Origin of the sequence: Ideonella alba (genome assembly GCF_018069845.1) — a bacterium.
GTDB classification, from domain to species: Bacteria; Pseudomonadota; Gammaproteobacteria; order Burkholderiales; family Burkholderiaceae_C; genus Ideonella; species Ideonella alba.
In genome coordinates, this window is record NZ_JAGQDD010000029.1 from 1 (window position 1) to 46,379 (window position 46,379).

The 46,379-nt window shown below is 70.9% G+C and carries 39 protein-coding genes and 1 tRNA gene; 11 read left to right on the plus strand and 29 right to left on the minus strand.

All coding sequences use genetic code 11. The features are described 5' to 3' along the window. Window positions 1-103: 103 nt before the first annotated feature. Genes KAK03_RS23345 through KAK03_RS23355 form a run of 3 tightly spaced genes read right to left on the minus strand, consistent with a single transcriptional unit; the run spans window position 104 to window position 2,083 of the window. Window positions 104-541 carry a hypothetical protein gene (locus KAK03_RS23345; protein WP_210857089.1) on the minus strand — a complete coding sequence of 146 codons (438 nt, stop codon included), beginning with the start codon at window positions 539-541 and terminating at the stop codon, window positions 104-106. Window positions 542-594: 53 nt separating this feature from the next. Next, window positions 595-1,020 (minus strand): GNAT family N-acetyltransferase, encoded by a 426-nt coding sequence (locus KAK03_RS23350; protein ID WP_210857090.1) that lies wholly within the window; start codon window positions 1,018-1,020, stop codon window positions 595-597. 13 nt (window positions 1,021-1,033) lie between these two features. Further along, complete coding sequence (locus tag KAK03_RS23355; RefSeq protein WP_210857091.1) at window positions 1,034-2,083, minus strand: asparaginase; 1,050 nt, start codon at window positions 2,081-2,083, stop codon at window positions 1,034-1,036. Between the two features lie 38 nt (window positions 2,084-2,121). Here KAK03_RS23355 and KAK03_RS23360 point away from each other — a divergent pair, with 38 nt between their 5' ends. Beyond that, the gene (locus tag KAK03_RS23360) at window positions 2,122-2,604 is read left to right on the plus strand and encodes a hypothetical protein (RefSeq protein WP_210857092.1); all 483 of its coding nucleotides are present in this window, start codon (window positions 2,122-2,124) and stop codon (window positions 2,602-2,604) included. A 19-nt stretch (window positions 2,605-2,623) separates the two neighbouring features. On the opposite strand, the gene KAK03_RS23365 is transcribed toward KAK03_RS23360, so the two are convergent. Then, window positions 2,624-2,884: a VF530 family protein gene (locus KAK03_RS23365; protein WP_210857093.1), complete on the minus strand. Its 261-nt coding sequence runs from the start codon at window positions 2,882-2,884 to the stop codon at window positions 2,624-2,626. A 120-nt stretch (window positions 2,885-3,004) separates the two neighbouring features. Between KAK03_RS23365 and KAK03_RS23370 the strand changes: the two genes are divergently transcribed. Genes KAK03_RS23370 through KAK03_RS23380 form a run of 3 tightly spaced genes read left to right on the plus strand, consistent with a single transcriptional unit; the run spans window position 3,005 to window position 5,354 of the window. Next, on the plus strand, window positions 3,005-3,886 hold the full coding sequence (locus KAK03_RS23370) for an EamA family transporter (protein ID WP_210857094.1): 882 nt from the start codon (window positions 3,005-3,007) through the stop codon (window positions 3,884-3,886). Next, window positions 3,883-4,851, plus strand: coding sequence for a S1/P1 nuclease (locus tag KAK03_RS23375; RefSeq protein ID WP_210857095.1), 969 nt, complete (start codon window positions 3,883-3,885; stop codon window positions 4,849-4,851). Before KAK03_RS23370 ends, KAK03_RS23375 begins: the two co-directional genes overlap by 4 nt. Beyond that, window positions 4,848-5,354 carry a GNAT family N-acetyltransferase gene (locus KAK03_RS23380; protein ID WP_210857096.1) on the plus strand — a complete coding sequence of 169 codons (507 nt, stop codon included), beginning with the start codon at window positions 4,848-4,850 and terminating at the stop codon, window positions 5,352-5,354. The genes KAK03_RS23375 and KAK03_RS23380 overlap by 4 nt, the downstream gene beginning before the upstream one ends. On the opposite strand, the gene KAK03_RS23385 is transcribed toward KAK03_RS23380, so the two are convergent. Together KAK03_RS23385 and KAK03_RS23390 are read right to left on the minus strand one after the other, a co-directional pair. Next, window positions 5,327-7,663 carry a YgiQ family radical SAM protein gene (locus tag KAK03_RS23385; RefSeq protein ID WP_375140998.1) on the minus strand — a complete coding sequence of 779 codons (2,337 nt, stop codon included), beginning with the start codon at window positions 7,661-7,663 and terminating at the stop codon, window positions 5,327-5,329. The two genes, KAK03_RS23380 and KAK03_RS23385, sit on opposite strands and share 28 nt — an antisense overlap. Window positions 7,664-7,746: 83 nt before the next feature. Then, window positions 7,747-8,826, minus strand: a complete 1,080-nt coding sequence (locus KAK03_RS23390; RefSeq protein WP_210857097.1) for a DUF748 domain-containing protein — start codon at window positions 8,824-8,826, stop codon at window positions 7,747-7,749. A 52-nt stretch (window positions 8,827-8,878) separates the two neighbouring features. Here KAK03_RS23390 and KAK03_RS23395 point away from each other — a divergent pair, with 52 nt between their 5' ends. Continuing rightward, entirely contained in the window at window positions 8,879-9,709 is an 831-nt protein-coding gene (locus tag KAK03_RS23395; protein WP_210857098.1) for a DUF429 domain-containing protein, read from the plus strand. Here the strand turns inward: KAK03_RS23395 and KAK03_RS23400 are convergent, their stop codons facing one another. Genes KAK03_RS23400 through KAK03_RS23410 form a run of 3 tightly spaced genes read right to left on the minus strand, consistent with a single transcriptional unit; the run spans window position 9,710 to window position 12,361 of the window. Then, window positions 9,710-10,036: a hypothetical protein gene (locus KAK03_RS23400; RefSeq protein WP_210857099.1), complete on the minus strand. Its 327-nt coding sequence runs from the start codon at window positions 10,034-10,036 to the stop codon at window positions 9,710-9,712. It lies immediately after the preceding gene. Between the two features lie 46 nt (window positions 10,037-10,082). Then, window positions 10,083-11,390, minus strand: a complete 1,308-nt coding sequence (gene fahA, locus KAK03_RS23405; RefSeq protein WP_210857100.1) for a fumarylacetoacetase — start codon at window positions 11,388-11,390, stop codon at window positions 10,083-10,085. 5 nt (window positions 11,391-11,395) lie between these two features. Then, window positions 11,396-12,361, minus strand: a complete 966-nt coding sequence (locus tag KAK03_RS23410) for an MBL fold metallo-hydrolase (protein ID WP_210857101.1) — start codon at window positions 12,359-12,361, stop codon at window positions 11,396-11,398. 122 nt (window positions 12,362-12,483) lie between these two features. Here KAK03_RS23410 and KAK03_RS23415 point away from each other — a divergent pair, with 122 nt between their 5' ends. Further along, a complete protein-coding gene (locus tag KAK03_RS23415; RefSeq protein WP_210857102.1) occupies window positions 12,484-13,272 on the plus strand; it encodes an IclR family transcriptional regulator in 789 nt (262 codons plus the stop codon). 108 nt (window positions 13,273-13,380) lie between these two features. After that, entirely contained in the window at window positions 13,381-14,925 is a 1,545-nt protein-coding gene (locus tag KAK03_RS25485; protein ID WP_210857103.1) for a methyl-accepting chemotaxis protein, read from the plus strand. A 97-nt stretch (window positions 14,926-15,022) separates the two neighbouring features. On the opposite strand, the gene KAK03_RS23425 is transcribed toward KAK03_RS25485, so the two are convergent. Next, window positions 15,023-15,781: a SapC family protein gene (locus KAK03_RS23425; protein WP_210857104.1), complete on the minus strand. Its 759-nt coding sequence runs from the start codon at window positions 15,779-15,781 to the stop codon at window positions 15,023-15,025. After that, on the minus strand, window positions 15,778-17,088 hold the full coding sequence (locus KAK03_RS23430; protein ID WP_210857105.1) for a hemolysin family protein: 1,311 nt from the start codon (window positions 17,086-17,088) through the stop codon (window positions 15,778-15,780). Before KAK03_RS23430 ends, KAK03_RS23425 begins: the two co-directional genes overlap by 4 nt. A gap of 71 nt (window positions 17,089-17,159) precedes the next feature. Here KAK03_RS23430 and KAK03_RS23435 point away from each other — a divergent pair, with 71 nt between their 5' ends. After that, window positions 17,160-17,981, plus strand: a complete 822-nt coding sequence (locus tag KAK03_RS23435; RefSeq protein ID WP_210857106.1) for a symmetrical bis(5'-nucleosyl)-tetraphosphatase — start codon at window positions 17,160-17,162, stop codon at window positions 17,979-17,981. A 92-nt stretch (window positions 17,982-18,073) separates the two neighbouring features. Beyond that, window positions 18,074-19,279, plus strand: coding sequence for a GGDEF domain-containing protein (locus KAK03_RS25490; protein ID WP_210857107.1), 1,206 nt, complete (start codon window positions 18,074-18,076; stop codon window positions 19,277-19,279). Window positions 19,280-19,553: 274 nt separating this feature from the next. On the opposite strand, the gene KAK03_RS23445 is transcribed toward KAK03_RS25490, so the two are convergent. Both KAK03_RS23445 and KAK03_RS23450 read right to left on the minus strand, forming a co-directional pair. Then, the gene (locus KAK03_RS23445) at window positions 19,554-22,103 is read right to left on the minus strand and encodes a polynucleotide kinase-phosphatase (RefSeq protein WP_210857108.1); all 2,550 of its coding nucleotides are present in this window, start codon (window positions 22,101-22,103) and stop codon (window positions 19,554-19,556) included. Window positions 22,104-22,115: 12 nt separating this feature from the next. Further along, entirely contained in the window at window positions 22,116-23,543 is a 1,428-nt protein-coding gene (locus KAK03_RS23450) for a 3' terminal RNA ribose 2'-O-methyltransferase Hen1 (protein WP_210857109.1), read from the minus strand. 100 nt (window positions 23,544-23,643) lie between these two features. On the opposite strand from KAK03_RS23450, the gene KAK03_RS23455 reads away from it, so the two are divergent. Continuing rightward, window positions 23,644-23,730 (plus strand) — tRNA-Ser (locus KAK03_RS23455). Between the two features lie 82 nt (window positions 23,731-23,812). Here KAK03_RS23455 and KAK03_RS23460 read toward each other — a convergent pair. The 6 genes from KAK03_RS23460 to KAK03_RS23485 all read right to left on the minus strand — a co-directional run bounded on the left by KAK03_RS23460 (window position 23,813) and on the right by KAK03_RS23485 (window position 31,531). Beyond that, window positions 23,813-24,154: a methyl-accepting chemotaxis protein gene (locus KAK03_RS23460; RefSeq protein WP_210857125.1), complete on the minus strand. Its 342-nt coding sequence runs from the start codon at window positions 24,152-24,154 to the stop codon at window positions 23,813-23,815. A 9-nt stretch (window positions 24,155-24,163) separates the two neighbouring features. Then, on the minus strand, window positions 24,164-25,972 hold the full coding sequence (locus KAK03_RS23465; protein ID WP_210857110.1) for a hypothetical protein: 1,809 nt from the start codon (window positions 25,970-25,972) through the stop codon (window positions 24,164-24,166). 181 nt (window positions 25,973-26,153) lie between these two features. Continuing rightward, entirely contained in the window at window positions 26,154-26,891 is a 738-nt protein-coding gene (locus tag KAK03_RS23470; RefSeq protein ID WP_210857111.1) for a M48 family metalloprotease, read from the minus strand. 184 nt (window positions 26,892-27,075) lie between these two features. After that, the gene (locus KAK03_RS23475) at window positions 27,076-28,863 is read right to left on the minus strand and encodes a GGDEF domain-containing protein (RefSeq protein ID WP_210857112.1); all 1,788 of its coding nucleotides are present in this window, start codon (window positions 28,861-28,863) and stop codon (window positions 27,076-27,078) included. Between the two features lie 32 nt (window positions 28,864-28,895). Then, window positions 28,896-31,118, minus strand: coding sequence for a putative bifunctional diguanylate cyclase/phosphodiesterase (locus KAK03_RS23480; protein WP_310738718.1), 2,223 nt, complete (start codon window positions 31,116-31,118; stop codon window positions 28,896-28,898). Further along, window positions 31,115-31,531: an Hpt domain-containing protein gene (locus KAK03_RS23485; protein WP_210857114.1), complete on the minus strand. Its 417-nt coding sequence runs from the start codon at window positions 31,529-31,531 to the stop codon at window positions 31,115-31,117. Before KAK03_RS23485 ends, KAK03_RS23480 begins: the two co-directional genes overlap by 4 nt. A gap of 143 nt (window positions 31,532-31,674) precedes the next feature. Between KAK03_RS23485 and KAK03_RS23490 the strand changes: the two genes are divergently transcribed. Further along, window positions 31,675-33,255, plus strand: coding sequence for a sensor histidine kinase (locus KAK03_RS23490; RefSeq protein WP_210857115.1), 1,581 nt, complete (start codon window positions 31,675-31,677; stop codon window positions 33,253-33,255). Window positions 33,256-33,376: 121 nt separating this feature from the next. Here the strand turns inward: KAK03_RS23490 and KAK03_RS23495 are convergent, their stop codons facing one another. From KAK03_RS23495 to flgG, 10 genes are read right to left on the minus strand one after another with little or no spacing between them, the layout of a single operon-like run. Continuing rightward, complete coding sequence (locus tag KAK03_RS23495; RefSeq protein ID WP_247661379.1) at window positions 33,377-34,039, minus strand: response regulator; 663 nt, start codon at window positions 34,037-34,039, stop codon at window positions 33,377-33,379. Between the two features lie 40 nt (window positions 34,040-34,079). Further along, window positions 34,080-37,004 (minus strand): PAS domain S-box protein, encoded by a 2,925-nt coding sequence (locus KAK03_RS23500; RefSeq protein ID WP_210857116.1) that lies wholly within the window; start codon window positions 37,002-37,004, stop codon window positions 34,080-34,082. Between the two features lie 58 nt (window positions 37,005-37,062). Next, window positions 37,063-38,271, minus strand: coding sequence for an EAL and HDOD domain-containing protein (locus KAK03_RS23505; protein WP_210857117.1), 1,209 nt, complete (start codon window positions 38,269-38,271; stop codon window positions 37,063-37,065). Between the two features lie 60 nt (window positions 38,272-38,331). Next, window positions 38,332-39,528: a flagellar hook-associated protein FlgL gene (gene flgL, locus KAK03_RS23510; protein WP_210857118.1), complete on the minus strand. Its 1,197-nt coding sequence runs from the start codon at window positions 39,526-39,528 to the stop codon at window positions 38,332-38,334. A 26-nt stretch (window positions 39,529-39,554) separates the two neighbouring features. Then, a complete protein-coding gene (gene flgK / locus KAK03_RS23515; protein WP_247661380.1) occupies window positions 39,555-41,519 on the minus strand; it encodes a flagellar hook-associated protein FlgK in 1,965 nt (654 codons plus the stop codon). A 13-nt stretch (window positions 41,520-41,532) separates the two neighbouring features. Continuing rightward, a complete protein-coding gene (gene flgJ / locus KAK03_RS23520; protein WP_210857119.1) occupies window positions 41,533-42,411 on the minus strand; it encodes a flagellar assembly peptidoglycan hydrolase FlgJ in 879 nt (292 codons plus the stop codon). Between the two features lie 10 nt (window positions 42,412-42,421). Next, window positions 42,422-43,564, minus strand: coding sequence for a flagellar basal body P-ring protein FlgI (locus KAK03_RS23525; protein WP_210857120.1), 1,143 nt, complete (start codon window positions 43,562-43,564; stop codon window positions 42,422-42,424). A gap of 11 nt (window positions 43,565-43,575) precedes the next feature. Continuing rightward, window positions 43,576-44,301 carry a flagellar basal body L-ring protein FlgH gene (locus KAK03_RS23530; protein ID WP_210857121.1) on the minus strand — a complete coding sequence of 242 codons (726 nt, stop codon included), beginning with the start codon at window positions 44,299-44,301 and terminating at the stop codon, window positions 43,576-43,578. Between the two features lie 20 nt (window positions 44,302-44,321). Then, a complete protein-coding gene (locus tag KAK03_RS23535) occupies window positions 44,322-45,380 on the minus strand; it encodes a flagellar hook-basal body complex protein (RefSeq protein WP_210857122.1) in 1,059 nt (352 codons plus the stop codon). Between the two features lie 8 nt (window positions 45,381-45,388). Further along, window positions 45,389-46,171: a flagellar basal-body rod protein FlgG gene (flgG, locus tag KAK03_RS23540; RefSeq protein WP_210857123.1), complete on the minus strand. Its 783-nt coding sequence runs from the start codon at window positions 46,169-46,171 to the stop codon at window positions 45,389-45,391. Between the last annotated feature and the right edge of the window lie 208 nt (window positions 46,172-46,379).

Below are 46,379 nucleotides of genomic sequence, written 5' to 3' on the forward strand. Positions count from 1 at the left end.
CCGACAGCGCCACCATCCCCAGGCCGCTCAGGCCTTGGCTGAATCCACCGTTGGCGTACTGCAGCAGGCATGGCCCACAGCGGCCTACGGCCGCTGTGGGCAGTCAGCCGCCGCTTGCTGGCGGTGCCGGAGGCCGTCCCCGGCTTCGCTTGGCCTGCTCGATGCGTTCGTTGAGTTGCGCGAACTCGGCCAGCAGCGCCTGGCAGGCGGCGGCGGGGGATTCGCAGAGGTGGTCGGTGCGCACCTGGACCTGGCCATCGGCACCGCGCACCATCGTGCGGCGCAGCACCGCCGGGTAGGCGGCATGGCCCACCGGCGGGAAGGACCACTGGGCGGCGGCGGCCGGCTCGTTCACCGTGGTCCAGCCGTCGCCGTGGGTGACCACGGTGTCCTTGCCGTCGCGGGACTCCAGGTCCTTCAGTGCGGCAGCCACGCTGGGGTAGTTGATACCGGGCGCGGCGGACTGCTGCGCCAGTGCCTGATCGCTGAGGGCCAGCACGGCCAGCAGTGCTGCCAGGGTGGGGACGATGCGGGAGTTCATGCGCTGCATGGTAGTGCGGCGCCAGGGCCGCCAGGCACAGGGGAACTCCTGCGTCAGGAATGGGGCAGTTCGCGCAGGAACAGGTACTTCACATGGCCGCCGCCGAAACCCTCGATGCGGGCTTGTTCAGCGTAGCCCAGCGCGGCGTAGAAGCGCGGCGCCTGGAAGCTGAAGGTGGTCAGGTAGACGCGCCGCACGCCGCGCTGCGCCGCGGCCGCCTCGAAGCGCTGCATCAGCGCACGGCCCAGGCCCTGCTTGCGCTGCTCGGGCAGCACCCACAGTTGCTGCAGCTCGGCGCATTCGCCCCAGGTGCGGCCCAGCGCGCCGCCCAGCACGCGCCCCTGTGCATCACGGGCCAGGCAGGCCAGCGAGCGCACGCCGACCACCCAGGGCGCGTTGTGCGCCTCCAGGCCGTCGTCAACGATGCCCGCATCGGCCGGCCAGTCCTCGTGCTCCGACAGTTGCCAGCCCGTGCTCATCCATCCCTCCGGTTCAGCGGGCCAGCGTGGCCAGCGCCTGCTGCAGGCTGCTGGCGGGTCGCAGCGCGCCCACCACGGTGCCGCGCCAGTTGCGCAGCGTCACCGCCACACGGGTGGCCAGCACGGCGGCATCGGCCTCGTCGCGCACCAGCAGCGCCTGCACCACGCTGGCCAGCACCACCTCGGCGGCGCGGGCATTGTTGCCATCGTCCACCTTGATCGCCACGCCCCAGCCGCGCTCGGGCAGTGCGGCGCAGTACACCCCCTCGGCGCCCACCTTGCAGCACAGGCGCTCGCCGAAGTGCGCCATCAGGTCGGTGTCCAGGCGGCCGCTGCCGGCCACCATGAAGGGCTGCGCGGCAATGGCCTGGCGCAGGCGCCGCGCCGCCACCGCGTGCCCGGCCGACAGGCCCACGCCGCTGGCCACCCGCGCAAAGCCCAGCGCCAGCGCCTCCAGCGGGATCGCGAAGGTGGGGATCGAGCAGCCGTCGATGCCCATCGGCGCGTGCGCCAGGTCGTGGCTGGTGGCCGCCTGCAGCGCGGCGCTGACCTCGCGCATCACCGGATGCTGCGGCTGCACGTAGCCCGACAGGAAGCCGCGCACATCGGCACCACCGGCCAGCAGGCAACCCAGGCAGGCCAAGCCGCTGTGCTTGCCCGAGCAGTTGTTGTGCAGCGCCGACGGCTCGGCGCCGCTGCGTGCCAGGGCGCGCGTGGCCGGCTCGAAGCCAGGCCAGTGGGCGCCGCATTCCAGCACGCTGTCGTCCAGCCCCAGGCGGGCCAGCAGGCCGGCGGCGGTCGCCACATGGGGCGGCTCGCCGCCGTGCGAGGCGCAGGCCAGGGCCAGTTCGGCGTCGCTCAGCTGCCAGCGATCCGCTGCACCGCTGGCCACCAGCGGCAAGGCCTGCAGCAGCTTCACCGCCGAGCGCGGAAACACCGGGCGCGATGCATCGCCCAGCGCCAGCACGGTGGCGCCCTCGGCATCGACGATGACCAGCGCACCGCGGTGCGCCGATTCCACGGTGTCGCCGCGCAGCGCCTCGACCAGAACCGGGTTGCTCATGGCCGCAGTATGCCGCGCCGGCCCCCTACACTGTGGCCATGACTTCCCCCACCGACGACGGCACCGCGATCCACGAGGACCGGCTGTGGGCCGACAAGGGCTGGACCGCCCGCGTGATCAAGAACGAGGACGACGACGGCTGGGCCGTGGCCATGTACAAGCAGGGCGTGGATGAGCCCGCGCTGGTCGGCCCCTGGACCATGGGCCGCGACAAGAAGAACCCCAAGCCGCTGGATGCGGGCGCCTTCAACACCCTGGTCAAGACCGCCAGCGAAGTGCTGCGCCGCCATGAGCAGCACCTGCAGGCCACGCTGCACCAGGAGATCACCGTGTCGGCCGGCGGTGGGCGCATCAGCGTCCGCCTGGACATCACGCCCGATGACGATCAACCCAGCGCCCGACTGACCGCGGTCGATGACAGCGGCGAGGAGCTCGCCGCCGTGGCCGTGTCACCGGGCTTCAGGCTCAACCGCGCCAGCGCCGAGGCCTGGATCGCCAGCGACTACGCACGCCCCCGTTAGGCCCGACCGCGTGCTGCGCTCAGCGCCGATGCGATGCACGCGTCAGCTCGCGCTGCATGAACAGGTACAGGCTCTCCAGCTTGGCGCGCGCCCAGGGCGTCTTGCGCAGGAACTTCAGGCTGGAGGCCACGCTCGGGTCGCTCTGGAAACAGCGCACCGGCAAGCGCTCGGCCAGGCCGGCCCAGCCGTAGTGCGCGGCCAGCGCCACCACCATGGCCTCCAGCGTCACGCCATGCAGCGGGTTGCGGGGCTGGACGGGCGGCGGGGGGACGGGGTGCATGGCCGCATTCTCGCCGCCATCGCCGACAATACCGCGATGCGCCCCTGCCCGCCGCGCCCCTCGTCGCTGCCGACGCCGCACCCCTGCGGCCGCGCCACGCGGGCCCGGCACCACTGAACCATGCCGATCAGCGCGCTGGCCCTGGTGATCATCGCCGCCCTGCTGCACGCGCTGTGGAACGTGGCCGCCAAGAAAGCCGGTGGCAACCACCACTTCGTGCTGCTGTCGGCGATTGGCATCGTCGTGTTCTGGGCGCCGGTGGGCGTGTGGGCCGCGTGGACCGAACTGCCGCGCTGGGGCGCGCTGGAGTGGGGCCTGGTGACGGCCAGCGCCGTCACCCACCTGGTCTACTTCAATGTGCTGCTGACCGGCTACCGGCGATCTGACCTGACCGTGGTCTACCCGGTGGCGCGCGGCACCGGCCCGCTGCTCAGCGCCGCGCTGGCCTGGTGGCTGCTGGCCGAGACGCCCGGCCCGCTGGGCGTGGCCGGGGTGCTGGCGGTGTGCGCGGGCATCTGGCTGATTGCCGGCGGCCCGGCGCTCTGGGCACGCGCCCATGACCCGGCGCAGCGCCTGCGCGTGCGCGCCGGCCTGGCCTGGGGTGCGGCCACCGGCGTGCTGATCGCCGGCTACACGGTGATCGACGGCTATGCGGTGAAGGTGCTGATGGTCTCACCCATCCTGGTCGACTACTTCGGCAACCTGCTGCGCGTGCCCTTCATGCTGCCGGCCTGCTGGCGCGACCGCAGCGGCTTCGTGCAGGCGCTGCACACGCAATGGAAGCACGCGCTGGTGATGGCGGTGTTCAGCCCGCTGGCCTATGTGCTGGTGCTGTACGCAGCCACGATGGCGCCGCTGTCGCATGTGGCGCCGGCGCGCGAGGTGTCGATGCTGTTCGCCGCGCTGATCGGCGGGCGCTGGCTGGGCGAGGCCGACCGCGGCTGGCGCCTGGCGGGCGCGGCCTGCATGGCCGGCGGCGTGGCCGCGCTGGCGCTGGGATGACGATGAAGCACCTGGCCCTGCTCCTGCTGCTGGTGCTGACACTGGGAACGGCCAGGGCCTGGGGCCCGCGCGGCCACCAGGCCAGCGTGGCCATCGCCGAATCGCTGATCGCCGGCAGCCGTGCCGAGCGCGAGGTGCGCGCGCTGCTGCAACCGGTGGGCTGGACCCTGGCCGACGCCGCCCAGCGGCCCGACTGCCTGCGCGGCGTGGGCCGCCCCGGCAGCGTCCCCAGCGGGCCGCGCGAGTGCCGGGTCTTCAGCGCCGAGGACCTGACCCGCGCGGTGGCGGCCTTCGAGGGTGCCTGCGGCCCGCACACCTCGCCCGAGGCCTGCCACCGCCGCCTGCACTACACCGACGTCGCGCTGCAGCGCTCGGCCTGGCGCCCGGGCCTGGCGGGCACGCGGCCGGACGACATCGTCGGCGCGCTGCAGGCCGCCATTGCCACGCTGCGCGGTGAGTCGCCCGCCGGAACGCTGCGCTTCGAGAACAAACGCGAGGCCCTGGCCTGGCTGGCCCACCTGGTGGGCGACCTGCACCAGCCGCTGCATGTGGGCGCGCTCTACCTGGACCGCGCGGGCCGGCCGATCGACCCCGACCGCGCCCCCCATGACCACGCCAACGACACCACCGGCGGCAACCGCCTGAGCGTGGGCGAGCGCAACCTGCACGCGCTGTGGGACGCCGCGCCCTCGCTGAACCTGGACGCGGCCCTGCTGGCCCAGGCCCGCGCCCTGCCCCGCCCCGAGCTGCCCGTGTCGCAATGGCCCGCCGCCTGGGCCAGCGACACGCTGGAGGTGGCGCGCCAAGCGCTGTCGCCGCTGCGCTTCGGGCCGGCGCAGGGCGACCCGCCGCAGTGGGTGCAACAGAGCCCCGATGACGCGCTGGCGCGCGACGCCCTCCAGCGCCGCCAACTGGTGCGCGCCGGCGCCCGGCTGGCGCAACTGCTGCAGGCGATCTGGCCATGATCACGCTGACCGCGATCACCCTGGACGACGCCGCGCCGCTGTGGCCGCTGATCCAGGACCCCGCCCTCTACACCTACACCGAGGACCACCGCCCGCCCGGCCTGGCGGCCTGGCAATCGCGCGTGGCGCGCTGGGTGGCCGGCGCGCCCGCGGACAGCGGCGAGACCTGGCTCAACGCCGTCATCCGCGACCGCGCCAGCGGCGCGCCGCTGGGCCTGGTGCAGGCCACGCGCGAGGCCGATGGCCGGCTGTGGGTGGGCTACCGCATTGGCAGCACGCACGCCGGCCGCGGCGTGGCCACCGCGGCGCTGCAGGTCTGGTTGCAGCAACTGCTGGCGCGCTGGCCGGGCAGCACCGTGTGGGCCAGCGTGGACCTGCGCCACACCGCGTCACGCCGGGTGCTGGACAAGTGCGGCTTCGTGCTCGACCACAGCGCACCCAGCACGCTGCACGGCGCGCCCAGCGAGGACGCGCTCTACCGCTTCGGACCGCCGGGGCGCTGAGGCTTGCGCGGCGCCGGCCGCGCACCGGTCTCGCGCGGCGGCAGGCCGGTGTGCTGGGTCAGCACGCGGCCCTTCTTCGGCGCAGCGGCGGGTGCTGCGGCCTTGGTGGGCGTCGAGTTGCTGCGCCGCGGGCTCTGGTAGCCGGCGTCCTCGCGCGGCTGCCAGGTCGGCACCAGTTGGTGCTTGCCATTGCCGATCAGGTCGGCCCGGCCCATGTCCTTCAGCGCCTCGCGCAGCAGCGGCCAGTTGGCCGGGTCGTGGTAGCGCAGGAAGGCCTTGTGCAGGCGGCGGCGACGGTCGCCCTTGACGATGTCCACCTTCTCGGCGCGGCTGTCGCGGTGGATGCCGCGCAGCGTGTTCAGGCCGGTGTGGTACATCGCGGTGGCGGTGGCCATCGGGCTGGGGTAGAAGGTCTGCACCTGGTCGGCGCGGAAGCCGTTGCGCTTGAGCCAGAGCGCCAGGTTCATCATGTCCTCGTCGCGCGTGCCCGGGTGGGCGGCGATGAAGTACGGGATCAGGAACTGCTGCTTGCCGGCCTCGGCATTGGCCTGCTCGAACATCGCCTTGAAGCGGTCGTAGGTGCCGATGCCGGGCTTCATCATCTTGGACAGCGGGCCGTCCTCGGTGTGCTCGGGCGCGATCTTCAGGTAGCCGCCCACGTGGTGGGTGACCAGCTCCTTCACGTACTCGGGCGACTGCACCGCCAGGTCGTAGCGCAGGCCCGAGCCGATCAGGATCTTCTTCACGCCCTTGAGCGAGCGGGCGCGCCGGTACATCTTGATCAGCGGGCCATGGTCGGTCTTCAGGTTGGAGCAGATGCCGGGGTAGACGCAGCTGGGCTTGCGGCAGGCGGCCTCGATCTCAGGACTCTTGCAACCCAGCCGGTACATGTTGGCGGTGGGGCCGCCCAGGTCGCTGACCACGCCGGTGAAGCCTTTCACCTTGTCGCGCATGTCCTCGATCTCGCGGATCACCGAGTCTTCCGAGCGGCTCTGGATGATGCGGCCCTCGTGCTCGGTGATCGAGCAGAAGCTGCAGCCGCCGAAGCAGCCGCGCATGATGTTCACGCTGAAGCGGATCATCTCCCAGGCGGGGATCTTGGTGGCGCCGTCATGGCTGCCCTGCGCGTCGGCATACGAGGGGTGCGGCGCACGCGCGTAGGGCAGATCGAAGACGTGGTCCATCTCGGGCGTGGACAGCGGGATCGGCGGCGGGTTGACCCACAGGTCGCGCGCGATATGGCCCTCGCCGTGGCGCTGCACCAGCGCGCGGGCGTTGCCGGGGTTGGTCTCCAGGTGCAGCACGCGGCTGGCGTGGGCGTAGAGCACCGGGTCGGACTTGACCTGCTCGTAGGCCGGGATGCGGATGACGGTGTGATCACGCGGCGTGGTGATCGCTCGCGCGCCCTGGTGTTCCAGCGCGCGGCGCACCAGGCGCACCGGCTGCTCGGCGGCCGGCTCGGCAGCGCCCTCGGCGCAGGCGGCGCCGGGCGTGGTGTCCACCTCGGCGTAGGGGCTCAGCAGCGCGTCGACATGGCCGGGCGTGTCGACCTCGGTCGAGTCGATCTCGAACCAGCCGGCCAGCGCCGGGTCATCGGGCTTGCGCAGGAAGGCGGTGCCGCGCACGTCGGTGATGCTGTCGATCGGCTTCTTCTGCGCCAGCCGGTGCGCGATCTCGGTGATGGCGCGCTCAGCGTTGCCATACACCAGCAGGTCGGCCTTGCTGTCGACCAGGATGGAGCGGCGCACCTTGTCGCTCCAGTAGTCGTAGTGGGCGATGCGGCGCAGGCTGGCCTCGATGCCGCCGATCACCACCGGCACATCCTTGAAGGCCTCGCGGCAGCGCTGGGTGTAGACCAGGGTGGCGCGATCGGGCCGCTTGCCAGCCACGCCGCCGGGGGTGTAGGCGTCGTCGCTGCGGATCTTCCGGTCGGCCGTGTAGTGGTTGATCATCGAATCCATGTTCCCGGCGGCCACGCCGAAGAACAGGTTCGGGCGGCCCAGCGCCGCGAAGGGCTCGGCCGAGTGCCAGTCGGGCTGGGCGATGATGCCCACCCGGAAGCCCTGCGCCTCCAGCGTGCGGCCGATCACCGCCATGCCGAAGCTGGGGTGGTCGACATAGGCGTCGCCGGTGACGATGATGATGTCGCAGCTGTCCCAGCCGAGCGCGGCCATCTCCTGCCGGCTCATCGGCAGGAAGGGCGCGGGCCCGAAACGCTTGGCCCAGAACGGGCGATAGGCGGTCAGCGCCTTCGGGCGGGCGGGGGCGGCGGAGGTGGTGGTGACGGTCACGGCGGGGTGCAGGGGCAACCCTGTATTGTCGGTGTTCCGGCCGCGGCGGGTGGCCAAAGCCCCTGCTTCGCCCCGCGCCGCCGGGGTCTATGCCGGCGGCGTCAGCGGCCGAACAGGCCCTTGATCACGTTGCCCACGCCTTCCACCACCCCGCCCAGGCTCACGCCCACCGCCTCGGCCACGCCGGTGGCAAAGCGCTGGGCCAGGCTGTCGTTGATCGAGAAGGCGGGGTCGTCCAGCCGGCCCTGCAGCGTGAAGTCCAGCGTGATGCGGCCCTGGTTGCGCAGCGCCGCCACCGCGGCCTGGCGCGACAGGCTGCCCAGCCGGCCCAGCAGGCCGGAGCCGTCGGCCAGCTCCAGCCCGGTCAGCACCATCCGGCCCGGCGCCTTCAGCCGCTGACCGTGGACGCTGGCCTGGAGCTGCAGGTCCAGCCGGCCCTGGCGGATGCCGCCGTCGTTGACCTTCAGCAGGTAGGGCTGCAGCGCCCGCATGTCGATGCCGGTGAGCGCCGCCACCAGCTCGGCCTCGCGCGTGGCCGGGGTGAGCTGGCCGCGCACCGCCACCTGGCCGTCGTGCGCCGGACCCTTCAGCGTGGCCGACAGGTCCACATCCATCGCCCGGTCCAGCCCGGGCAGGGCCAGCGTGTCCAGTGTGGCGTTCAGGTCGGCCAGGCGGATGCGGTGCGGCCGCGGCAGCGCCAGGCTGGCATCGAAGAGGTCCACCTGCACGCCGCGCAGCACGATGTGGTCGATCAGCACCGCGGGCGCAGGGGTGGTGGCGCTGGCAGCCGGCGCGGCGGCGCGCGCGCCGGTCTCCAGCATCGAGGGCAGCACGCGCAAGCGCCCGTCGCGGGTGCGCAGCAGCACGATGCGGGCATCTTCGACGACGATGCGCTGCACCCGCCAGGCGCCGCTGAAGGCACTGGCCAGGTCGGGGCGCACGGTCACCAGGCTGGCGTGCAGTTCCTCATCGGCTGGCCAGCCCGGCGCCGCCGCCACATGCAGCTCGCGCACCCGCAGACCGGTCCAGCCCACCTCGATGGCCCCCACCGTGGCGCGCGGGCCCAGGGCTTCGCGCAGGTCGGCCTCCAGGCGCTGCAGCGCCACGCGGTAGGCGGCGAACAGGCCCAGCAACAGGGCACCGAGCAGGGCCAGCACGATCAACACACGGGAGCGGGTCATCCCGGCATTGTCGCCACGCCGGCCGGTCCCGGCAGCGAGAATGCGCGCCACCATGCCCCACCCTGCCCCGCCCACCGACCGGCTGCTGCTGGGCGTCGACTTCTCCAGCGCGCCCCGCGCCGCCAAGCCCATCGTCGCCGCCTGGGGCCGGCGGGTGGGCGCGGTGGTCCGGCTCGACACGATCGAGACGCTGCCGCGCCTGGACGATTTCAGCGCCCTGCTTCAGCGCCCCGGCCCCTGGGCGGGCGCGTTCGACCTGCCCTTCGGCCTGCCGCGCGAGCTGGTGCTGGCGCTGGGCTGGCCCACTGACTGGGCGGCGCTGATGCGCCACTACGCGGCGCTCTCGCGCGAGGAGATCCGCGCCACCTTCCAGGCCTTTTGCGATGCCCGACCGGCCGGTGGCAAGTTCGCCCACCGCGCCTGCGATGTGCCAGCGGGCTCCTCGCCCAGCATGAAGTGGGTCAATCCGCCGGTGGCCTACATGCTGCATGCCGGCGTGCCGCGGCTGATCGAGGCCGGGGTGGACCTGCCCGGCCTGCACGCGGGCGACCCGGCGCGCGTGGCGCTGGAGGCCTACCCCGGCCTGCTGGCACGCGAGCTGATCGGTGCGCGCTCGTACAAGAGCGATGAGCGCGCGAAACAGACGCCCGAGCGCCTGATCGCCCGCAAGGACCTGCTGGCCGCGCTGGAGCAGGGCCGCAGCCGGCTGGGCCTGCGCCTGAAACTGAGCCCGGCCCAGCACGAAGCCCTGGCCGAGGACGCCAGCGGCGACCGGCTGGACGCGGTGCTGTGCCTGCTGCAGGCGGCCTGGGCCGTGGGCCAGCCGGGCTGGGGCCTGCCGGCGGCGATGGATCCGCTGGAGGGCTGGATCCTCAGCGCCTGATCAGCGCAGCGCCACGTACAGGTAGTACGGCGGCGGGCCATCGGCGCCGACGACGCCGAAATGCGGGCTGTCGAAATCGTCGCGGTACCACTGTCGCAGGTCGCGCTCGGTCTCGCGCATCTGGGTCTCGGACGTGGTCTGGCCCAGCACCACCAGCTCGGTGAAGCCGGGCGCCAGGCGGTGGTAGAGCTCGACGCGGCCATCGACATCGGCGGTCAGACCGACCCGGAAGTCCGCGCGGTGATCGGGGCGCGCATGGATCGCGATGCGGCGGCGCAGGTCCAGGCCGGTGGGCCAAGCGGGCTTCGGGTCTTGGCGGATCAGCATGCAGCATCCATGCAGGTCGGGACACCGATGATAGATCGCTGCGACCTCAGACCGCCGGCAATACCGTGCCCACGCAGGGCCCGAAACCGATACCTACCGCGCCCGCCGCGTCGCAGCGACCGACCAGGGCGATCGCGTCACCATCCTGCAGGAAGCGGCGCGTCTCGCCACCCGGCAGCGTCAGCGGCTGCTTGCCGCCCTGGCTGAGTTCCAGCAGCGAACCACCCTGCTCCGGCTGCGGACCGCTCTGCGTGCCGCTGCCCAGCAGGTCGCCGGGCTGCAGGTTGCAGCCGTTGGCGCTGTGGTGGGCCAGCATCTGGGCCACGGTCCAGTAGGCGTCGCGGAAGTCGCTGCTTGAGAGCGTGGCAAAGCCCTGACCGGCAGCGCGCATCTGCGCGGTCTGTATCTGCACCTGCAGTTGCACCGCCACGCCGCCCTGGCGGCGGTTGGCGGGCGAGTCAAGGTAGGGCAGCGGCTGCGGGTCGTCCGCCGGGTGGGCGAAGGGCACGCGAAACGGCGCCAGCGCCTCCTGCGTGACGATCCAGGGCGAAATCGTGGTGGCGAAGTTCTTGGCCAGGAAGGGGCCCAGCGGCTGGTACTCCCAGGCCTGCACGTCGCGCGCCGACCAGTCATTGAGCAGGCACAGACCGAACCAGTCGGCCTCGGCCCGTTCCATGTCCATCGGCTCGCCCAGCGCGTTGCCGGCACCGACGAACACGCCCAGCTCCAGCTCATAGTCCAGGCGCTGGCAGGGGCCGTACTCGGGCACCGCGGCGTCCGGTGCCTTGAACTGACCCTTGGGGCGGCGGAACTGCTGGCCGCTGACGCCGATCGACGAGACCCGGCCGTGGTAGCCGATCGGCACCCACTTGTAGTTGGGCAGCAGCGGGTTGTCCGGGCGGAACAGCTTGCCCACCGTGGTGGCGTGGTGGATGCCGGTGTAGAAGTCGGTGTAGTCGCCGATCTGGCAGGGCAGCGCCATCTCGGCGGCGGATTGCGCCACCAGGCACGGCGCGAGCGCGGCCTGCTGCGCGCTGCCCTCGCGCAGCGCGGCGCTCAGCGCGGCACGCAGGCCCTTGCGGGCCGCTGGGCCTTGCGCCATGAAGGCGTTCAGGTCGCCCGCCGCCATGGGCGCCAGCCAGGCCTGGGCCTCGGCGCTCCAGCCGCCCGCGGCCAGCGCCTGCTGCAGGTCCAGGATCTCGTCGCCAATGGCCACGCCCACGCGCAGCGGTTCGGTGCTGCCGGCACGTCGGAAGCGGCCGAGGGGCAGGTTCTGGATCGGGAAGTCGGTGCCCGGCTGGTTGGCCGAGGGCACCCAGCTCTTCAGTGTGGGGGCGTGGGTGGCGTCCAGCATGGCGTTCAACCTTCCAGCGCCTTCCACATCTCGATGTCGCGCTCGGCGGTCCAGATGCGCGGGTCGGGGTATTGCGTGGCCTCGTCATAGGCACGGGTCACGTCGAAGGGCATGCAGTGGTTGAAGATCACCCAGTGGCCGTACTTGGGCTGCAGCGCCTTGAAGGTCTCTTCATACACGGCGCGCAAGGGCTTGCCGGCGGCAGCCCCGGCCTTCACGCTGGCGAAGAGTTCGGTGACGAACGCCTCGGTGCCCTGCAGGCCGGCCTGCACCTGCTCCGGCGTGGCCAGCGCGGCGCCGCGGCCCGGCACCAGCTTCTCGGGTTTCAGCGCAGCGATGTTGCGCAGCGTCTGCGGCCAGTCCTGGAAGTAGGCGTCGCCGGCGTAGGGCGTGGCGTCGAACTCGACCAGGTCGCCCGAGAACAGCACCTTCTCCTGCGGCAGCCAGGCCACCGTGTCGCCCTTGGTGTGGCCGCGGCCCAGCTGCAGCAACTGCACTTCCAGCTTGCCCAGCCACACGGTCATCTTGCCGGTGAAGGTCATGGTGGGCCAGGTCAGGCCCGGGGGCACGCTCTCGACGTTCTGGAACAGGCGCGGGAAACGGCCGATCTCGCTGGCCTTGTCCTGCTCGCCGCGCTGCACGATCAGGTCGTAGGTGTCCTGGCTGGCGATGATCTGCTCGCCGCCCTCGGCCATGTAGGCGCTGGCACCCAGCACGCGCACCGCGTGGTAGTGGCTCATCAGCACGTACTTGATGGGTTTGTCGGTCACGGTGCGGATGCGGCGGATCACGTCCTGCGCCATCACCGGCGTGGCCTGGGTGTCGATGACCATCACCGCGTCGTCGCCGATGATGATGCCGGTGTTGGGGTCGCCCTCGGCGGTGTAGGCCCAGGCGTGCTCGGACAACTGGACGAAGCTGACCTGCTTTTCTTCCAGGTCGGCGTGCGAGGCGAAGGTCTTGGTGCTCATGGCGGTGTTCCTGTGGCGGCGGCGCGAAAACGGCGGAGCCCGCCCTGCGGGTTCCACCCCTTGATCTTAGTTTGGTTGTTCGATAATGTCTAATCGATTCGTTTCAGTATAAACCCGAGCCAATGAGCCTGCATGAACCCGGCGACGACGCCGAGCCCCGCGGACCGCGCGGCATCCAGAGCATCGAGGTGGGCGGCCAGCTGCTGCTGGCGCTGGCCCATCACGGTCGCCCGCTGCCGCTGAAGGACCTGGCGCGCGAGGCCGGCATGGTGCCGGCCAAGGCCCACCCCTACCTGGTGAGCTTCCAGAAGGTGGGCCTGGTGGCGCAGGACGCGCCCAGCGGCCACTATGGCCTGGGCCCGCTGGCGCTGCAGATGGGCCTGATCGGCCTGCAGCAGTACGACCCGCTGCGCCTGGCCACCCCGCTGATCGAGGAACTCGCCGAGTCCCTGGGGCTGACGGTGGCGCTGGCGATGTGGGGCAACCGCGGCCCGACCATCGTGCGGGTGGCCGAGGCGGCCACGCCGGTGCACGTGACGATGCGCCACGGCACGGTGATGAGCCTGCGCGACACCGCCTCGGGCCGCCTGTTCGCGGCGCTGCTGCCGCCCGAGCGGCTGCGCGAGGCCCTGGGCGCAGGCCTGGACGAACTGGCCGCCGATGCGCCCTTCCAGCAGGCGCTGGCAGACATCCGCGCCGGCCAGCCGGCCCGCGCCGAGGGCGACGCGGTGCCGGGCATCCACGCGCTGGCGGTGCCGGTGTTCGACAGCGGCGGGCGGCTGGTGCTGGGCCTGACCGTGGTCGGCCCGGGCGCCGCGATCGACCTGGGACCGCAAGGCGCCGTGGCCCACCGCATGCAGCAGGCCGCCCAGGCGCTGTCGCAGCGCCTGGGATGGCGTGTCCGAGCCTGAAGTGGGCTCCTGTTCAGGGTCTGTTCGACGCATGGTGCGCCTGTCCCGACCGCGACACTTGCACAGCCCTGGCCCACCGCAGGGCGACACCTTGAAGGACACCCGCCCATGAAGACCCGCACCCTCTTGCTTTACTCTTTCGGTGCGCTCGCGGCCCTGGTGCTGATCACCGCCCTGCTGGGCCTGAGAACCGCGGCCAACACCAGCGACGCATTCGACCGCTATGTCCACGGACCGGCGGAGCGAATGGCTCTGGCCAACAAGGCGCTGGATGCCACCAACGCGCGCGCCATCGCAGCCCGCAACCTGGTACTGGTGACCGATCCTCAGCGTCTGCAGGCCGAGAAGCTGGCGGTCAACAAGGCGCACGCCGAGGTCCAGACCCAGCTGACCGAGTTGCGCAAGCGCGCCGAACAGGCCACGGATCCCAAGGTCAGGCAGTTGGTCGATGCCATCCTGGCCATCGAAGCCAAGTACGGCCCGGTGGCCCTGGACATCGTGGCCAAGGCCACCAACGGCGAGCGCGACGCCGCCATCGCCAAGATGAATGCGGAATGCCAGCCCTTGCTGGACGCGCTGATGAAAGCCGGTGATGAGTACCTGGCCTACGCAGCGCAGCGCGGGGAACAAGACACCCAGCAGGCCCAGGACAGCTATGCGACGGCCCGGGCGATCCTGCTGTCGGCATTGCTGGTGGCCATCGCCACGGCGGTCGGCCTGGGCATCTTCATTCCCCGCAGGCTGATGCGCTCGCTGGGCGCCGAGCCGGACGTCCTGGGCAACGCCGCCCAGCGCATCGCCGAGGGCGACCTGAGCCCGATCGAGGGCGCCGGCGTGGCCCCGTCGGGCAGCGTGCTGGCCTCGATGGGGGCCATGCGCCAGAGCCTGGCGACGATCGTGTCCCAGGTCCGCAGCGGCAGCGACAGCGTGGCGACGGCCAGCAGCCAGATCGCCCAGGGCAACCAGGACCTGTCTGGCCGCACCGAGCAACAGGCCAGCGCACTGCAGCAGACCGCCTCGTCGATGGAGCAACTGGGCAGCACGGTCCGACAGAATGCCGAGAGCGCCCAGCAGGCCAACCAGTTGGCCCGCGCCGCGGCCGGCGTGGCCCAGCAGGGTGGAACCGTCGTCGGCGAAGTGGTCACGACGATGCAGAACATCAGCGAGTCCAGCCGCAAGATCGGTGACATCATCGGTGTCATCGACGGCATCGCCTTCCAGACCAACATCCTGGCGCTCAACGCCGCCGTCGAGGCTGCCCGCGCAGGCGAGCAGGGCCGTGGCTTCGCCGTGGTGGCAGGCGAGGTACGCAGCCTGGCCCAGCGCAGCGCCGAGGCCGCCAAGGAGATCAAGGGCCTGATCACCCGCAACGTGGAGCAGGTCGAGCAGGGAACGACCCTGGTGGGTCAGGCCGGCGAGACGATGGCGCAGATCGTCGGATCCATCCAGCGCGTCAGCGACATCGTCAGCGAGATCAGCTCCGCCTCTGCCGAGCAGAGCAGCGGCATCCAGCAGGTGGGTCTCGCGGTGGGTCAGATGGACCAGTCCACGCAGCAGAACGCCGCCCTGGTGGAGGAAAGCGCCGCCGCCGCCGAGAGCCTCAGGAAACAGGCTCAGCAGCTGGTGGAAGCGGTCTCGGTCTTCAAGGTGTAGACCGGGCGCTTCAGCCACCTCTAGCCGCTTCGCAGCGGCCTGCCGCACCCAGCAGGCCGCCCAGGCGCTGTCGCAGCGCCTGGGATACCGCGCCTGATCAGGCGGCGGCGGGCGCCTTGGCCAGACGGCGCTCGATCAGCGCGCGCATGTTGCCCAGCGACACCTGGTGCGTCATCAGCACGGCGGCCAGGCCGCCGCGGTGCAGCTCCAGCACCTCGGCGTCGCCCAGCGCCGCCATCTTCTCCTCATCCACCGCCAGGAAGCCGTCCACCACCAGCGGCTGGCCGTCGGGCAGCGTGGCATCGAAACGCTTCTCCTGCAGCAGGCCCAGCTCCAGCAGGCGTTCGCCGGCCTTGCGGGTGCGTTCGATCTCGGCCTCGACGCGCTCGACGAACTCGCGCACGGTGTTCATGTAGGGTGTGGGTTCGCCCTGGTCATCGAACAGGCGCTCGCCCTCGGTCTCGGAGAAGCCCTTCCAGCTGCGATCGATCGCCACCGCCCATTGGTCGGGCTGGGTGCGGGCCATCGTGAACGGGTAGGCGCGAAGCACGGCCGGCACGTAGCGGCCGGTCCAGCGCTCGCTGCCGTCGTGGGTGGTTTCCATCATCAGGTTCTCGCCCGGGCTCAGGCCCATCACCGCCACCGCGGCCACCTGCGGCTTGCCGTCCAGCTCGCCGGCGCGCAGGAACAGGATCGGGTACTCCTTGCAGGCATCGGCGAACTCCGCCACGGTCAGGAACATCGCGTTGAGCTGCTTGGCGACCACCAGGTTGTTGAGGTCATTGCGCAGGCGCAGATGGCGATGCAGGCTGCGGTCCAGCAGCTGGGGTTGCTTGTGCAGGTCAGGATTGATCATGGCTCTTGTCTCTCGTCTTCAGGGTCGTGCAGGCGGCTGGCCAGCACCTTGTCCACGCGCTTGCCGTCCAGGTCCACCACCTCGAAACGCCAGCCACTCCACTCGACGACGTCGGCGGTGCGGGGCAGGCGCCCGAGCAGCAGCATGACCATGCCGGCCAGGGTGTTGTAGCGCCCGCGGTCTTCCTCGGGCAGTTCCTTGATGTTCAACCGGTCCTTCAGCTCGGGCACCGGGATCAGGCCGTCGACCAGCCAGCTGCCGTCCTCGCGCTGCACGGCCCAGGCGTCTTCGTCGGTGGGCATGCCGAACTCGCCGGTGATGGCCTCGAGCACGTCGCGCACGGTGATCACGCCCTGCACCGCGCCGTACTCGTCCACCACGAACACCAGCTCGGCGCCGCTGGTCTTGAAGTGCTCCAGCAGCTCCATGCCCGACAGCGTCTCGGGCACGAACACCGGTGGCGCCAGGTGATCGCTCACGGCGCCCAGGCGACCTTCGGCCAGCGGGCGCAGCAGACTGTGCGCCGCCACCACGCCGATCACATCGTCCAGGCCGCCGCGGCACACCGGATAGCGCGAGTGCTCGGCCTCGGTGACGGTGCGCAGCACCTCGGTCACCGGGGCGTCGGCATCGATCCAGTCGATCTCGGCGCGCGGAATCATCATCGAGCCGATCTGGCGGTCGTCCAGGCGGAACACGTTGCGCACCATCTGGTGCTCCTGCGCCTCGATCACGCCGGCGTCCAGGCCCTCTTCCAGCTGGGCGGCGATCTCCTCTTCGGTGACGCTGCGGCTGGGGCCGCCGCGGATGCCGATCAGGCGCAGCACCGCCTCGGTGGTCACGCTCAGCAGCGCCACCAGCGGCCGCGTGGCCGAGGACAGCCACATCATGGCGGGGGCCACCAGGCGGGCCACGGTCTCGGGGTACATCTGGCCCAGGCGCTTGGGCACCAGTTCGCCGAAGATGATGCTCAGGATGGTGATGATCATCACCACCAGCGCGGTGGCGGTCACCGCCGAGGTGCGCTCGCCCAGGCTGAAGGTGGCACGCAGCCAGTCGGCCAGCGGCCCCGAGAACGCCGCCTCGCCGACGATGCCGTTGAGCACGCCGATCGAGGTGATGCCGATCTGCACCGTGGACAGGAAACGCGTGGGGTTGTCGTGCAGCGTGATCGCCGCCTGCGCGCCGCTCTCGCCCGACTCCAGCATCACCTGCAGGCGCGCCTTGCGGCTGGCCGACAAGGCCATCTCCGACATCGCGAACACACCGTTGATCAGGATCAGCAGGACAAGAAGTGCAACGTCCATGGAACGCGGCGGACCACCCGAGGCGCCGCCGCTGAAAGAAAAGGACCCGCGAGAGTAGCAGAATCCGCGCCATGCATTACCTGATCGGCGACCTGCAAGGCTGCCACGACGCCTTCGACCAGCTGCTGGCCGAGATCGGGTTCAGCCCCTCGCGCGACCACCTGCACGTGCTGGGCGACCTGGTCAACCGCGGCCCCGACTCGCTGGCGGTGCTGCGGCGCCTGCGCGGCTTCGGTGCCAGCGCCACCTGCCTGCTGGGCAACCACGACCTGCACCTGCTGGCCGTGGCCGCGGGCGTGCGCCGGCCGCACCGCAAGGACACGCTGGACGCGCTGCTGGCCGACGACGAGCGCGAGGCCTGGCTGGCCTGGCTGCGCCAGTGCCGCCTGGCCGACAGCGCCTGCGGCTGGCTGACCGTGCATGCCGGCGTGCTGCCGCAGTGGAACAGCGCCCGCACGCTGGCGCTGGCGCGCGAGGTGGAGGCGATGATCCGCGGCCCGCAGTTCCCCGATTTCCTGCGCGTGATGTACGGCAACGAGCCGCCCCGCTGGGACGACACGCTGGGCGGCTTCGACCGCTGGCGCTTCATCATCAATGTGCTCACCCGCATCCGTTTCTGCAGCGCCGACGGTCTGATGGAGTTCGACACCAAGGACAGCGCCGAACAGGCGCCTCCCGGCTTCGCCCCATGGTTCAGCCATGCGGGCCGCGCCAGCGCCGGCGAGCCGATCGCCTTCGGCCACTGGTCGACGCTGGGCCTGATCAACCGGCCCGACCTGCTGGCGCTGGACACCGGCTGCGTCTGGGGCGGCGCGCTCAGCGCGGTGCGGGTGGACGGCGGGCGACGCGAGGTGGTGCAGGTGCACTGTCGCCAGGCCCAGGCCCCCGGCTGAGGCGCCCTCGCACACCCACAGGCGATCTCAAGTCAGGGCGGCACCGGCCGATATCCGGTCGAGCCGCCCCCGCGGCGCCAACGCCTTCGCCTGTGTTTCCCGACCTGCCCGGCCCCCCGCTCGACACCCGCACGCTGCTGTTCGCCACGGCCATGGTGAGCTTCGTGATGGCCGCCTTCACCGCCAGCGTCGCGCGCTCGATGCCCGAGCAGGCGCGCGGTCTGCGTCTGTGGACACTGGCCAACAGCGCCGCCGGCGTGGCCTTTCTGATGTATTTCCTGCGCGGCCACATCCCCTTCGGCCTGTCCTTCGTGGGCGCCAACGTGGCGGTCACCGCTGTCCCGGCGCTGTTCCTGCATGCCCAGGCCCGGCTGCTGGACGCGCCGCCACGCCGACAATTGAGCCGCTGGGCCGTGGGCCTGGCCACCGTGAGCGTGCTGCCCGCCCTGTTCGACCCGCACCTGGGCTGGCTGGCGGCCGTGGTGGTTTCCGGCGCGATCGCGACGCTGGCAGGCGCCATCGCCCACCTGATGTGGACCGATCCGCAGGCCCGCACCCTGGCGTCCTCGCGCTTTGTGGGTTTGGCGGCCGCATCAGCGGCCGCGGCCGTGGCCTGGCGGGCCGGCAGCAGCGCCTGGCGCGCGCTGCAGGGCATGAGCTACGACATCCATGCCACCGCCCCCGCGCACACGGTGTCGCTGCTGCTGGGCGGGCTGTTCCTGGTGGCCGCCTCGGTCAGCTTCATGTCCACGGTGCACGAACTCAGCCGCCGCGCGATCTCGGAGCGTGCCCGCCGCGACGGCCTGACCGGCGTGCTCACCCGCACCGCCTTCTACGAGGAGGCCCGCCAGCGCCTGGCCGCCCAGCCGGGGGCGCGCTACGCGGTGGCGATGATCGACGTCGACCATTTCAAGCGCATCAACGACGGCCACGGCCACGCCGCCGGCGACCAGGCCATCGTGCACCTGGCCCGCGAGGTCAGTGCCAACGCCCGGGTCGGTGACCTGGTCGGCCGCTACGGGGGCGAGGAGTTCATCGTGCTGCTCGACGGCGCCGACCTGGCCGCCGCCCACCGTTTCGGCCAGCGCCTGGTGGATTCGGTGCGCCAGACCAGCGTGCGCCTGCCCAACGGCCTGTCGCTGAGCTGCACCGTTTCGGCCGGCGTCGCCGAAGGCCTGCCCACGCGCTCGGCGGGCAGCCAGGACCTGGAGCAGACGATCGCGCTGGCCGACGCCGCGCTCTACATCGCCAAGGCCCAGGGCCGCGACCGGGTGCACAGCGCCCTGGAGGCGACCTAGTGTGCTGTCCCGCAGATAACTGCCCTATGGATTCGTTCAGATGGTGATGATCGTGCGTTCGCCGCAACGGGCCCATACCTGGCGGTATGCGCCCGTTGCGGCGGGCGCGCGAGGGCGCCATCTGAATGAACCCCTGCGGGGCGGGTCGAAACGGGGCGATCCGGGCGTTGCCCAACCGGGCAGATACCGCCCGGTATCTGCCCGCTCGTGCGCCTACGGCTCATCCCCGTTTCGACCCGTCCATAGGGCGGTTATCTGCGGGACAGCACACTAGCTACAGACGCGGATCGATCGGCTCGCTTTCCAGCGCGAGCACGCCGAACACGCACTCGTGCACCCGCCGCAGCGGCTCCTGGCGGACGAAGCGCGACAGCGACTCGATGCCCAGCGCGAACTCCCGCAGCGCCAGGTTGCGCTTCGCCGAGACGTTGCGCTCCCTCAGGCGCTCCAGGTGCTCCGGCCGCAGGTACTCGGGGCCGTAGATGATGCGCAGGTACTCGGGGCCACGGCACTTGATCGCCGGCTGCAGCAGGCCCTTGCGACCGCGCGTCACGAAATCGATGGGTTTCACGACCATGCCCTCGCCGCCCTGTGCGGTCAGCGAGCGCCACCACTCGACCGCGGCCGTGCAGGCCGCCTCGTCGTCCAGGTTCACCACCCGGTGCGGGGTGGCGATGATCAGCGCGGGCTGCTCGGCGGCCAGCCGGGCCAGCGTGCGCATGTGCCAGTCGTGGGGCTGGTCCACGAAGGTCCGCCCTTCGGCCGCCAGCAGGTGAAACGGCGCCAGCCGCAGGTCGGCCAGACCGCCCACGTCCCAGCAGTAGCGGCCGTAAGCGTCGCGGTACTGCCTCACCGATGACAGTCGCTCGTCAACGACCCGCTGCAGCGCCTCCACGCTGCGCCCCTGGGCGGCGGCCCGACCGAGCAGGTCCTGCAGGCTGCTCAGCATCTCGCTGCCGGATGCCGCCACCGGCGCGTACTGCGTGCGGATCAGCTCGATGGCCTTGGCCGACCAGGGCATCAGCTCGCCGTCCAGGCACAGCCAGTCGGTGGACAACTCGTCCCACAGGCCCGCGCGCTCGGCAGCCTCGGCCACCTGCGCCAGCAGCGCCTGCTCGATCGCCGTGTCGGCGAAGAAGCGCCGGCCGGTGCGGGTATGGACGATGCCAATGCCCTCGTCCTGGACACCGAAGCGGCGCAGCGCCACCTCGGGACCGCGGCAGACGATGAGCACCGCCCGCGAACCCATGTGCTTCTCTTCGCAGATGACCTGGGCGACACCGTTCTTGCGGTAGTAGGCCAGGGCCTCGGCCGGGTGCTCCAGCAGCGCAGGCTCCGCCGACGTCTCCGCCGGTGACATGGTGGGCGGCAGGTAGATCAGCCAGCGGGGGTCGGCGGCGAAGCGGCTCATGACCTCCAGCGCCGCCGCCGCGTTCTCCTCGCGGACCTGGACGGTGCCGTAGACCTCGGTGGTGATGTAGCGCTTGCCGCCGACATCGTCGATGTCCAGCATGTCATCGGCGGCCAGTTGCGCCGACAGCGGCGGCGCCGCAGCAACGAGCGGCTTCATCGGTGGGTAGTACTCGCGCGCCGCCGTCACGCTGACCAGTTCCTTTTCCGGGTAGCGCAGCGCCGTCAGCTGGCCGCCGAACACGCAACCGGTGTCCAGGCAGATGGTGTTGTTGAGCCACTCCGCCTGCGGCACCGGCGTGTGGCCGTAGACCACCATCGCCTGGCCGCGGTAGGCCTTGGCCCAGGGGTAGCGGACCGGCAGCCCGAACTCATCGGTCTCACCGGTGGTCTCGCCGTACATCGCGAAGGAGCGAACGCGGGCCGACGAGCGGCCCTGCAGTTCCTCGGTGAGCCCGGCGTGGGCGACGACCAGCCGCCCACCATCCAACACGTAGTGGCTGACCAGCCCGTCCAGGAAAGCGGCGATGTCCCGCCGGTCCTGCGCGGACGCGTCGGCCAGCTGCGCCAGCGAGCGCTCCAGCCCGTGCGTGACCTGCACGTCCCTGCCCATCAGGGCCCGGGCCAGCTTCACATCGTGGTTGCCGGCCACGCAGAAACCCGCGCCGGAGGCGACAACACCCTGGACGAAGCGCACCACGCCCGGCGAATCCGGCCCCCGGTCGACCAGATCACCCACGAAGACCAGCTTGCGCCCCTGCGGATGGCGGACCTGCCATCCGCCGTCCTGGCGCGTGTGCGCGTACCCCAGGCGCTGCGTGAGCTGCAGCAGCTCGTCCAGACAGCCATGCACGTCGCCGACGATGTCGAACGGGCCGGTCTCGTCGCGGCGATTGGTCCACAGCCGCGTCCGGCTCACCGTGGCCTGGTCCACCTGCTCGGCCTGCCTCAAGACGTGAACGTACCGGCAGCCTTCGCGTTCCAGCCCGCGCAGCGAACGGCTCAGATCCTGTCGCTGGTGGCGGATGACATGCGCACCGAAGGGCCGGTCGGTGCGCTGCGCGTGCCGCTCCACCAGCACCTGGTCGGGCAGGTCGAACACAATGGCCACACACAGGACGTTGTGCGTCTTGGCCAGCTCGATCCATCCCTGCCGCGACGCCGGCCGCACATTGGTGGCGTCCACCACCGTCAGCCGCCCAAGGCGCAGTCGCTTGGAGACGATCGAGTGCATCAGCTCGAAGGCGTCCTGGGTGACCGATTGGTCGTTCTCGTCGTCGGCCAGCGCCGCGCGGCAGAAGTCCGAGGACACCACCTCGGTGGGCAGGAAGTGGCGGCGGGCAAAGGTGGACTTGCCCGAGCCGGTCGCGCCAACGAGCATGACCAGGCAGAGTTCCGGAATGTCGATCTGCACGGGACACCTGCCTCAGGGTTGAAGGGTGAAGACGGCCATCTGGGTGGGCGCGCCGAGGTGGGCATCCGCATCGCCAATGCCCTCGAAGCGCACCGCATAGCCAAAGCGATCGGCCTGTTGCTGCGCCCAGGCCTGGAACTGGGGTCGCGTCCATTCGAAACGGTGGTCCGGATGCCTCATCCGGCCCGCCGGCAGAGCAGGGAACCGGGCGTTGTAGTCCACGTTCGGCGTGGTCACCACCACCGCCTTCGGCCGGGCGAACTCGAAGACCACGCGCGACAGCATGCCCAGCCGCGGCTCGTCCAGGTGCTCGATCACCTCGACCAGCGTGGCCAGGTCGTATCCGGCGAAGCGGGCATCGCGGTACACCAGCGAGCTGTGCAGCCAGCTCAGCTTGTCCTGCAGCATCTGGGGCTGGCGGTCCAGGTTCAGTCGCTCCCGCGCCAGTTGCAGGCTGCGGTGGGACACATCCATGCCGGTCAGCCGCACCACGCCCTTCATCGGCAACAGCTGCTTGAGCAGCCGCCCCTCGCCGCAGCCCAGGTCGATGACGCTGCTGGCCTGCAGCGACTCCACCACCGCGGCCACGGCCTCCAGCCGCCGCTCGTTGAGCGACAGGCTGCGCTCCAGCCGGTGCTCCTGCTCATCGCCACGGGGCGCGTCGGTGCCGTCCGCGGTGGCGGCATCCTCGGCGGTGCTGCCGTCCGAGACCACCAGGCGGTCGATCGCCAGGTCGGCCAGGCTGCGCCGGTGCTTGAGGTAGCGGCGCACGATGAGGTCGCGCTGCGGATGGGTGCCCAGCCAGGGTTCGCCCCGGGCCAGCAGCTTGTCCACCTCGTCCTCGCCCACCCAGTAGTGCTTGCTGTTGTCCAGCACCGGAATCAGCACATACAGATGCGTCAGTGCCAGGTGCAGCGGCGCGGTCGTCCTCAGCTGCACGCTGAAGTAGGGGCTGGCCCCCCAGGAGGGGGAGCGTTCGTCCAGCGGCAGCTGCCGCGCATCGACCTCGTAGCCCAGCGGTTCGAACAGCGCGCGCAGCAGGCGCTCGCCGCCACGGCACGGCAGGGTCGGCAGCGAGAACACCAGCGGCAGCGGCACACCCACCAGCTCGGGCCGGTCGGCCGAGCGGCCACCCATCGCACTGCCCAGGGTGTCGGCCATCGCCGCGCTCAGCAAGGACGAGGCCGCGTAGGGCCGATCGTTCACGTACTGGTCCATCAGGGCGGCGCTGGCCGACGTCCCCTTGCGGTCCCGCACCAGACCGACCGGGTCGACCTCGACGAACAGGGCCGCGGTACAGCGCTCCTCGCTGACCTCGGGAAAGAAGACATGGGCGACGCCGTAGGACTGGCGGCGCGAATGCACGCGCTCGGGATGCTTGTGCAACAGGTAGCCCAGGTCGGTCGCCGGACGATGGGTCGTCGTGATTGCAAGCAGCATGCTGGCCTCCCCTCTTCTTGTGGGCGCCATTATCAATGCGGTCCTGGGCCATTGCGCCCGACGGGTCGGGCGGAACGTACACTACGCTGCTGATGTCCGGGGAAGGCTGGCCGAGTGGTTTAAGGCACCAGTCTTGAAAACTGGCGAGGGTGCAAGCCCTCCGTGGGTTCGAATCCCACGCCTTCCATAGCGCATGCCCGGCACGGCCCGTCCGCCCACAGGTTCAAGCCCGTCGGCACGCCCGGCGCCACCGACGGAGGGGCCGCGGATCAGGCCAGCTTGAACTGCTGCACGCGCTGCGCCATGCGGCGCGCCTGGTCGGCCAGAGAGGCCGCCGCGGCCGCGGTCTGTTCCACCAGTGCGGCGTTCTGCTGCGTGGCCGAGTCCATCTCCTGGACCGCCGTGGTGCTTTGCCGCACGCCGCCCGCCTGCTCACTGGCGCCGCGCGCGATCTGGCCAAGCAGTTCGTTGATGCGGCGCGACTCCTGCATGATCTGCTCGATCGCCCGGCCGGACTGCGTGACCTTCTCCGAGCCCTTGCTGACCTGTTCCGTGCTGTCGATGACGAGCCGCTTGACCTCCCGCGCCGCTTCAGCCGCGCGTGGGGCCAGGCGGTGGCGCTAGTGGAAGAACAGCCTGGCCTTGATCTGGCAGTCACCGCCGTTCGCATCCTTCTCGCCGCAGCCAAAGGCGAAGTCCTCTTTCCCGAGCAGTCCGCCGACGGAGGCCTCGCCCGTCGAGATGGACGTGCCGCCCAGGATGCAGTGCCCCTCGGAGGGTTTGTCTGAGGCACGCAGCACCTTCAGCATGTTGGCGGGCACCTGATCGACATCAGCGTCTGAGACGTCGCCGAACTCCAGATTGCAGGCAGCCTTGAAGCCGATCAGCTTCTTGCCGCGCGGCGCCGTGACCGTGTCGCGGCACCCCTTGTTGCTGTCCTTCGCCACACATTGCACGCGGGTGGAGACGATCTGACTGGCCTGGCAGGAGGCGTCGATGGAGCGGGCGAGCTCGCCATCGCGGCAGGTGTAGCGGAACCCCGTGCAGAAGGGCTCGCCGTCGCCATTGTGAAAGACGTTCACGAACTCCGAGTCACGGATGAAGTCGGGATAGCCATGGCGGATGAAGCAACCAGCCCGACGCGGGTTCGCGCGCTCAACGACCTCGTTCTCCTTGATGAAGTTCGGCGTATTCACCTCGGGGTGCTTGGCGGTGATTGACCCAGCGATCAGGTCCGGGTGACCAAACGGCTGCCGCGTGGGAAGCGTGATCACCCGGTTCTGCATGACAGCGTTGAAGCGGGCAAGGTCAAAGAACGGATTGGGATCCACGGCATTGGGCGGACAGTTCTTCGCCGGGGTGTCCTGGCCATTGCGAGAACCCACGACGATAGCTGGCAGAAACTTGCCGAACGGGATAGTGAAGACGTTGTTGATCAGGGCGTTGTCTCGGGGCGTTCCCCGTCGCGTCGTGCCGTTTTCGCCGCAATTGCGATAGAGGAAGATGCCACCCTTCGACGAGACGTGGATGTGGTTGTTGACGAAGACGTTCTCGCTCGACGAATCGATCGAAATCGACTCACGCGTCGTGGTCCGGGCCAGGATCCTGTTGCTGCGAAACGTGTTGCGCATGGCCACGTCGTCGAGGTAGATGGCCACGGCCGTGTCGCTGGTCGATCCATTGATCTCGGAATTGATCATCCGGAAGTGGGTGACACCCGCGAACAGGTAGAGCAGGTTGCAGTCGCCCGAGTTGGGTTCGCAGGGCAACCCCAGTCCCGTGATCGTCACGCGATCAAAGAGGACATTGGCCGGCGCGCTGAGCCGGAAACTCCTGACATAGTCTTTGTCAGGCATGTCGAAGCCGGGTGCAACAGAGATGCCCACGGACCCGCGGATCCTGAGATTGCGCAGCGTGACATTCACTGGGCGCGAGCAACGCCCCTCGCCCGTGGGCGTGGTGTGGCAATTGTCCGAAACGATCTGGACCATCTTGGTGGCAAATCCGGACTGGTGGTGGAAGGTGCCCGGGCCGCCATCGATCAACGCACCCTTCACGCCAGCGCCCGTCACGGTCACGCCGGACGCCTTGGCGCCCTTGAAGATCAGTCGCTTGGTGATCACCATGCCCTCAGGCAGGGTGAGCGGGCAGTCGATCTCCACGGACGGTGACGCTGCCGAGGCCTTTTCCCGCAGCGCCGCCATGAGGGCAGCCGCCTTCGAGCGGTCGCACACGGGTTCGGCTGCCGTCTCCGGCCCCAGTTCCAGTTCAGGCGAGAAGCCAGGCTGCAGGAGCGCCGCGGGTCCGGCCAGCGCTGGCAACTGTCCCGCCGCATGGGGGACGGCCCGGGGGGTGTCTGCCGCGCCGGCCGCCAGCGCGAACGCGCCGAGGCCCATCAGCATGAAGAGGGCTTGGCCGTACGAACGCATGGAGGCTCTCCCTGTCGATCGATCAACCTGGCCAGGAATGGCGCCGCCTGCACGGAGTGCATGGAGGGCCGCAGCCCAGGGCTCTCTGGTCGGATCCTGAACGCCCGCCGACCCGGCGGCTAATGTGCGCCCCGAGAGGGCGTCCCGTCAATGCAGACGGCGCACCTGGGCAGCGCAGCGCTCAGCGCCCCGAGCCGGCGCCGTCCCCGCGCCAGCTGACCTGCATCAGGCGGAACTGCTCGGGCACCGGCTGACCGGTCAGCTCGTTCTCGAGCATGCGCAGTTGCAGCAGGCGCCGGCGTGTGCCGGGGTGGGTGGGTGAGTCGATCATCAGGCCCTGGCGCAGCAGCAGCCCCACCGCATCCTCGACCCCCAGCTCCAGCGGCCGCGCCAGGCGGTAGCCCCAGGCGTCGGCCTCGAACTCGTGGCGCCAGCTCAGCGCGCTGCCCTCCTGGCCCAGCACGCCGGCCACCGGGTCGGTCAGTTCGCGGCGCACCGCGGCCGGCACGTGCTGGTGGTACAGGCCCGCCAGCGCGTTCCAGTGGTCCAGTGCCTGGTGGCCCAATTCGTGGGCCAGCATCAGCAGGCGCTCGCGCTCGGGCAGTTCGCCCACGGCCGGGCTGACCGCCACCGCACGGCGGCCGAACAGGCTCTCGGCGTACAGGTCGCCGCCCACCAGCACCAGCTCCACGTCAGCCAATTGGGGCGCCAGGGCCTTCAGGCGCTCGAAACTGGTGCGCAGGTTCTGCACCGACTCGGGGGATGGGTTCAGCGCCGGGCCCCGTTCGGCCAGGCGCTGGGCCTGGGAGCGCAGCAGCACCTGCTCGATCGTCTCCCCGGCCCGGGCCCCGGGCGCTGCCAGGCCGAGCAGCGCGGCCATCACGACGGACATCATGGCGGGCAGGAAAGGACGGGGCATGGGGACCTCCTGGGGTGCAGTCGGCAGCGGCTCACGCATCTTGACCGCTGGTCCAAGACCCTGTTCGCATCAAGTGTGCCAGCCCCCGGCAATCGGCACCGTCGCCTGGCGGCCGGGGAGCGTCCGGGCCCTGCCCGGCGGTCGCCTGCCCGCGCCCGACAGGCTGGCGCGCCGTCTCAGCCTCTCAGGCGATGCAGGTGCGGTTCTTGCCGGTGCGCTTGGCCTCGTAGAGGGCCTCGTCGGCGCGCTCCAGCGCCGCTTCAAGCGCCTCGCCGGGGCGGTAGGCGGTGACGCCGGCGGAGAAGGTCACGAACACCTCCTGGCCGTCGTGCATGAACAGGCTGGCGCTGAGTTCGCGCTGCAGGCGGGTCAGCACCCGGGCGGCCTCGTCCACCGCGGTGCCGGGCAGCAGCACGACGAACTCCTCGCCACCGAAGCGCGCCACGCCATCCACCGGTCGCAGCGAGGCGCGCACGTGCCGCGCCAGCGCCACCAGGGCCTGGTCGCCAGCGGCGTGGCCCAGGCTGTCGTTCAGGCGCTTGAAGTTGTCGATGTCCAGCAGCCCCACGGCCAGCTCGCCACCGTCGCGCTGCAGGCGCGACTGCTCCTGCTCGAACTGGGCCACCAGGCCGCGGCGGTTGGCCACCTGGGTGAGCTGGTCGGTGGCCACCTCGTCGGACAGGCGGCGCAGCTCCTGTTCCAGCTCACGGACCTTGGTCTCCAGCAGCGTGGCGCGTGCATGCTCGTCATGCAGCCGGCCGCGCGTGCTGCTGACCAGGGCGTGGACGCTGCGGCTTTCGTCAACCATCTCGCGCACCACGCCGGCCAGGCTCTCCAGCGAGTCGGCCCGCTCGATCGTCTGGGCGTAGCGCAGCATGCCGTCCTGGAAACGACCGGTGTGCTCGTCGAGCTCACCCAGCTCGGCCAGCATGCGCTGGATCAGGTCCTTCAGCGCCTGGCGCGCCAGGTCGCGTTCGCCGCGCAGGCTGCGCTGGCGCTCGCGGGTGCGTGCCAGCAGGCCGCTGGCGGCCTGCACCGCACGCGCGCTGGGGGCTTCGTCCAGCGTCAGTTGCAGACTCTGCAGCTGGCCCTGGACCCAGCTGTCGTCTTCGGCCAGTTCGGCCAGACCGCCAGCCAGTTCGCGGCTCAGGCGGTGCACCTGGTCCAGCAGGTGGTGGCGGTGCGCCAGCAAACGGCGGGCGCGCTGGCAGGCTTCGCCGATCTCGGCGGCCAGCGCCGGGCTGGGGCCTTCGGCGGCGATGCGGTCGGCCAGACCGGCCAGTTCATCGGCCAGCGCGCGGGCGCGCGGTGAATCGTCGGGCAGGGCCACCAGCAGCGCGCCGTGCAGCGGCTCGACCAGACGCGGCCAGTGGTCGGGCTCGGTGCCCGGACGGGTGGCGTCGGCGGCAGCGGGCTCGCTGCTGTGCGCCACCGGGGGGAGCTCATCGGCCGACGGCGCATCGGCAGCGGTGTCGTCGCCGGCCTCGGCGGGCAGCGGCTCGTCGCTGTCCCAGGCGCTGACCAGCTGACGCAGGCGGTGCAGCAGGCGCGCGCTGTCGCTGCTGGAGGACTCCAGCACGCGCTGCAGGCTGTCCTTCTTGCGCGCCAGCGTCCAGTGCTTGCCGCCGCGCTCCAGGCCGCGTGCCAGGCGCTCGACCAGCTGCGCCCAGGCGCGCGCCTGGGCCAGCGCGCTGTCGCCCTGGCGATCCAGCAGGCGCAGCGCCTCGTCCCATTGCGAGCGACCCAGCGCCCGGCCCAGTTCGGTGCGCGCGGCAGGGTCCTCGCAGGCGCGCGCGGCCAGGCGCTCCATCAGGCCGCGGGCCCGTGGCGGCAGCGTGCCGGCGGCCTCGCCGGACTCCTCGGCCCAGGCCTTGGCGTAGTTCTCGGGGGTGGGTTCCAGCTTGGCCAGGGCCAGGCGGCGCAGCGCGGCCTTGGCGATCTGGGCCGGGGTCAGGGGCTCGGCGGCGGCCATCGGCAGGGGGTCAGGAAGCGCAGTGCGCGGGATCAGGCCGAGACGGTCTGGCCTTCGTCGTCCTCGGGCACCTCGGCCATCGGGGCGAGCTGGAAGTCGCGCAGCCAGGGGCCCAGCGAGGCCCCATCGACCGGCCGGCTGAACAGGTAGCCCTGCATCGTCGTGCAGCCCTGGCGGTGCAGGATGTGGGCCTGGGCCTGGGTCTCGACGCCTTCGGCGATGACGCTCAGCCCCAGCGCGCGCGCCAGCGCGACGATGGTGGTGATGACCGCCTTGCCCTTGTGCGTGACACCCAGGTTCTGCACGAAGGAGCGGTCGATCTTGAGTTCGGAGATGGGCAGCGTGGTCAGGTAGGCCAGCGACGAGTAGCCGGTGCCGAAGTCATCGACCGAGATCCGCACGCCCAGCTCGTTGAGCTCCCGCAGCGTCGGCAGGATGGCGTCGATGTTGGTCATCAGGGTGCCTTCCGTCAGCTCGAGGAGCAGGCGGTCGGGTCGCAGCCCGTGAACCCCGACCGAGCTGGTCACCAGCTCCAGCAGGTCGCTGCGGTGGAACATGCGGCTGGGCATGTTCACCGCGACGCCGCCCAGGTAGCCGTACTCGTCCTGCCAGGCGCGCACCTGGCGGGTGGCCTCGCGCAGCGCCCATTCGGTCATCGGCACGATCAGGCCGGTTTCCTCGGCCAGCGGGATGAAATCGGCCGGCGAGACCAGGCGATCCGGCCGCTGCCAGCGCATCAGCGCCTCGACCCCGACGACGCAGCCCTTGGCCACGTCGATCTTGGGCTGGTAGTACAGGCGCAGCTCGTCGCGCTCGATCGCCTTGTGCAGCGCAGTCTCCAGCTCCAGCATCTCGGGGCCGCGGCCGGCCAGGCTGGGACCGTAGGTGACGCAGTTGTTGCGGCCGGCGGTCTTGGCGGCGTACATCGCCACGTCGGCGTTGCGCATCAGGTCGGTGACGTTCTCGCCGTCGCGCGGGTAGAGTGCGATGCCGATGCTGGCGGTGGCGAAGCACTCCTGGCCCGAGACATACAGCGGCTCGCGCAGCGCATCGAGGATGCGGCGGCCGACCCGCTCGGCATCGGACACGTCATGGACCTCGGGCAGCAGCGCCACGAACTCGTCGCCGCCCAGCCGGGCCACGCCCTCGAGCTGGCGGTGCGAGCGGTTGCCCACGGTCTCGACCACCACCAGGTCATTGAACTGGTCGCAGTGGCGCACGCAGGCGCGCAGGCGGGCCGAGACCTCGATCAGCAACTCGTCGCCGGCAAAGTGGCCCAGGGTGTCGTTGATGTTCTTGAACCGGTCCAGGTCGATCATCAGCAGCGCCACCAGGTGGCCGCGGTCGCGGGCCACCTCGAGCGCACGCTCGGCGCGGATCATCAGCTGGCGGCGGTTGGGCAGCGTGGTCAGCGCGTCGGTGCTGGCCAGGCGGCGGATGCTGTCCTCGGCATGCCGGCGGTCGGTCACGTCCTGGACGATGCCGCGGTAGCCGATGCACTGGCCCAGGTCGCCGAACTCGGGTTCGGCCTCGACGTGGATCACCCGGTCGCGCCCGTCCGGCAGGTGCATCGGGATGTCGTTGGCGATGACATTGACGTTGCGCAGCACCAGGCGCAGCTGGCGGAACAACGCCACCCGGTCGGCGGTGTCCAGCATGTGCAGGATCTCGCGCAGCGACAGGTGTTCCTCGGGGCCGTAGCCGAACACCCGCAAGGCCTGCTCGGACAGCTCCAGGCCGCTGCCCAGCGGCAGGTCGGGGCTGTACCACCAGTCGAAGCTGCCCATGCGCGCCAGGTACTGGGCGCGGGCGAGGTTGGACTTGCTGCGCTCCAACTCGCGGTTGGTGCGGGCGGTGCGCAGCATGTAGTGCAGCCGCTGGGTCAGCAGGCTCCACTGGTTGGACTTGACGAAGAAATCGGTGGCCCCCGCCTGGAACGCACGCTGCACCGAGGCGTCGTCCTCCAGGCCGGTCAGCATCAGCACCGGGACATGCTCGAAGCCGTAGTAGCTGCGCATCTCGCGGCAGGTGTCGAAGCCGTCCAGGCCCGGCATGATCGCGTCGAGCACGACCAGGTCGGGCACCCAGCCGCTGACCATGCGCAAAGCGTCATTGCCATTGGTGGCCTCGACGATGTCGAACTCGGCCGACAGCGCGGCGCGCGTCAGCATCAGGTTGACCTCGTCGTCGTCGACCAGCAGCACCCGCGGCCGGTCCGGCGGGTGGATGCCGGGGATCTGATGGCGCTGGCTCACCGCGCGGCCTCCGCAGCCAAGGTCCATTCGACGCGGCGACGAATCCCCTCGGCATCAGCGGCCAGCACGGCCAGCCTCTGGTCCATGCCGGGGCTGTCCAGGCCGTGGGCGACCAGATCGCGCTCGATCTCGGCGCACAGCTGGCCGAAGGGCTCGGCACCGATCTGCAGCGAGGAGGACTTCAGCGAGTGGACCACCATGCGCAACGCCGCGGTGTCACCGCGACCGCGGGCGGCCTGGATCTCGGGCAGGTAGCGGTCGAGCGAGCCGAGGTAGGTCTTGAGCACGCGCAGCACGAACATCGAGCCGCCGGCCGGATCGAGCGACCGCAGCACCGCCAGCGCCTCGTGGCGCAACGGGGGCGCGCTTGCGGCATCCAGGGCTGCGGACAAAGGGGGCAAGGAGGTCGACATCAGCGGGCAATATACATGGCAAGCATGCGTCCAGCCCGGGCCCGGGTCAACCTGGAAATGGGCGGCCTGACGGTCGTTTTACGCAGGACCGGACCGGGCAGCGGACTGTCAGCGCCTCACGCAGGCTCTTTACAATCGGTCGCATGAGTCCGCCGCCGCGCCCCACCGCACTGCCCGGCAGGTCGCTGACCTGGGCGGCTGTCGCCCTGGTCCTGGCGGGCCTGCTGTGGCCCTGGGCGCCCTGGGGCGGCAGCGAGGCGCGGGTGGGTGACCCCAGCGGTCCCTGGGCCTGGCTGCCGATGCTGGCCTTTGGCGCTGCCTGCGGGCTGGCCGGCCTGCTGTGGGGCCGCCAGCACGCCGAGCGTCAGCTCAGCGAGCAGCGCCAGGCGCTGCAGCGCACCGAACAGCTGATCGACGCCTGGTACTGGGAAACCGACCCCAGCCACCACCTGACACTGTGGCGGCCGCCGCCCGAAGCGCCCTCGGCCGACTGGGCCGAGACCCTGCCCGCCGGCCTGACCCTGGGCCAGCGCTTCCGGCTCGACCACCCGGGCGCCCTGGAGGCCCGGCTGGACAGCCATGCCGCGCTGCTGGATGTGCGGGTCATGCGCCAGGATGGCGAGCACCCCGAACCCTGGTCGCTGCGGGCCGTGCCGCGCTACGGTGCCGATGGCTGCTTTGCCGGCTACCTGGGCTGTGCCAGGCCGCTGTCGCAGCTGGAGCAGCGCGCCTTCGACCAGGCCGCGCTGGCCAGCCTGCTGCCCGGCCTGGGCGTGGCCGCGCTGGTGCTGCGCGAAGGCGCCCAGGGCTGGGCGGTCGAGGCGCTCAGCGACGAAGCCGCCAAGCTGCTGCAGCTGGAGCCGGCGGCGGCCCGCGGCCGCGACTGGCCCAGCGTGCGCCAGGCGCTGCCCGCACCGCTGGCCGACGCCGCCGCGCAGCTGGATCCCGGCGCGTCCTGCGCCGCCGGTGACTGGACGCTGGACGTGCACGGCTTCGAGCATGGCCAGGTGATGCTGCTGCGCGGCGCCGCGCGGGCCACCGAGGCCACGGTCAGCGCGGCCGAGCACGAGTCCTTCACCTATTCGGTCTCGCACGACCTGCGCGCGCCGATCCGCGTGGTCGATGGTTTTGCCCGCATCCTGAAGGAGGACTACGGCCGCTTCCTCGACCGCATCGGCAACGACCACCTTGACCGCGTGCTGGCCGCTGCGGCCCGCATGAACGCGATGATCGACGCCTTGCTGGCGCTGTCACGCCTGCAGTCGCAGCCGCTGCAGCGCCGCCCGGTCGACCTGTCGCAGCTGGTGACCTACATCCTGGACGACCTCAAGCGCGAGCATCCGGAGCGCGTCACCGAGCTGCAGATCGAGTCGGGCATCGTGGTCGATGGCGACCCCACGCTGCTGCGCATCGCGATGGACAACCTCATCGGCAACGCCTGGAAGTACAGCAGCCAGGCGCCGACCACCCACATCGAGTTCCGCCGCGAATCGCGTGACGGCCAGGCGGTGTACGTGGTCGCCGACCGCGGCGCCGGCTTCGACATGCGCTTCGCCGACCGCCTGTTCGGCGTGTTCCAGCGCCTGCACAGCCCCAAGGACTTCCAGGGCACCGGCGTGGGCCTGGCCTCGGTCAAGCGCATCCTGCGGCGCCATGGCGGTGACATCTGGGCCGAGTCGGAGGTGGGCCAGGGGGCCCGCTTCTACTTCACGATCGGCGGCTAGATGTGAAGTGTCAACAGGTTCTTGCGTGAAGCGGGGAGCCTGGACATGGGAGGCAAGCAGCCGATGCCGTGATGACGGCGGCGCCAGGCCCGCAGGCCGTGGCACGGACGCCTGCCCGCCCTCAGTCGGCGTGCCGGGCCAGCAGCTCGGCCGCGTCGACCAGCGCCGCGGCGTGCATGGCCAGCGACCGCCCGTCGGCGTCGGCCAGGCGCTGCAGGCGCTCCAGCGCCTGGTGGCGGGTGATCGAGTAGCGGTGCATCAGCACCCCCACCGCCAGCGGCAGCGGGTCGGACAGCAGATCACGCGGCGCGGCGGGGGCGGCCACGACCGGGACCACCGGCGTCGCCACCGGGGCTGCCGCCGGACCGGCCGGCACCGGCCGCGGGGCGCCGCCGCGGCGCACATTCGACACCGCCGCCTCCACCGTGGGCACGATCTGCGCCACGTCCAGCGGCTTGACCAGGTAGGCCACCGCGCCGAGTTCGCGCACCCGCTGCACGGTGGCGCTGTCGGCAAAGGCCGACAGGAACATGAAGGGCGTGCCCAGCGACTCGCGCAGGTAGTCGGCCACATCGAAGCCGGTCTTGCCCTCCATGCGGATGTCAAGCAGGGCCAGGTCGGGGCGGTGTTCGCGGGCCAGCAGGATCGCGTCATCGCCGTTGTCGGCGTCGATCACCTCGAAGCCGGCCTGCGACAGGCCGTGGGTGACGGTGGCCAGCACCAGGCGGTCGTCGTCGACCACCAGCACCTTGCCCTTGCTGCCCTGCATCACCTCAGCTGTCATCTGCGGATTCTCGCCCAAACCGCGCCGCCCGTGGGGCCGCTCAGAGCGGCGCCAGCAGCGACACCGCCGGCGGCTGCAGGCGCAGCGCGGCCACCACGCTGCCGCCCTGCTGCTCCAGCGCCAGGGCGGCGCCCTTGCGCGGCAGCAGCGCCCGCACCAGGCCCAGGCCCGAGATGCCGGTGGGCACCGCCGAGAGCTGGAAGCCCTCGGGCAGCCGGCCGTCGTTGACCACCGCGATCGACACCTCCTGCTCGCCGAAGTGCACCTGGCAGCCCAGCGCGCCGCCGGCGCCGCTGTGCTTGATGGCATTGGTCAGCAGCTCGTTGACGGTCAGCGCGATCGGGATGGAATCGGCCTCGCTGAGCGCGAAGCGGTGCGGCGCCGCGCCGTCGATGGTCACGCTGATCGGCCGACCGAACATGCGTTGCACCGAGCCGCAGATCGCCTCCACCACGTTGCGCACCCGCAAGGGGCCGCTGATGCCGACCTGCAGGCCGTGCACCTGGGCGATCGCGTGGACCTGGCTGACCGCCTCGGCGATGGCTGCAGCCGCCTCGGGGTGGCGCTGGGCGTTCTGCTGCAGCAGGCCGGCCACGCCCTGCAGGTTGTTCTTGATGCGGTGGTGGACCTCCTTGACCAGCATCTCGCGCTGGGCGATGGCGGCCTCCAGCCGCGCCTGGTCGGCGGCGCGCTGCTCGGTGACATCGCCGGCCACCAGCAGCAGCTGCTCGGGCACCTCGCCGCGGGCGTCCAGCGCCACGATGCGCACATCCCAGACCCGCGGCGCCTGGCCCGGCGTGGCCGGCAGCAGCAGTTCGCGGTGCACGCTGGCGTGGGTGCGCGCGGCGCGGTCCAGGTCGGCCACCAGCGGCTCGGCCAGATCGGCCGGCAGCCAGCGCAGCGGCGGCTGGTCCTGCATCCGCGCCAGCGGCTGGCCGGCGAACTCGGACATCATCTGGTTGAGCTGCACCACCTTGTGGCTGTCGGCCTCGAACAGCGCAATGGCCAGCGGTGCGGTTTCAATGATGCGCTGCAGGCTGGCGCGGGCACGGGCGATCTGCACCTCGGCCTCGCGCCGGCTGTCGATGTCCATCAGCGCGAAGGTCAGCTGGCGCTGCTGCGATTCGCGGCCGGTCACCACCACATTGCCCACCACCCAGAACTCGCGGCCATCGCGCGCCTTCAGGCGGCAGTCGAAGGTCTCGGCCTGGCCTTCTTCCAGCGTGGTCAGCCAGTCGGTGCGGCGCAGCGGGTGGTCGGGCTCGGCGGTGGCCACGGTGCCGATCTGCTGGCCGACGAAATCGGCCAGCTCGCCGCCGAACATGCGCCGCGCCGAGCGGTTCATCCACTCGATGCCGCGGTCGTCGACGCTGACGATGCCCACCAGCACCGAATCGAGGATGGCGCGCGTGCGGTCGGCCTGCAGCAGCACCTGCTCGCGGGCGCGCCGACGGTCGTCCACGCTGACAAAGGAGCAGATGCTGCCGGCGCGCGGGTTGGCGGTGTCGACCAGGCGCTGGCTGGACAGCACCCACAGGCTGCGGCCGTCGCGCCGGCGCAGCTGCCGCTCGGCGCTGTGGCGGCCCGAGGTGGCCAGGTCGCGCCGCTCGCTGGCGCTGTGCGCCAGGTAGCTGGCCTCGTCGGCGAACAGCTCGGACAGCGGCATGCCCTGCAGGCTGGCCTGGTCGTGGCCGCTGAGCTCTTCCATCGCCTGGTTGGCGCGCTCGATGCGGCCGTCGCGCTGGTAGACGATGCCCACGTCGGACAGGCTGAACATCAGCTCGCGCTCGCGCGCCAGCGCCGCCATCTCGGCCTCGCGCTGGCGCAGCTCGGTGATGTCGGTCAGCACCGCCACGGTCTCGTCGGCGCCGCGGCCGATGTCGCCCGAGCGGCGCAGCGCCAGCGCGTACCAGCGCCCGCTGCCGCCGACCTCGCCGGGGCTGAATTCGGTGGCGCAACGGTCGTCACGCACGAAGGCGGCCAGCGTGGCGTCGACCACCTCGGGCGCAACGCCGCCGCGCAGCAGCAGCTCGCCCAGCGTGGCGCCGCGGGCGCTGCCCTCGGGCAGGCCCAGCAGCAGCTCGAAACGGCGGTTGCAGCGCACCAGGCCCGGGCCCAGGAAGTAGGCCATGCCGGCCGGGTTCTCGTCGAGGATGGCGGTCAGCTCGCGCAGCAGCTGCTCGTTGCGCCGGCGCGCGCCCTCCTCCTGGCTGACGTCCAGCGTCATCACGCTGAAGGCGGCGCGCCCCGGTGACAGCTCGCCGGGCTCGACGCGCGACATCAACCAGCGCTGCCCGGTCTGCGGATGCTGCACCGCGTAGCGCACCTCCACCCGTTCGCGCTGGCGCAGCGCGCGCTGCAGGCGCTCGTACTCGGGCAGTGAATCCGGCTCGACCAGCTCCTTGCTGACCGAGGTGATCGCCGCCGAGGGCGCGCCTGCGGCGGCGCCAACCGCCCGGCGCGCCGAGGTGGCCGGCCGAGGCACCCAGCCGCGGGCGGCGTCCCAGGAGGCCAGGCCGACCTCGGCGTCGCCCATCAGCGCGGCGATCTCCAGCCTGGAGAGGTCGCGCTCGTCCTCGATGCTGCGGTCGTCAAACGACGCCAGCCAGCGCGCGCCCTGCTCCATCGGGGCCAGCGCGGTGATGCGGGCGCGCAGCCGGTGGCGCAGGCCGTCCTGGCCGTCGACGAAGCCGTCGAGCTCGCGCGGGGCACCGGGGCGTGGCAGGTCGCCAGGCCAGCCCAGCAGCTGTTGCAGGACCGGGGGCAGCTGGTCCACGCGCTCGGTGGCGTGCCCGGCGAGACGGCGCAGGGGTGGGTTGCTGCGCAGCACCTGGCCCCGCTCGTCGAACATCAGCAGCGCCTGCGGGCTGAGTTCCAGCAGGGCCTCGACATCGGTGTCGGCACAGGGCCGGGGGGCGCGCGCGGCGCCCAGGGGAATGGAGGAGGAGCGGAGGATGGAACTCATGTCGCGCAGCAGGGCTGCGACGAGTGTACGCGTCGCCCGCCTGTGCGGGCAGCGCGCCTCAGCCCTGCAGCTGTCGCGCCGCGGCCAGCGACTTCAGCACCGCCTCGTTGTACTCGCCAGGCGTCAGCAACAGCGACTCCATCGCCGCCTCGATGTCATAGGGCAGCCCGGCCTCCACCGCCTGGGCCAGTGCCAGACCCGGGGCATGGGCGCCCGCGCCATCCAGCAGTGCCAGGGCCACGCGCTCGGGCACCGGCAGCTTGGACAGCAGCTGGGTGAAGGGCTGGACCAGCATGCGGTCGAGCAGCGAGAACACGCCGCAGATGAAGGCCTCGTTGCGCAGGGTCTCGTCGCCCTGCAGGCGCGCCAGCTCCTCCATCAGCAGGCCACGGCGCACGGCCAGATGCATCATCGGCTGCAGGTCGGGGCTGTCGACGGTGCTGGTCAGCAGCAGCGCCAGCCAGCGCTTGAGGCGCTGGTAGCCCAGCACCATGATGGCGTGCTGGAAGGAGGTGATCTCGACCGACAGGCCGAAGCCCGGCGAATTGATGTAGCGGATCAGCCGGAAGGCCAGCGCCGGGTCGCGGCGCAGCACCTCGTCGAGGCGGCCCACCGGCTCCTCGCGGTCCAGGCGCTGCATCAGCTCGGCCACGGTGCTCACCGCGCCGGGGAAGTCGCGCCGCTGCGTGCCGCCGACCGGCGGGTCGCCCAGCGGCCAGCCCACCACCGCGGTGGCGCCGCGCTTGAACGCGGCGGAGGCCTCGGCCGGTGTGTGCACGCCCGACTGGGCAAAGGGCAGCGACCGTGCAGGCACCGCCGGCGAGGCCTCACCCGGCACGCGGCGTTCCTCGTCGACATCGATCACCGCCAGCTTGAAGCTGCGCAGTTGCTCGGGCGCCAGCGGTGCCAGCGGCCGGCCCTTGAGCACCAGACCCTGGCCGTGCGAGGACAAGGTGGCCAGACGGTCGGTGGTGGCCGCATCGGCCAGCATGAAGGCTGGCAGCTCCACCAGCCAGTGCGCCTGCACGCCGGCACGCTCCAGCCAGTCCAGCAGGGCACGCAGCCAGGTCTCGCTGGTCAGGTTCAGGGCGATCGGGCCGGCGTCGGCGGGCCAGGTCCCGGCCAGCAGCGCTGCCAGTGCCTCGGGGTCCGGCGCTGGGCCGCCAGGCAGCGGGTGCACGGTCAGGCGGGCGATGGACGGCTGGCGGCGCGCGTCGAACAGCGCGCTGCCCGCCAGGATCAGGTGGTCGAGCACAGGGGCAGACATGGCTGAACAGGGTTGGGTGGACGACGAACCGGCCCGCGCAGGTCAAGGCCGGTCGGCCGCTCAGCTGTTGATGTACTGGAACAGCGACATCTTCTGCAGAGTCGCGTAGGTTTGCAAGGCCACCTGGTAGCCGGTCTGCTGGTTGGCAAAGTCCGAGATCGCCTGGGTCTCGTCCAGGTCTTCGGCGTCGGACTCGGTGGTCTTGGCGAACAGCTTCAGGTCGGTGACCCGGGCCTGCACGCCCTCGATGCGGTTGAGCGTCTCGCCGGCCAGGCTGCGTGACGATTGCAGCTGGCCCAGGCTCTGATCCACGTCGCGCAGGCCGGTCTGCACGGCCTGGGTGACCTGGGTGGGGGTCTGGTTCGGCGTCTTCAGCGCATTGACCACCCGGTCCAGCGCATCGAACACCGACAGGCCGACGGCCGAGGGCGTGATCTCGAAGGCATCGGCATCGGCCGGCGTGCCGTTGACGGCGAAGGACATGCCGTCGATCGTGATCGCCTGGCCCGAGGTGTAGGGCTGGCCACTGAGCGCCGTGGGATTGCCGTCCTGGAAGACGCTGTAGGTGGTGACACCGCCGACCACGCTGAAGCTGACGCTGTAGGTGGAGCCGGTGATCTGGGCCGGATCGGTCACCCGGCCGGCGTCGATCCAGGCGCTGCTGCTGCCCAGGTTGCGGGTCTCGAAGACGCCGTTGCCGGTGCGTGCGCCCATCCAGACCTGGCGGCCGTCGAAGGTCAGTGGCAGTTGCTCATCCGAGGCCACTTCCACCTGGCCGCCGGTGCCGGTGTAGGCCACGCCGCCCGGGGCATCCAGGAACGGCGGCTGGCTGGTGCCCTGGCCCGAGAAGACGAAGCCGCCGGCGCCATTGCCGCGGTTGGCCACGCTCATCAGCTGCTTGCGGATCTCGGCCAGCTGCTTGGCCACGTCCTGGCGCTGGGCATCGCTGTAGCTGGCGTTGCCGGCGGCCACCACCAGCTCACGCGCCTGCTGCAACAGCTCGCCGGCATCGCCCAGTGCCGACTCGGTCAGCGTCATCGAATTCTTGCTGGCGTCCACCGCGCGCTGGTTGGCCTCGGAGCGCTGCTGCAGCGCGCGCGCCCGCTCGGCCCGCGCCGCGGCGACCGGGTCGTCGCTGGCGTGCAGCACCCGCTTGCCGCTGGTGAGCTGCTGCTGCGCCTCGACCAGGTCCTGCTGGCGCTTCTGCAGCGTGTTGATCACCTTGTCGTAGGCATTCAGGGTGGCGACGCGGAACATGGATGGACTCCTGGAAGGTCACTCGGTCACTGGCCGAGCTGCAGCATGGTGTCGAACACCTGCTGCGCCACCTGCAGCACCTTGGCGGCTGCCTGGTAGCTTTGCTGGAACTGCAGCAGCATCGCGGCCTCTTCGTCCAGGTTGACGCCGACCTTGGAGGTCACGGCATCGGTCGCCTGGGTGTAGGCCGATTCGGAGATCTGCGCGGCGGTCTTGGCGCTCTGCACCCGCACGCCGATGTCCGACATGGTGTTGGCGTAGGCGTCGGTGAGGGTGGCGCCTTCGGCGATGCTGCCGTCCTGGCGCATCGTGCGGCCGACGAAGCGCTCGTCGCGCAGCGCCGCCACCTGCAGCGCGTTGCCGTTGTTGGTGGCGGGGAACTGGGTCTTGGCGATGCTGATCGTGTCCCCGGTCTTGGGCACGCCGTTCAGGCGCAGCTCAAAGCCGTTGAAGGCGATCGGCTGGCCGGCCACCCAGGCGCCGCTGCCGCTGTCGACCACCGTGCCACTGGCGTCGGTGATGCTGTAGTCGTAGTTCCCGGTGTCGTCATTGAAGCTGATCGCCACGCTCAGGTTGGGGTCGATGCCGGTGCTGACCACCTTCAGCGAGGCGACGGTGGCGGTGCCGGTGTTGGCGTCGCCCATGGTGGCGGTCACCGGCGCTGCCGCGGCAATGCCGTCCGGGTCGTCCAGCACACGGGCCATGCCGGTGGCGGCATGGCCGACCGGCTGCAGCAGGAAGCGGTCGCCGGCCTGCAGACCGGGCGGCGGCACGCTGACGGTGAAGCCGTCCACCGTGTCGCCGTCGACAATGCTGCGGGTCAGGCCGTCGGTCAGCCGCTTCAGCAGGAACTGGCCCGGGTTGTCGGGGTCGTTGGTCAGCTCGTAATCGCTGGCCTGCAGCAGCGTGGCGTCGGCGATGTCGACGTTGACGGTGGCGATCAGGTCGCCATTGCCGTCGCGCGCGTTGTTGCGGTTGGGCACCACGGTCGGTGCGGTGATGCCGAACAGCGCCGCGCCGGCCCCGGGCGGGTCGCCCAGGTCCAGGCCCATGGCCTGCTGGTCGTTCATCTTGGCGGCGAACACCGTGGCCATCTGGCCCAGCTGGTTGCGCATGTCCACCAGGTCGTGGTTCTGGTAGCGCAGCAGGCCGGCGATCGAGCCGCCGGTGACCATCTGGTCGTCGATCGGCAGCGTTTCGCCGGCAGACACCAGGGACAGGGCCGCGCGGCTGGGATCAGCGGGGTCCGGGCCGACGCTGAGCTTTGAGGCCTCGGTGCCCAGCACCAGGCGCTGACCGCCGGCAATGAACACGCCCAGCGTGCCGTCGTCGGCTTCGATGGTGCTGACCTGCAGGTACTGGCTGAGCTGGTGCACCAGCTCGTCGCGCTGGTCGAGCAGGTCGTTGGGGCGTTGGCCCAGCGACCAGACCGAGGCGATGCGGTCGTTCAGCGTGGCAATGTCCTGGGCCAGGCCATTGACGGTCTCGGCGGAGCTGGCCAGGTCGGAGCGCACGCCGTCCTGCAGCACCTCGATGCGGCCGGCCGCGCTGGAGAAGCGCGCCGCCACGTCGGCGGCACGGGCCAGGTAGACCTGGCGCGCGGAACCGTCGGCCGGCACGCTGGCCAGGTCGGCGGCGGCGTTCAGGAACTCACCCATCGCATAGCCGATGCCGGCGGTACCGGGCGGGAACACATCTTCCAGCTGCTGCAGCTGGACCGAGCGCATGCCGTCCATGCTCGACAGCGATGCCGCGGCATGCGCCTGGGCGGTGAGGAACTGGTCGTGGGCGCGGCGCACGTCCACCACGTTCGAGCCCTTGCCGAAGAAGCCCGCACCGGTGAACTGGCCGGTGTTGGTGGCCAGGATCGCCGACTGGCGCGAATAGCCCTGGACACCGGCGTTGGCGATGTTGTGGCCGGTGACCTGCAAGGCGGCGCTGTTGGCCAGCATGGCGCGCAGGCCGATGGCCATCAATCCGGAGGTCGACATGCCAGGTTCTCCTTCAGGCGCTCAGGCTGCGCTGCAGGCGCAGCGTGGTGTTGATCACCTTGCCGAGCTTGCTGGCGTAGGCGGGGTCGGTGGCGTAGCCGGCGTTCTGCAGGCCCTGGGCGAAGCCCTTGGCATCGGCACCGGCGGCCACGACCTTGGCATAGCGCGGGCTGTTCTTCATCAGGCTGGCGTAGTCGGCGAAGGACTCGGCGTAGCTTCTGTAGGCGCGGAACTTCTGCACCACCTTGCGCGGCGTGCCGTTGATGTACTCGGTGGTCACCACGTCGGCGGTGGCGCCCTTCCAGTTCGGGCTGGCCTTGATGCCGAAAAGGTTGAAGGTGTTGCTGCCATCGGCGGCCTTCATCTCTTTCTTGCCCCAGCCGCTCTCATGGGCGGCCTGCGCCACCATGAAGGTGGCCGGGATGCCGGTGCTGGCCTCGGCGGCCTGGGCCGAGGCGGTGTGGCGGGCGACGAAGTCGGCCGCCGATTGCGTGGGGATGCCGCTGGGCTGGGCCGCGCCGATGGGCGTGGAGGTGGTGTCGGGCTTGGGAATCGGACCGGGCTGCAGGCCCATGTTGCGCTCAAGCTGGCGGGCGATCACATCGCTCAGGCCGCCCGGGCGGCCGGCCACCTTGGCCGCCCACTGCGCATCCAGCATCTCGCGGCCGAGCTTGCTGCCTTCGTTGTCGAAGCTGCCGTCCTGGCCGGGCTCGGAGGCCTGGCGCATGGTCTTCAGCAGTTCCTGCATGAACAGCGATTCGAACTGCTTGGCGGCCTCGCGCACCGCGGTCTTCGGGTCAGCTGCGGCCTGCCGGCGCAGCGATTCAACGCCCCGGGCATCACCGAATCCGGTGCGCGCGGCGTTCTGGAAGGTGGTGGGGATGGCGGCCATGGCGCTTGCCTCAGATGACCTCGAGCTCGGCCTGCAGCGCGCCGGCCGACTTCATCGCCTGCAGGATGGCCAGCAGGTCCTGGGGCGTGGCACCCAGCGCGTTGAGCGCCTTGACCACGTCGGCCAGCTGCGCGCTGGCGGGCACGTTGATGACCTGGCCGCCCTGCTGGGTGACCTGGATGTCGTTCTTCTCGGTGACCACGGTCTGACCGCCCGACAGCGCGCCCGGCTGGCTGACCTGCGGGGTCGAGCTGATCGTCACCGCCAGGCTGCCGTGCGCCACGGCGCAGGGCGCCAGCGTGACGCTCTGGTTCATCACGATCGAGCCGGTGCGCGGGTTGAGCACCACCTTGGCGGCGGGCTTCTCCAGCGTCAGCGGCAGGTTCTCGACCTCGGCCAGGAAGGCCACGCGCTGGGCGCTGTCCTGCGGTGCGCGCACGCGCACGACGCGGCCGTCGATGGCCTGGGCCGTGCCCTCGCCCTTGGCGCCGTTGATCGCCTTGGCCACGGCATTGGCGGTGGCGAAGTCGCCCGAGCTGAGGTCCAGCTGCACGAACTCGCCCACCAGCAGCGGCGTGGGCACGGCGCGCTCCACCGTGGCGCCCTGCGGGATGCGACCGCCGCCCAGGTGGTTGATCTGCACCTTGGCGCCGCCGGCCGACGCGCCCGCGCCACCCACGATCAGGCCGCCCTGGGCCATCGCATAGATCTGCCCGTCGGCACCCTTGAGCGCGGTGGCGACCAGGCTGCCGCCGCGCAGGCTCTTGGCATTGCCGATCGACGACACACTCACATCGATCTGCTGGCCCGGCTGGGCGAAGGGCGGCAGCGTGGCCGTGACCAGCACCGCCGCCACGTTCTTCAACTGCATCTGGGCGCCGGCCGGCACGGTCACGCCCATCTGCTGCAGCATCGAGTTGACGCTTTGCGCGGTGAACGGCGTCTGGGTGGTCTGGTCGCCGGTGCCGTCCAGGCCGATCACCAGGCCGTAGCCCATCAGCTGGTTGGGTCGCACGCCCTGCACCGAGGCGACTTCCTTGATGCGCTGGCTGGCCTGTGCGGGCCAGGGCCACCACAGGGCGGCACTGGCCATCACGGCCGCCAGCATGGCGGCCAGGCGCAGCAGTCGTTCGGTACGGTCGGGCGCGTTCATCACGAGGCTCATCAGATCGGCAGCAGGTTCAGGAAAAAGCGGCCCAGCCAGTTCATGCCCTGGGCATCCTCGATCGCACCGCGACCGCGGTTCTCGATGCGGACATTGGCGATCTGCGCGCTCTGCACGGTGTTGCCCGGCGCGATGGCACGCGGATCGACCTGGCCGGTGAAGCGCAGCACATCGACGCGCTGGTTGACACCCACCTGCTTCTCGCCGGCCACCAGCAGGTGACCATTGGGCAGCACGCCCACCACGGTGGCGGTGATCGTGCCGCTGAACTGGTTGGTGGTGGCGGTGGTGCCTTTGCCTTCGAAGTTGTTGGCGCTGCTGCCCGAGATGCCCAGACGCGACAGCCCCAGCGCCGACAGACCGCTCAGCGACGAGGCGCTGGACTCGACCTTGCCGGTCTTGCCCACGGTGCTGTTGGCGGTCTGGGTGGCGCTGACGTTCTCGACGATGTTGATCGTCAGCGTGTCGCCCACCATGCGCGCGCGGTAGTCCTCGAACAGCGGACGGTAGGCCGCGGCCTGGTAGATCGCGCCATTGCCGCCCATCGCGACCGGGGCGGTGTACGGCAGCGGCTGCAGCTCGGGGAACGCGCTCGGGCCGCTGGCCGGTGCCGCGGGGGCGGTGGCGTGGGCGAAGTCGACCTGGGGGGTCGGGTAGATGGTGGTGCAACCGGCCAGGGCCGCCAGCGTCAGCGCGGGCAGGAGGCGGGTGAGGGTGATCGACATGGTCGTGTGTCCTGCAGGAATCAATGGCCGGTGTGGCTGCGCAGCTGGGCGTCGGTCTCGAGCGCGCCGGTGCGCAAGGTGCCGTTCAGGCCCAGGCCCGGCGCCGTGATGACCGGCGCAGCGCCCGACACCTGCTGCCAGCCCTGGGGGGTGGGCATGAAGCGCTCGGTGCCGGCGAAGCGGGCCAGCATGATCCGACCCCGGTCGGCGCGCTGGCCGTTCGAATACTCGGCCGTCAGGCCGCCGCCGCTTTCGACGAGCAGGCTGACCAGGCGACCCGCGGCGTAGCCGTCCTGACGCACGTCGGTCACCGAGAAGAACGAGCCATATTGGGTCGCACGCGACAGATCCAGGGCAAGCCCTGCGATGGGCTGCGTGGTCATTCCCTGGGCATTGACCGAAGACGGGACGTTCAGCGTGGTCGAGCTGGGCGACGGCGTGCTGCCGTCGGGCAGGAAGCTCAAGGTGACAACGGGCTGCGGGTCGTCTGCGGTGCCAGCGACCGTCGCGCCATTGGCGTTGACATAGACGTTCCACTGGTCGTCGGCACGCTTCTGGAAATAGACGACCAGTGCCACCGACACACCGTTGCCGTCGAAAACCTCGGCCGAGGTGGCGTGGTTGTAGGTTCCGGCGTTGGCGAAGTCGATGCGCGGCGTGAATCCGAGGTCGGTGACGCTCAGGCGCGAGTCGAGGTTGAACTCAAGGGACAGCCCCGTGGTGGCATGCGAGGACATCAGCTCCGGCACCGTCAGCGGCACCAGCGCGGCGGCATCGCTGCTGCCGGGCGCCAGGCCCATCAGGCGCGCGCCGCTGCGGTTGACCAGGCCGTCGGCACCCAGGCCCAGGCTGGCCTCGCGGCTGTAGACGGTCTGGCCGCTGCCGGTGCGCCAGACGAACTGGCCATCGCCCTCGATCGCCAGGTCCAGCGCGCGGCCGGTCTCGACCGCGGTCGCGGCCACGGGCATCTGCTGGGCCTGGATGCGGCCCACCGGCTGGTCGACATCGCCGCCGCCACAAGCGGCCAGCGCCAGCATGACGATGGTGGCGATCGACGCGGCAGCCAGGCGACGCATCATGGCAGGCCTCAGAGTTGCGCCAGACGCTGGAGCATCTGGTCGGAGGTGGAGATGGCCTTGGAGTTCAGCTCGTAGCTGCGCTGGGTCTGGATCATCGTCACCAGCTCCTCGACCATGTTGACGTTGCTGGTCTCGAGGTAGCCCTGCTGCAGCGTGCCCAGGCCGTTGGTGCCGGGCACCGCGGCATTGGGCGTGCCCGACGCGGCGGTCTCGGTGAAGAGGTTCTGGCCGCGCGGCTCCAGGCCGCCCGGGTTGGCGAACGAGGCCATCGAGAACTGGCCCAGCACCTGCGGTGTGGCCTGGCCCGGCAGCGTCACGCTGACCTGGCCGCTGGGGCTGATCGACACGCTCTGCGCGTTCGCCGGGATGGTGATGCCGGGCTGGACGACGTAGCCCGAGTTGTTGACGATCTGGCCCTGGGCATCCATCTTCAGCGCACCGTCGCGCGTGTAGCCGGTGCCACCGTCGGGCAGCGTGACCAGCAGGAAGCCGTTGCCGTTGATGGCCACGTCCAGGTTGTTGGAGCTCTGCTGCAGGTTGCCCTGCGAGAAGTCCCGCGCCGAGGCTACCGCCCGCGTGCCCAGGCCGACCTGCAGGCCGGTGGGCAACTGGGTCTGCTCGGAACTGGCGGCGCCGCTCTGGCGCAGGTTCTGGTACATCAGGTCCTCGAACACCGCATGCGAACGCTTGTAGCCATTCGTCGCGGCATTGGCGAGGTTGTTGGAGATGTGGTCCAGCTGCGTCTGCTGGGCTTCCATCCCGGTCTTCGAAATCCAGAGTGATCGGATCATGGTGTACTGCTCCCATTCAGGGGGATGACACGATGATCCCGGGAACTTGAGGCCTGCTTAGCCGCGAAAAGCCGGGGTTTGGGGGGGCATCTGCGGGCTTGGGCGGCGGTTTGCTGCCCACAGCGGCCGTTGGCCGCTGTGGGCCAAGGCCCCGAACGTTGGGCTCCCCCCAGCCCCCCTCCAAGAGGGTGGCTCCAGTCAGAACCAC

Coding starts and splice junctions, on each gene's coding strand:
- KAK03_RS23345 (WP_210857089.1), bottom strand. CDS start 541: ATGAACTCCCGCATCGTCCCCACCCTGGCAGCACTGCTGGCCGTGCTG.
- KAK03_RS23350 (WP_210857090.1), bottom strand. CDS start 1,020: ATGAGCACGGGCTGGCAACTGTCGGAGCACGAGGACTGGCCGGCCGAT.
- KAK03_RS23355 (WP_210857091.1), bottom strand. CDS start 2,083: ATGAGCAACCCGGTTCTGGTCGAGGCGCTGCGCGGCGACACCGTGGAA.
- KAK03_RS23360 (WP_210857092.1), top strand. CDS start 2,122: ATGACTTCCCCCACCGACGACGGCACCGCGATCCACGAGGACCGGCTG.
- KAK03_RS23365 (WP_210857093.1), bottom strand. CDS start 2,884: ATGCACCCCGTCCCCCCGCCGCCCGTCCAGCCCCGCAACCCGCTGCAT.
- KAK03_RS23370 (WP_210857094.1), top strand. CDS start 3,005: ATGCCGATCAGCGCGCTGGCCCTGGTGATCATCGCCGCCCTGCTGCAC.
- KAK03_RS23375 (WP_210857095.1), top strand. CDS start 3,883: ATGACGATGAAGCACCTGGCCCTGCTCCTGCTGCTGGTGCTGACACTG.
- KAK03_RS23380 (WP_210857096.1), top strand. CDS start 4,848: ATGATCACGCTGACCGCGATCACCCTGGACGACGCCGCGCCGCTGTGG.
- KAK03_RS23390 (WP_210857097.1), bottom strand. CDS start 8,826: ATGACCCGCTCCCGTGTGTTGATCGTGCTGGCCCTGCTCGGTGCCCTG.
- KAK03_RS23395 (WP_210857098.1), top strand. CDS start 8,879: ATGCCCCACCCTGCCCCGCCCACCGACCGGCTGCTGCTGGGCGTCGAC.
- KAK03_RS23400 (WP_210857099.1), bottom strand. CDS start 10,036: ATGCTGATCCGCCAAGACCCGAAGCCCGCTTGGCCCACCGGCCTGGAC.
- fahA (WP_210857100.1), bottom strand. CDS start 11,390: ATGCTGGACGCCACCCACGCCCCCACACTGAAGAGCTGGGTGCCCTCG.
- KAK03_RS23410 (WP_210857101.1), bottom strand. CDS start 12,361: ATGAGCACCAAGACCTTCGCCTCGCACGCCGACCTGGAAGAAAAGCAG.
- KAK03_RS23415 (WP_210857102.1), top strand. CDS start 12,484: ATGAGCCTGCATGAACCCGGCGACGACGCCGAGCCCCGCGGACCGCGC.
- KAK03_RS25485 (WP_210857103.1), top strand. CDS start 13,381: ATGAAGACCCGCACCCTCTTGCTTTACTCTTTCGGTGCGCTCGCGGCC.
- KAK03_RS23425 (WP_210857104.1), bottom strand. CDS start 15,781: ATGATCAATCCTGACCTGCACAAGCAACCCCAGCTGCTGGACCGCAGC.
- KAK03_RS23430 (WP_210857105.1), bottom strand. CDS start 17,088: ATGGACGTTGCACTTCTTGTCCTGCTGATCCTGATCAACGGTGTGTTC.
- KAK03_RS23435 (WP_210857106.1), top strand. CDS start 17,160: ATGCATTACCTGATCGGCGACCTGCAAGGCTGCCACGACGCCTTCGAC.
- KAK03_RS23450 (WP_210857109.1), bottom strand. CDS start 23,543: ATGCTGCTTGCAATCACGACGACCCATCGTCCGGCGACCGACCTGGGC.
- KAK03_RS23465 (WP_210857110.1), bottom strand. CDS start 25,972: ATGCGTTCGTACGGCCAAGCCCTCTTCATGCTGATGGGCCTCGGCGCG.
- KAK03_RS23470 (WP_210857111.1), bottom strand. CDS start 26,891: ATGCCCCGTCCTTTCCTGCCCGCCATGATGTCCGTCGTGATGGCCGCG.
- KAK03_RS23475 (WP_210857112.1), bottom strand. CDS start 28,863: ATGGCCGCCGCCGAGCCCCTGACCCCGGCCCAGATCGCCAAGGCCGCG.
- KAK03_RS23485 (WP_210857114.1), bottom strand. CDS start 31,531: ATGTCGACCTCCTTGCCCCCTTTGTCCGCAGCCCTGGATGCCGCAAGC.
- KAK03_RS23490 (WP_210857115.1), top strand. CDS start 31,675: ATGAGTCCGCCGCCGCGCCCCACCGCACTGCCCGGCAGGTCGCTGACC.
- KAK03_RS23495 (WP_247661379.1), bottom strand. CDS start 34,039: ATGACAGCTGAGGTGATGCAGGGCAGCAAGGGCAAGGTGCTGGTGGTC.
- KAK03_RS23500 (WP_210857116.1), bottom strand. CDS start 37,004: ATGAGTTCCATCCTCCGCTCCTCCTCCATTCCCCTGGGCGCCGCGCGC.
- KAK03_RS23505 (WP_210857117.1), bottom strand. CDS start 38,271: ATGTCTGCCCCTGTGCTCGACCACCTGATCCTGGCGGGCAGCGCGCTG.
- flgL (WP_210857118.1), bottom strand. CDS start 39,528: ATGTTCCGCGTCGCCACCCTGAATGCCTACGACAAGGTGATCAACACG.
- flgK (WP_247661380.1), bottom strand. CDS start 41,519: ATGTCGACCTCCGGATTGATGGCCATCGGCCTGCGCGCCATGCTGGCC.
- flgJ (WP_210857119.1), bottom strand. CDS start 42,411: ATGGCCGCCATCCCCACCACCTTCCAGAACGCCGCGCGCACCGGATTC.
- KAK03_RS23525 (WP_210857120.1), bottom strand. CDS start 43,564: ATGAACGCGCCCGACCGTACCGAACGACTGCTGCGCCTGGCCGCCATG.
- KAK03_RS23530 (WP_210857121.1), bottom strand. CDS start 44,301: ATGTCGATCACCCTCACCCGCCTCCTGCCCGCGCTGACGCTGGCGGCC.
- KAK03_RS23535 (WP_210857122.1), bottom strand. CDS start 45,380: ATGATGCGTCGCCTGGCTGCCGCGTCGATCGCCACCATCGTCATGCTG.
- flgG (WP_210857123.1), bottom strand. CDS start 46,171: ATGATCCGATCACTCTGGATTTCGAAGACCGGGATGGAAGCCCAGCAG.